Annotated in this window: 54 protein-coding genes and 1 pseudogene (1 of these 55 running past the window's edge); 29 read left to right on the top strand and 26 right to left on the bottom strand. The window is 71.2% G+C overall.

Annotated elements, in window-relative coordinates; genetic code table 11:
- Positions 1 to 350: the 5' end (the start) of a GlxA family transcriptional regulator gene (locus tag ACO2TI_RS08170; RefSeq protein ID WP_423283430.1), read on the bottom strand. It extends 742 nt beyond the left edge of the window; only the first 350 of its 1092 coding nucleotides appear in the window; its start codon is at positions 348 to 350; its stop codon lies beyond the left edge, outside the window.
- 112 nt (positions 351 to 462) lie between these two features.
- Here ACO2TI_RS08170 and ACO2TI_RS08165 point away from each other — a divergent pair, with 112 nt between their 5' ends.
- Together ACO2TI_RS08165 and ACO2TI_RS08160 are read left to right on the top strand one after the other, a co-directional pair.
- Positions 463 to 1749 carry a tetratricopeptide repeat protein gene (locus tag ACO2TI_RS08165; RefSeq protein WP_423283429.1) on the top strand — a complete coding sequence of 429 codons (1287 nt, stop codon included), beginning with the start codon at positions 463 to 465 and terminating at the stop codon, positions 1747 to 1749.
- A complete protein-coding gene (locus ACO2TI_RS08160) occupies positions 1746 to 1883 on the top strand; it encodes a hypothetical protein (protein ID WP_423283428.1) in 138 nt (45 codons plus the stop codon). The genes ACO2TI_RS08165 and ACO2TI_RS08160 overlap by 4 nt, the downstream gene beginning before the upstream one ends.
- A gap of 22 nt (positions 1884 to 1905) precedes the next feature.
- Here the strand turns inward: ACO2TI_RS08160 and ACO2TI_RS08155 are convergent, their stop codons facing one another.
- Complete coding sequence (locus ACO2TI_RS08155) at positions 1906 to 3453, bottom strand: ATP-binding protein (RefSeq protein WP_423283426.1); 1548 nt, start codon at positions 3451 to 3453, stop codon at positions 1906 to 1908.
- Between the two features lie 178 nt (positions 3454 to 3631).
- Here ACO2TI_RS08155 and ACO2TI_RS08150 point away from each other — a divergent pair, with 178 nt between their 5' ends.
- Positions 3632 to 4888: an MFS transporter gene (locus ACO2TI_RS08150; protein ID WP_423283424.1), complete on the top strand. Its 1257-nt coding sequence runs from the start codon at positions 3632 to 3634 to the stop codon at positions 4886 to 4888.
- Between the two features lie 12 nt (positions 4889 to 4900).
- Here ACO2TI_RS08150 and ACO2TI_RS08145 read toward each other — a convergent pair whose 3' ends face one another.
- Genes ACO2TI_RS08145 through ACO2TI_RS08125 form a run of 5 tightly spaced genes read right to left on the bottom strand, consistent with a single transcriptional unit; the run spans position 4901 to position 11212 of the window.
- The gene (locus tag ACO2TI_RS08145; protein WP_423283422.1) at positions 4901 to 6355 is read right to left on the bottom strand and encodes an NCS1 family nucleobase:cation symporter-1; all 1455 of its coding nucleotides are present in this window, start codon (positions 6353 to 6355) and stop codon (positions 4901 to 4903) included.
- Positions 6356 to 6410: 55 nt separating this feature from the next.
- On the bottom strand, positions 6411 to 7637 hold the full coding sequence (locus tag ACO2TI_RS08140) for a M20/M25/M40 family metallo-hydrolase (protein ID WP_423283421.1): 1227 nt from the start codon (positions 7635 to 7637) through the stop codon (positions 6411 to 6413).
- A 5-nt stretch (positions 7638 to 7642) separates the two neighbouring features.
- Positions 7643 to 9523: a 2-oxo-4-hydroxy-4-carboxy-5-ureidoimidazoline decarboxylase gene (gene uraD, locus ACO2TI_RS08135; protein WP_423283420.1), complete on the bottom strand. Its 1881-nt coding sequence runs from the start codon at positions 9521 to 9523 to the stop codon at positions 7643 to 7645.
- 4 nt (positions 9524 to 9527) lie between these two features.
- Positions 9528 to 10475, bottom strand: coding sequence for an allantoinase PuuE (puuE, locus tag ACO2TI_RS08130; RefSeq protein ID WP_423283418.1), 948 nt, complete (start codon positions 10473 to 10475; stop codon positions 9528 to 9530).
- Between the two features lie 2 nt (positions 10476 to 10477).
- A complete protein-coding gene (locus ACO2TI_RS08125; RefSeq protein ID WP_423283416.1) occupies positions 10478 to 11212 on the bottom strand; it encodes a GntR family transcriptional regulator in 735 nt (244 codons plus the stop codon).
- Positions 11213 to 11316: 104 nt separating this feature from the next.
- Between ACO2TI_RS08125 and uraH the strand changes: the two genes are divergently transcribed.
- Both uraH and ACO2TI_RS08115 read left to right on the top strand, forming a co-directional pair.
- Positions 11317 to 11670 carry a hydroxyisourate hydrolase gene (gene uraH / locus ACO2TI_RS08120; RefSeq protein WP_423283414.1) on the top strand — a complete coding sequence of 118 codons (354 nt, stop codon included), beginning with the start codon at positions 11317 to 11319 and terminating at the stop codon, positions 11668 to 11670.
- A gap of 16 nt (positions 11671 to 11686) precedes the next feature.
- Positions 11687 to 12889, top strand: a complete 1203-nt coding sequence (locus ACO2TI_RS08115; RefSeq protein ID WP_423283413.1) for a urate hydroxylase PuuD — start codon at positions 11687 to 11689, stop codon at positions 12887 to 12889.
- Between the two features lie 13 nt (positions 12890 to 12902).
- Here the strand turns inward: ACO2TI_RS08115 and ACO2TI_RS08110 are convergent, their stop codons facing one another.
- On the bottom strand, positions 12903 to 13196 hold the full coding sequence (locus ACO2TI_RS08110; protein ID WP_423283411.1) for a hypothetical protein: 294 nt from the start codon (positions 13194 to 13196) through the stop codon (positions 12903 to 12905).
- 211 nt (positions 13197 to 13407) lie between these two features.
- Between ACO2TI_RS08110 and ACO2TI_RS08105 the strand changes: the two genes are divergently transcribed.
- Positions 13408 to 14094 carry a Crp/Fnr family transcriptional regulator gene (locus tag ACO2TI_RS08105; RefSeq protein WP_423283409.1) on the top strand — a complete coding sequence of 229 codons (687 nt, stop codon included), beginning with the start codon at positions 13408 to 13410 and terminating at the stop codon, positions 14092 to 14094.
- Positions 14095 to 14098: 4 nt separating this feature from the next.
- Here the strand turns inward: ACO2TI_RS08105 and ACO2TI_RS08100 are convergent, their stop codons facing one another.
- Both ACO2TI_RS08100 and ACO2TI_RS08095 read right to left on the bottom strand, forming a co-directional pair.
- A complete protein-coding gene (locus tag ACO2TI_RS08100) occupies positions 14099 to 14776 on the bottom strand; it encodes a glutathione S-transferase family protein (RefSeq protein ID WP_423283407.1) in 678 nt (225 codons plus the stop codon).
- Positions 14777 to 14801: 25 nt separating this feature from the next.
- Positions 14802 to 16460, bottom strand: a pseudogene (locus ACO2TI_RS08095) (AMP-binding protein).
- 207 nt (positions 16461 to 16667) lie between these two features.
- Between ACO2TI_RS08095 and ACO2TI_RS08090 the strand changes: the two are divergent.
- From ACO2TI_RS08090 to ACO2TI_RS08070, 5 genes are read left to right on the top strand one after another with little or no spacing between them, the layout of a single operon-like run.
- Complete coding sequence (locus ACO2TI_RS08090; RefSeq protein ID WP_423283406.1) at positions 16668 to 17288, top strand: hypothetical protein; 621 nt, start codon at positions 16668 to 16670, stop codon at positions 17286 to 17288.
- 25 nt (positions 17289 to 17313) lie between these two features.
- A complete protein-coding gene (locus tag ACO2TI_RS08085) occupies positions 17314 to 17508 on the top strand; it encodes a DUF6496 domain-containing protein (RefSeq protein WP_423283404.1) in 195 nt (64 codons plus the stop codon).
- Positions 17505 to 18110 (top strand): cysteine hydrolase family protein, encoded by a 606-nt coding sequence (locus tag ACO2TI_RS08080; protein ID WP_423283402.1) that lies wholly within the window; start codon positions 17505 to 17507, stop codon positions 18108 to 18110. The genes ACO2TI_RS08085 and ACO2TI_RS08080 overlap by 4 nt, the downstream gene beginning before the upstream one ends.
- Before the next feature lie 7 nt (positions 18111 to 18117).
- Complete coding sequence (locus ACO2TI_RS08075) at positions 18118 to 19476, top strand: glycerate kinase type-2 family protein (protein ID WP_423283401.1); 1359 nt, start codon at positions 18118 to 18120, stop codon at positions 19474 to 19476.
- Entirely contained in the window at positions 19470 to 20063 is a 594-nt protein-coding gene (locus ACO2TI_RS08070) for a GNAT family N-acetyltransferase (RefSeq protein ID WP_423283400.1), read from the top strand. The genes ACO2TI_RS08075 and ACO2TI_RS08070 overlap by 7 nt, the downstream gene beginning before the upstream one ends.
- Positions 20064 to 20072: 9 nt before the next feature.
- On the opposite strand, the gene ACO2TI_RS08065 is transcribed toward ACO2TI_RS08070, so the two are convergent.
- Positions 20073 to 22232 carry an SLC26A/SulP transporter family protein gene (locus ACO2TI_RS08065; protein ID WP_423283398.1) on the bottom strand — a complete coding sequence of 720 codons (2160 nt, stop codon included), beginning with the start codon at positions 22230 to 22232 and terminating at the stop codon, positions 20073 to 20075.
- Between the two features lie 265 nt (positions 22233 to 22497).
- Between ACO2TI_RS08065 and ACO2TI_RS08060 the strand changes: the two genes are divergently transcribed.
- From ACO2TI_RS08060 to ACO2TI_RS08025, 8 genes are all read left to right on the top strand, one after another.
- Complete coding sequence (locus ACO2TI_RS08060) at positions 22498 to 23091, top strand: hypothetical protein (protein WP_423283397.1); 594 nt, start codon at positions 22498 to 22500, stop codon at positions 23089 to 23091.
- 63 nt (positions 23092 to 23154) lie between these two features.
- Positions 23155 to 23886: a FadR/GntR family transcriptional regulator gene (locus tag ACO2TI_RS08055; RefSeq protein ID WP_423283396.1), complete on the top strand. Its 732-nt coding sequence runs from the start codon at positions 23155 to 23157 to the stop codon at positions 23884 to 23886.
- A 173-nt stretch (positions 23887 to 24059) separates the two neighbouring features.
- A complete protein-coding gene (locus tag ACO2TI_RS08050; RefSeq protein WP_423283395.1) occupies positions 24060 to 25022 on the top strand; it encodes a Bug family tripartite tricarboxylate transporter substrate binding protein in 963 nt (320 codons plus the stop codon).
- A gap of 142 nt (positions 25023 to 25164) precedes the next feature.
- Entirely contained in the window at positions 25165 to 26502 is a 1338-nt protein-coding gene (gudD, locus tag ACO2TI_RS08045; RefSeq protein ID WP_423283394.1) for a glucarate dehydratase, read from the top strand.
- Between the two features lie 37 nt (positions 26503 to 26539).
- The gene (locus ACO2TI_RS08040) at positions 26540 to 27517 is read left to right on the top strand and encodes a Bug family tripartite tricarboxylate transporter substrate binding protein (RefSeq protein ID WP_423283392.1); all 978 of its coding nucleotides are present in this window, start codon (positions 26540 to 26542) and stop codon (positions 27515 to 27517) included.
- Entirely contained in the window at positions 27514 to 28470 is a 957-nt protein-coding gene (locus tag ACO2TI_RS08035) for a 2-hydroxyacid dehydrogenase (protein ID WP_423283390.1), read from the top strand. The genes ACO2TI_RS08040 and ACO2TI_RS08035 overlap by 4 nt, the downstream gene beginning before the upstream one ends.
- Positions 28467 to 29255 carry an HpcH/HpaI aldolase family protein gene (locus ACO2TI_RS08030; RefSeq protein ID WP_423283388.1) on the top strand — a complete coding sequence of 263 codons (789 nt, stop codon included), beginning with the start codon at positions 28467 to 28469 and terminating at the stop codon, positions 29253 to 29255. The genes ACO2TI_RS08035 and ACO2TI_RS08030 overlap by 4 nt, the downstream gene beginning before the upstream one ends.
- A 22-nt stretch (positions 29256 to 29277) precedes the next feature.
- On the top strand, positions 29278 to 30162 hold the full coding sequence (locus ACO2TI_RS08025) for a 2-hydroxy-3-oxopropionate reductase (RefSeq protein ID WP_423283386.1): 885 nt from the start codon (positions 29278 to 29280) through the stop codon (positions 30160 to 30162).
- A gap of 118 nt (positions 30163 to 30280) precedes the next feature.
- Here ACO2TI_RS08025 and ACO2TI_RS08020 read toward each other — a convergent pair whose 3' ends face one another.
- The 6 genes from ACO2TI_RS08020 to ACO2TI_RS07995 form a co-directional block, all read right to left on the bottom strand.
- Positions 30281 to 30487: a DUF6494 family protein gene (locus ACO2TI_RS08020; RefSeq protein ID WP_423283384.1), complete on the bottom strand. Its 207-nt coding sequence runs from the start codon at positions 30485 to 30487 to the stop codon at positions 30281 to 30283.
- Positions 30488 to 30498: 11 nt separating this feature from the next.
- Positions 30499 to 31248, bottom strand: coding sequence for a Mut7-C RNAse domain-containing protein (locus tag ACO2TI_RS08015; RefSeq protein ID WP_423283382.1), 750 nt, complete (start codon positions 31246 to 31248; stop codon positions 30499 to 30501).
- Between the two features lie 21 nt (positions 31249 to 31269).
- A complete protein-coding gene (locus ACO2TI_RS08010) occupies positions 31270 to 31749 on the bottom strand; it encodes an aminoacyl-tRNA deacylase (protein ID WP_423283381.1) in 480 nt (159 codons plus the stop codon).
- A 124-nt stretch (positions 31750 to 31873) separates the two neighbouring features.
- Positions 31874 to 32383, bottom strand: a complete 510-nt coding sequence (locus ACO2TI_RS08005; protein WP_423283380.1) for a hypothetical protein — start codon at positions 32381 to 32383, stop codon at positions 31874 to 31876.
- Between the two features lie 66 nt (positions 32384 to 32449).
- Positions 32450 to 33247, bottom strand: coding sequence for a carbon-nitrogen hydrolase family protein (locus tag ACO2TI_RS08000; protein ID WP_423283379.1), 798 nt, complete (start codon positions 33245 to 33247; stop codon positions 32450 to 32452).
- 58 nt (positions 33248 to 33305) lie between these two features.
- Positions 33306 to 33773, bottom strand: coding sequence for a DM13 domain-containing protein (locus tag ACO2TI_RS07995; RefSeq protein ID WP_423283377.1), 468 nt, complete (start codon positions 33771 to 33773; stop codon positions 33306 to 33308).
- A 169-nt stretch (positions 33774 to 33942) separates the two neighbouring features.
- Here ACO2TI_RS07995 and ACO2TI_RS07990 point away from each other — a divergent pair, with 169 nt between their 5' ends.
- Positions 33943 to 35700 carry an ATP-binding protein gene (locus ACO2TI_RS07990; protein WP_423283375.1) on the top strand — a complete coding sequence of 586 codons (1758 nt, stop codon included), beginning with the start codon at positions 33943 to 33945 and terminating at the stop codon, positions 35698 to 35700.
- A gap of 34 nt (positions 35701 to 35734) precedes the next feature.
- On the opposite strand, the gene ACO2TI_RS07985 is transcribed toward ACO2TI_RS07990, so the two are convergent.
- Positions 35735 to 36292 carry a DUF1003 domain-containing protein gene (locus ACO2TI_RS07985; protein ID WP_423283374.1) on the bottom strand — a complete coding sequence of 186 codons (558 nt, stop codon included), beginning with the start codon at positions 36290 to 36292 and terminating at the stop codon, positions 35735 to 35737.
- 160 nt (positions 36293 to 36452) lie between these two features.
- Between ACO2TI_RS07985 and ACO2TI_RS07980 the strand changes: the two genes are divergently transcribed.
- Positions 36453 to 37028, top strand: coding sequence for a nitroreductase family protein (locus ACO2TI_RS07980; protein ID WP_423283373.1), 576 nt, complete (start codon positions 36453 to 36455; stop codon positions 37026 to 37028).
- 13 nt (positions 37029 to 37041) lie between these two features.
- Here the strand turns inward: ACO2TI_RS07980 and ACO2TI_RS07975 are convergent, their stop codons facing one another.
- The 4 genes from ACO2TI_RS07975 to xdhA are packed head-to-tail and all read right to left on the bottom strand — an operon-like array spanning position 37042 to position 42299.
- Positions 37042 to 37578: a hemerythrin domain-containing protein gene (locus ACO2TI_RS07975; RefSeq protein ID WP_423283372.1), complete on the bottom strand. Its 537-nt coding sequence runs from the start codon at positions 37576 to 37578 to the stop codon at positions 37042 to 37044.
- Positions 37575 to 38390: a xanthine dehydrogenase accessory protein XdhC gene (xdhC, locus tag ACO2TI_RS07970; RefSeq protein WP_423283370.1), complete on the bottom strand. Its 816-nt coding sequence runs from the start codon at positions 38388 to 38390 to the stop codon at positions 37575 to 37577. The genes ACO2TI_RS07975 and xdhC overlap by 4 nt, the downstream gene beginning before the upstream one ends.
- Complete coding sequence (xdhB, locus tag ACO2TI_RS07965; RefSeq protein ID WP_423283369.1) at positions 38387 to 40744, bottom strand: xanthine dehydrogenase molybdopterin binding subunit; 2358 nt, start codon at positions 40742 to 40744, stop codon at positions 38387 to 38389. Before xdhB ends, xdhC begins: the two co-directional genes overlap by 4 nt.
- 13 nt (positions 40745 to 40757) lie before the next feature.
- The gene (xdhA, locus tag ACO2TI_RS07960) at positions 40758 to 42299 is read right to left on the bottom strand and encodes a xanthine dehydrogenase small subunit (protein WP_423283367.1); all 1542 of its coding nucleotides are present in this window, start codon (positions 42297 to 42299) and stop codon (positions 40758 to 40760) included.
- Positions 42300 to 42369: 70 nt separating this feature from the next.
- Here xdhA and ACO2TI_RS07955 point away from each other — a divergent pair, with 70 nt between their 5' ends.
- From ACO2TI_RS07955 to ACO2TI_RS07920, 8 genes are all read left to right on the top strand, one after another.
- Positions 42370 to 43344 carry a LysR family transcriptional regulator gene (locus tag ACO2TI_RS07955; protein ID WP_423283365.1) on the top strand — a complete coding sequence of 325 codons (975 nt, stop codon included), beginning with the start codon at positions 42370 to 42372 and terminating at the stop codon, positions 43342 to 43344.
- Positions 43341 to 44645 (top strand): guanine deaminase, encoded by a 1305-nt coding sequence (gene guaD, locus ACO2TI_RS07950; protein WP_423283364.1) that lies wholly within the window; start codon positions 43341 to 43343, stop codon positions 44643 to 44645. Before ACO2TI_RS07955 ends, guaD begins: the two co-directional genes overlap by 4 nt.
- Before the next feature lie 26 nt (positions 44646 to 44671).
- Positions 44672 to 46288 carry an ABC transporter ATP-binding protein gene (locus ACO2TI_RS07945; protein WP_423283362.1) on the top strand — a complete coding sequence of 539 codons (1617 nt, stop codon included), beginning with the start codon at positions 44672 to 44674 and terminating at the stop codon, positions 46286 to 46288.
- A complete protein-coding gene (locus ACO2TI_RS07940) occupies positions 46282 to 47427 on the top strand; it encodes an ABC transporter permease (protein WP_423283360.1) in 1146 nt (381 codons plus the stop codon). The genes ACO2TI_RS07945 and ACO2TI_RS07940 overlap by 7 nt, the downstream gene beginning before the upstream one ends.
- Position 47428: 1 nt before the next feature.
- Positions 47429 to 48349, top strand: coding sequence for an ABC transporter permease (locus ACO2TI_RS07935; protein ID WP_423283358.1), 921 nt, complete (start codon positions 47429 to 47431; stop codon positions 48347 to 48349).
- Positions 48350 to 48411: 62 nt separating this feature from the next.
- Positions 48412 to 49569 carry a BMP family ABC transporter substrate-binding protein gene (locus ACO2TI_RS07930; RefSeq protein WP_423283356.1) on the top strand — a complete coding sequence of 386 codons (1158 nt, stop codon included), beginning with the start codon at positions 48412 to 48414 and terminating at the stop codon, positions 49567 to 49569.
- A 105-nt stretch (positions 49570 to 49674) separates the two neighbouring features.
- Entirely contained in the window at positions 49675 to 50730 is a 1056-nt protein-coding gene (locus ACO2TI_RS07925; protein ID WP_423283354.1) for a Rieske 2Fe-2S domain-containing protein, read from the top strand.
- On the top strand, positions 50730 to 51794 hold the full coding sequence (locus ACO2TI_RS07920; protein ID WP_423283352.1) for an adenosine deaminase: 1065 nt from the start codon (positions 50730 to 50732) through the stop codon (positions 51792 to 51794). Before ACO2TI_RS07925 ends, ACO2TI_RS07920 begins: the two co-directional genes overlap by 1 nt.
- A gap of 707 nt (positions 51795 to 52501) precedes the next feature.
- On the opposite strand, the gene ACO2TI_RS07915 is transcribed toward ACO2TI_RS07920, so the two are convergent.
- The 4 genes from ACO2TI_RS07915 to ACO2TI_RS07900 form a co-directional block, all read right to left on the bottom strand.
- Positions 52502 to 52855 (bottom strand): MarR family transcriptional regulator, encoded by a 354-nt coding sequence (locus ACO2TI_RS07915; protein WP_423283351.1) that lies wholly within the window; start codon positions 52853 to 52855, stop codon positions 52502 to 52504.
- Positions 52852 to 53136: a toxin-antitoxin system TumE family protein gene (locus ACO2TI_RS07910; RefSeq protein WP_423283349.1), complete on the bottom strand. Its 285-nt coding sequence runs from the start codon at positions 53134 to 53136 to the stop codon at positions 52852 to 52854. The genes ACO2TI_RS07915 and ACO2TI_RS07910 overlap by 4 nt, the downstream gene beginning before the upstream one ends.
- A gap of 31 nt (positions 53137 to 53167) precedes the next feature.
- A complete protein-coding gene (locus tag ACO2TI_RS07905; protein WP_423283347.1) occupies positions 53168 to 53587 on the bottom strand; it encodes a DUF6173 family protein in 420 nt (139 codons plus the stop codon).
- Between the two features lie 80 nt (positions 53588 to 53667).
- A complete protein-coding gene (locus tag ACO2TI_RS07900; protein WP_423283345.1) occupies positions 53668 to 54285 on the bottom strand; it encodes a hypothetical protein in 618 nt (205 codons plus the stop codon).
- Positions 54286 to 54515: the final 230 nt, after the last annotated feature.

Below are 54515 nucleotides of genomic sequence, written 5' to 3'. Positions count from 1 at the left end.
GTCGCACCGGCGGCGTGGCAGCGCCGCAGCCAGTCGGCCTCGAGGTCGTAGCGCTCGCCCAGCGGCTCCCAGGGCGGGATCGCGAGGTCGGTGATCACCACCACGTCGGGGCGCGGATCGTCGGCGATCGCGGCATGCGCCTCGACCAGCACGCCATTGGCGCAGCGCAGCGGCCGGCCGTCGCGGCTGACGACGAAGGGCTCGATCGGCGCGGTGACCTCGGCGCCGTGCAGCAGCATGTGCCAGTCGCGCCGCACGCCGGCGAGCAGGTCGTACAGGCCCATCAGCGTCGAGGCCGTGGTGGCCGGGACGGCGACGAGCGCGACGCGCAACGCTGGTTCGACGGTCATGGCCGAAATGTCCGTTTTGTTGCCGCAATGACTTTAGTGGACGGCTCTCGCGGGCACCACCATTCGCAGCGCCGGGCACGTCGACCCGGTCCTGCTTTTGGTGGAGATGGCGATGAAGGATTCCGTGGGATACGAACTGTCCGGCTGCAACGCGCAGGCGATCGACCTGCTCGAGCGCGGCCTGTACGAGATGCGCTGCTATGCGGTCGATCCGCTGGCCTCGGCCGACGCAGCGCTGGCGGCCGCACCCGAGTGCGTGATGGCGCACGTGCTGCGCGCCTGGCTGCACGTGCTCGGCACCGAGGCGCCGGCGCTGCCGGTCGCGCGCGAGGCGCTGTCCGCGGCGCGCGTGCTGCCGCACACCGAGCGCGAGGCCGGCCACCTGCGCGCGATCGAGCTGTGGGCCAACGGCCGATGGCATGCCGCCGGGCGCGCGCTCGAGGACCTGAACATCGCCTACCCGCGCGACGTGCTGGCGCTGCAGGCCGGCCACCAGCTCGACTTCTTCACCGGCGACGCGCGCATGCTGCGCGACCGCATCGCGCGCGCGATGCCGGCGTGGTCGAGCGCCACGCCGGGCTGGCACGCGGTGCTGGGCATGCATGCCTTCGGCCTCGAGGAGTGCGGCGACTACGCCCAGGCCGAGCGGCTCGGCCGCGCCGCGGTCGAGCTGGAGCCGCGCGACGCCTGGGCGCAGCACGCGGTTGCGCACGTGATGGAGATGCAAGGCCGCACCCAGGAAGGCGTGCGCTGGATGCGCGCGAACGCCGGCTGGCAGCAGGGCAGCTTCCTCGGCGTGCACAACTGGTGGCACCTGGCGCTGTACCACCTGGCGCGCGGCGAGACCGACGAGGTGCTGGCCCTGTTCGACGGGCCGATCGACGGCGCGGGCTCGGCCGTGGTGATGGAGCTGATCGACTCGGCCGCGCTGCTGTGGCGGCTCGAGCTGGCCGGCGTCGATGTCGGCGCGCGCTGGCAGTCGGTGGCCGATCGCTTCGCACCGGCGGCGGGCAGCGGCAACTACGCCTTCAACGACCTGCATGCGGCGATGGCCTTCGTGCGCGCCGGCCGCGATGCGCAGCTCAACGAGCTGCTGGCCGCGCAGCAGGCCGCGATGGCGCGCGACGACGACAACGCCGCGTTCACGCGCGAGGTCGGCGCGCCGGCGACGCAGGCGGTGATCGCCTACGCGAGCGGCGACTTCGCGCGCAGCGTGGAGCTGCTGCGCCCGGTGCGCAACATCGCGCACCGCTTCGGCGGCAGCCACGCGCAGCGCGACCTGCTCGACCAGACGCTGATCGCCGCCGCACGGCGCGGCGGGCGCAGTGGCCTGGTCGCCGCGCTGGAGGCCGAGCGCGCGGCGGCGGCGCGCTCGCGGCGCCAGGGCTTGGCCTCATGAGGCCGCTCGCGCTGATCGGCGCGGCCTTGTTGGCCACGCTGGTGGGCGTCGCGGCGGCGTGCGGCGATCCTCGCCGGCCGGCGGTCGAGGAGGGTGGCGACGCGCTGCCGTGCGGGCGCACCCTCTGCCGCTGAGGCTCGCACGCCGAGATCGGCGTCATCGTTCCTGATCGAGCGACCCCAGCAGCCGCTCGAGCGCCTGCGGGTCGACCGGCTTGACGAGGTGTGCGTCGAAACCGGCTTGCGCCGAGCGGCTGCGGTCTTCCTCCTGGCCCCAGCCGGTCAGTGCGATCAGGAAGGGCGCGTGCGCGCCTTGCTCGCGGCGGATCCGCCGCGCGACTTCCAGCCCGCTCATCACCGGCAGGCCGATGTCCAGCACCACGGCGTCCGGACGCTCGTCCAGCGCCAGCCGCACGGCGGTCGCGCCGTCGTGGGCCAGCATCGCCTCGTGGCCCTTGAGCTGCAGCACCGCCGCCAGGCTGCGCGCCGCGTCCTCGTTGTCGTCGACGACCAGCACGCGCCGACGCACCGTGTGAACCGGCGCGGCCGGCGCGGCGGCCGGCGGCGGCCCGTCGCGCCGCGTGATCGGCAGGCGCACGATGAACTCGCTGCCCTGACCGCGGCCCGCGCTCTCGACATGCACCGACCCACCGTGCAGTTCGATCACGCGCCGCACCAGCGCCAGGCCGATGCCCAGCCCGCCTTGCCTGCGCTCGACCGAGCTGTCCACCTGCGTGAACATCTCGAAGATGCGCCCGCGCTCGTGTGCCTCCAGGCCGATGCCGGTGTCGTGCACGCGCAGCACCGCTTCGCCGATCTCGCGCCCGGCCGACACCCAGATGCGCCCGCCCGGCGGAGTGAACTTGCAGGCGTTGCTCAGCAGGTTGACCACCACCTGCGTCAGCCGCGCCGCGTCGGCATTGAGGTAGACCGGCTGGAGCGATGGCGTGACGGTCAGTTGGTGACGCAGCGGCTTGCATTGCGCGAGCGCCACGTCGACGGCATTGCGCACGATCGCGTTGAGCTCCACCGCCTCGCGGCGCAGTTCGATCTTGCCCTGCGTGACGCGGCTGACGTCGAGCAGGTCGTCGATCAGCCGCCCCATCTGGGCGACCTGCCGTTCCATCATCTCGGCCAGGCCCTGCAGCTGCTGGGGATCGCCCGCCACCTGCGGCAGCAGATGAACCGCGTTGCGCAGCGGCGCCAGGGGATTGCGAAGCTCGTGCCCGAGCATCGCGATGAAGGCGGTGCGCTGGCGGTCGGCCTCGGCCAGCGCCTCGACCGCCTGCTGCAGCCGCTCCTGCAGCTGCTTCCACTGCGTCTGGTCGCGCATCACCTTCACGAAACCCACCAGCTCGCCGCGCGCGTCGCGCACCGCCGTCGTGATGCCGGCGGCGTAGAACGCATCGCCGTTGCTGCGGCGCATCCAGCGGTCGTTGTTCACCTGGCCGGCGCGCGCTGCCTCCTCGAGTTCGCGCTGCGGCACGCAGTCGTCGAGCGCTTCGGGCGTGAAGATCGCGCTGCCGACGTCACGGCCGACGAAGTCGGCCTCGGCGTAGCCGAGCACGCGCGCGACGCCCTGGTTCCAGGTCGTCGCGCGGCCGTCCAAGTCGATCGCGAAGATCGCGTAGTCCTTGATCTGCTCGATCGCCACCAGCAGGTGCTGGCCGGGATCCGGATCGGAGGCGGGCGCGGCGGAGTTCACGGCGCATCGGTCCCATCGAGGCGGAAGCGGGGCGGCTGCTGCGTTCCGCGCACGCAGCGCTACGCAGGCGACATGGCAAGCCGCGTGCCGCGGCCCGCGCCAGGGCGCTGCTCGGCCGGCGGCGCGCCGTCAGCCTGCGCCGCTATCCTCGCTTCCCATCGCCACCAGCGACCTTCCCATGACCCTCGCCGCCCACGGCCCGGACCTGGCCACAAGCCACGCCCGCGCCACCCATCCGATCGTCTACCTGATCCTCGTGCTGCCCTTCGGCGCGCTGTCGGGCTTTCTCACCACCGCGATCGCCTACGAGCTCTCGCAGGCCGGCCTGAGCGTCGAGCAGGTGGCCGGGCTGGTGGCCTTCAGCTTCCTGCCGCACACCTGGAAGTTTCTGTGGGCGCCGGTCGCGGACGCGACCTTTACGCGCAAGGGCTGGTACCGCTCGATGGCGGTGGTCAGCGCGCTGGGCTTCTTCGCGACCGCGGCGATCCCGGCCACGCCGGCCGCGCTGCCCTGGATGTACCTCGTGGTGGGCGTGTCCAACATCGCGATCACGCTGCTGGTGATGTCGATCGAGAGCCTGATGGCGCACGACTCGCCGCCCGATCAGCGCGGTCGCGTCGCCGGCTGGTTCCAGGCCGGCAACATGATCGGCGGCGGCATCGGCGGCGGCCTCGGCCTGTGGCTGACGCGCACGCTGCCCGAGGCCTGGATGGCCGGCGCGGTGCTGGCGCTGGGCACGGTGCTGTGCACGCTGGCGCTCAAGCCGCTGCGCGAGCCGCCGCCGATGGCCAGCGCCACCGGCCGCCCGCTGCGCGACATGTTCGAGGCGCTGCGCGACCTCTGGCAGGTGCTGCGCACGCGCTCCGGCTGGCTGGCCGCGCTGATCTGCCTGATGCCGCTGGGCACCGGCGCCGCGATGGGCCTGGGCGCCGCGGTGGCCGACGACTGGCATGCCAGCGCCACGACGGTGGCCACCGTGGGCGGCGTGCTCAGCGGCCTGGTCGCTGCGCTGGGCTGCTGGGTCGCGGGCCCGCTGTGCGACCGCATGGACCGAAAGACCGCCTACCTGCTGTTCGGCCTCACGCAGTCGGCCTGCGCGCTGGCCATGGCGCTCGCGCCGCGCACCGAGACGATGTTCATCGTCTTCTCGCTGATCTACGCGTTCACCGGCGGCCTGGCCTACACCGGCTACACCGCGGTGGTGCTCGAAGTCATCGAAGGCGGCGCCGCGGCGACCAAGTACACGATGTTCTCGTCGCTGGCCAACATGCCGATCGCCTACATGATCATGATCGACGGCTGGGCGCACGGGCGCTTCGGCGCCGGCGGCATGCTCTACACCGAAGCCGCGCTCAGCACGCTGGGCGCGGTGGTGTTCGCGGTCGTGGCGGCGGTGGCGATCAACCGGCGGCGGCCGGTGGCCGCCGCGGCCTGATCGGCGCTGCGTTCAGGTGGCCAGGCGCGGGCGCGCGGCCGGCACGAGCGAGCGGATCAGCCAGTACGACACCGCCGCGATCGCGACGCCGAAGAACCAGCCGTAGGTGCCCCACCAGCCGGGCAGCAGCGTCGTGAAGTTGGGCAGGATGCTCGAGAACAGCGTGCCGATGCCGGCGGCCACGAAGGCCGGCACGTGCCAGCCGCCCTGGAAGCGGAACTCGCCGTCCTCGCGGTAGAGCGCGGCGACATCGATCTCGCCCTTGCGGATCAGGTAGTAGTCCACCAGGATGATGCCCAGCAGCGGACCCATCGTCGCGCCGATCGCGTTGACGAAGCTCGCCGCGTTGCCCTCCCACGGCGCGAAGGGGTAGAGCGCCAGCGCGATCAGCGCCGCGATGTAGCCGCCGCGCTTGAAATCGATCTGCTTCGGGAACACGTTGGCGAAGTCGAACGCCGGCGAGACGAAGTTCGCCACCACGTTGATGCCCAGCGTCGCGACCGCGAAGGTCAGCGCAGCCAGCAGCGCGAGGAACCAGCTGTCGAACTTGGCCGAGATCTGGTCGGGGTGCAGCAGCACCTCGCCGTAGACCTGGTAGGCCGCGATCGTCGTCACGCCGGCGACCAGCGAGAACAGGATCAGGTTGACCGGCAGGCCCCACAGGTTGCCGGTGCGCACGGTCTTCTTGTCCGGCGCGTAGCGCGAGAAGTCGCAGAAGTTCAGGTACAGCGCCGCGAAGTAGGTGACCCAGGTGGCCGCCACCGCGGCGAGCGCCGCGAACGAGCCCGGTTGGCCGCTGACGCCGGCGTCCTTGGTCTTGTCGAGCAGCACGTCCATCGGGATCGCGTGGCTGAACGAGAAGCCGCCGGCCTTGACGCACAGGCCCACCGCGAGGATCAGCATCATCACCCACACGGCGGGGCCGGCCCAGTCCTGGAACTTGCGCACCGTCTCCATGCCGCGCTGGATGATCAGCAGCTGCAGCGCCCAGATCACGACGAAGCAGATCACCTCCAGCCCCGAATGCCCGAGCCAGTGCGTCGTCTGGTGGAACTGCAGGAAGCCTTCGCTGCGGATCAGCAGCGCGACGATCGCGCCCGAGGCTGCGGCGGTCTGTGCGCCGTACCAGAAGCACGCGACGATGGCGCGCACCAGCGCCGGGACGTTGGCGCCCCAGATGCCGAACGAGGCGCGCGCGAGCACCGGATAGGGCACGCCGGTCTTCACGCCCGCGTAGCCCACCAGGTTCATCAGCGCAAAGATCACCAGCGAGCCGATGCCGATCGCGACGATGAAGTTGACGAAGCTGCCGCACAGCAGGAACAGGCTGGCCGCGAGGTAGTAGCCCCACAGGCTGTGCACGTCCGAGGTCCAGACGTTGAAGATGCTGAAGGCGCCCCAGTTGCGCTGCTTCGCGGGCGCGAGGTCCTCGTTGTAGAGGGCCGGTGACGGGTTCTGGATTTCCATTCGCAAGCGCTCCTCTTCCACGTGGGCCTCGGCCCGGGTTACGACGACGGTTGGGCTACGACAGCAGGTCGAGCAGGCAGCGCGCAACGACCTTGGTCGCGCGGCGCAGGTCTTCGAGCACGAGGTGCTCGTCGGCGCGCTTGGCGTTCGACTCCAGCACCGTGCGCGGCCCGGCGCCGTAGATCACCGCCGGCACGCCGTGTGCGCCGTACAGGCGCACGTCGGTGTAAAGCGGCGTGCCGCATTCGGGGATCTCGACGCCGAACACCTCGCGGCCGTGGCTCTGGATCGCCTGCACCAGCGGCGCGTTGCCGGGCTGCGGCTTCAGCGGGTTGGCCTTCAGCAGGCGCCGGATCTCGAGGCGAATGCCCGGCGAGGCGGCGACCGTGCGCTCGATGAGCGAACGCACCTCGGCCTCGACCGCGCCGATGTCCTCCTCGGGAATCAGGCGGCGGTCGAGCCTGAGCACCACCTTGCCGGGCACCACGTTGGTGTTGCTGCCGCCTTCGATGCGGCCGACGTTGAGATAGGGGTGCGTGATGCCCGCGACCTGCGAGCGGCGTGAGCGCAGCACGTCGTTGTGCGCGAAGAGCGCGGTGAGCAGCCTGTTGGCGGCCTGCAGCGCGTCGACGCCGGTTTCCGGATAGGCCGCGTGCGAGGCCGTGCCGTGCAGCGCGACCTCGAACTGCAGGCAGCCGTTGTGCGCGGTGACCACCTGGTAGCTGAAGCCGGCGGCGATCAGCAGGTCGGGTTTCGTGAGGCCGTGGGCGAGCAGCCAGCCCGGGCCGAGCTCGCCGCCGAACTCCTCGTCGTAGGTGAAGTGCAGCTCGACGGCGCCGTTCAACGGAGCGGCGAGCGACTCGATCGCGCGCAGCGCGAAGGCGTAGGTCGCGAAGTCGCTCTTGCTGACCGCCGCCGCGCGGCCGTAGAGGCGCCCGTCGGCGAGCTCGGCGCCGTAGGGGTCGTGCGTCCAGCCTTCGCCGGGCGGCACCACGTCGCCGTGGGCGTTGAGCGCGATCGTCCGGCCGCCGGCACCGAAGCGGCGGCGCACGATCAGGTTGGTGATCGATTCGAGCCCGTAGGCGCGCACTTCGGTCTCCGGCACCGGGTAGCGCTCGACTTGCCAGCTGAAGGCGCGCAGCAGCTCGGTCGTGCGCTCGGCGTGCGGCGCGTTGTTGCCCGGCGGCGTGTCGGTTGGCACGCGCACCAGGGCTTGCAGGAAGCGCACTTCCTCGTCGAAGTTGGCGTCGATCCAGGTGTCGAGTTGGTGGTGCAGGTTCATGGTGGTCAGCGAGGCTCCCTCGCCCCGCTTGCGGGGAGAGGGTTGGGGTGAGGGGTCGAGCCGAAGCCCTCACCCCCGCCCTCTCCCGCACGCGGGAGAGGGAGCGACGAGGCGCCTGCTTCCAACTCGTCGAGCAGACGCGCAAACGCCGCCACCGCGAGCTCGGCGTCGTCGGCGGTGATCGACTCCAGCGGGTTGTGGCTGATGCCGCTGTTCTGGCCGCGCGTGAACAGCATGGCCTGCGGCATCACCTCGTGCAGCTTCATCGCGTCGTGGCCGGCGCCGCTGGGCATGCGAAACACGGGCAGGCCGAGCGACTCGACGGCACGCTCCCAGCGCTGCTGCCACGCCGGCGCGCTGGGCGCGGCGGCGGCGATCATCGTGCGCTCGAGCCTGAAGTGCAGTCCGCGCGCGTCGCAGATGCGCTTCAGCTCGGCGGTCACGTCGGCGGCCAGCGCGTTGCGTGCCTCGTTGGTCGTGGCGCGCAGGTCCAGGCTGAAGCGGCAGCGTCCCGGCACCACGTTGATCGAGCCGGCCGGCACCTCGAGCATGCCGACGGTGCCGACCACATCGGGCACCGCGGCGGCGCGCCGCTCGACGAACAGCGCCAGCTCGGCCACCGCGCAGGCCGCGTCGCGGCGCCGGCCCATCGGCGTGGTGCCGGCGTGGCTGGCCATGCCGATCACCTCGCCGACATAGCGCACGCTGCCGTTGATCGAGGTCACGATGCCCAGCGGCAGGTCGAGCTCGTCGAGCACCGGGCCTTGCTCGATGTGGACCTCGACGAAGCCGAGGTAGCGCGACGGATCGCGCCTGAGCGCGCCGATCGCCTCCAGCGTGGCCGGCAGGCCGGCGCCACGCATCGCGTCGCGCATGGCGACGCCGTCGGCATCGACCTGCTCGAGCCAGGCCGGATCGAAGCCGCCGGTCAGCGCGCCGGAGCCGAGGAAGGTCGCCTTGTAGCGCTGGCCTTCCTCCTCGGCGAAGCCGACCAGCTCGATGCCGAACGGCAGCCGCCGTCCGGCGCGCGACAGCTCGCGCACGCAGGCCATCGGCACGAAGATGCCCAGGCGCCCGTCGTACTTGCCGCCGTTGCGCACGGTGTCGTAGTGGCTGCCCGTGAGCAGCCGCTTGGCGCCCGCCTCGGCGCCGTGATAGACGCCCACGACATTGCCGACCGCGTCGGTCGAGACCTCGTCGAAGCCGCATTCGCGCATCCACGCGGCCAGCTGCGCGGCGCAGGCGCGATGCGCGTCGGTCAGGTAGGTGACGGTCAGCTGCCCCTGCTCCTTGAAGCCGGGGTCGCTGTGCGCGGCCAGTTGCTCGGCCCAGTCCCACACGCGTTTGCCGCGCGCCGGCGCGTGGCCGAACTTGTCGTTCAGCCGCAGCTCGGCAATGCGGTGGATGTTGCGCAGGCACTCCGCGAACTCGAAGTCCGGGTGACCGTCCAGCCGGCGCGCGAAGGTCGCGATGATCTCGGCGCGCGAAAGCCCGCTGCCGCGCGGGCCCAGCACCGCGAGGATGAAGGGCCAGCCGAACTTCGCGTTGTAGTCGGCGTTGAGCTTTTGCAGCGCCGCGAACTCCGGCGGGCTGCAGTTCGTGAGGCCCGAGGCGGTTTGCTCGTTCGTGCTCTCGGCGGTCAGCGTCTTGGCGACCATGGCCTTGCCGGCCAGCTCGGGGTGGGCGCGGATCAGCGCGAGCTGCGCATCGCGCGAGGCTTCGCGTACCGCCTCGACCAGGCCGCGCTTGAGCGCGGCCAGCGTCGCGAACGGCCGCTTGGCTGCCGCCGCGCGCGCGATCCACGGCGAGCGCTCGTAGATGCCGTCGAGCAGCGCGACGAACTCGTCGTCGCCGGCGGCGTTGAGTGCGTCCAGCGTGAGCGTCATGGGATCAGCTCCACACGAAGGCCGTGGCCGGGTCGAACGGGTGCGTGGCGCGCCAGTGCTCGGCGATCTGGATGCGCTGCGCGACCCAGACGCGGTCGTGGCGCTCGACGTGGTCGAGAAAGCGCTGCAGCGCGCGCAGGCGCCCGGGGCGGCCGAGCAGGCGGCAGTGCATGCCGATGCTCATCATCTTGGGCGCCTCGTCGCCCTCGGCGTAGAGCACGTCGAAGCTGTCGCGCAGGTACTCGAAGAACTCGTCGCCGTGCGAGAAGCCCTGCGGCAGCGCGAAGCGCATGTCGTTGCAGTCGAGCGTGTAGGGCACCACCAGGTGCGGCGCGAGCGTGCCGTCGCTCTTCTTCACCTGCAGCCAGAACGGCAGGTCGTCGCCGTAGTAGTCGCTGTCGTAGGCGAAGCCGCCGTGCTCGGCCACGAGCCGTCGCGTGTTGGGGCTGTCGCGCCCGGTGTACCAGCCCAGCGGCCGTTCGCCGGTCAGGCGCTCGATGATCTCCATGCCGCGGCGCAGGTGCTCGCGCTCGGTGGCCTCGTCGAGGTTCTGGTAGTGGATCCAGCGCCAGCCGTGGCAGGCAATCTCGTGGCCGAGCTCGACGAAGGCCGCCGTCACCTCCGGGCAGCGCTCCAGCGCCATGCTGACGCCGAACACGGTGAGCGGCAGGCCGCGCCGCTCGAACTCGCGCAGCAGCCGCCACACGCCGGCGCGCGAGCCGTACTCGTAGATGCCCTCCATGCTGAGATGCCGCGCCGGGTAGGACGCCGGGTTGAACATCTCGGAGAGGAACTGCTCGCTGCCGGCGTCGCCGTGCAGCACGCTGTTCTCGCCGCCTTCTTCGTAGTTGAGGACGAACTGCAGCGCGATGCGCGCCTTGCCGGGCCAGTGGGCGTGCGGCGGCAGGCGGCCGTAGCCGCGCAGGTCGCGGGGGTAGGTGGGGGTGTTCATCATCACTGCGCCAGCGGCTTGAGCGCCGTTTCGAGATCGGGCACGCGCGGATGAAGCCGCAGGTTGTGCTCGACGTTGTGCAGGTGCGCCTCGAGCAGCTTGAGCGCTGCCTTGGCGTCGCGCTTCTCGAGCGCGTCGACGATCGCCACGTGCTCGGCGAACGAGGCTTCGGCCGAGTGGGCCGACTGGTACATCAGCGAGATCAGCGACGAGCGCGACAGCAGGTCCTCGATCAGCTCGGCCAGCGTGTGGTTGCCCAGCATGCGCGCCAGCACGACGTGGAAGTCCGCCAGCAGCCGCGTGCGCCCCGGCACGTCGGTGCGCTGCACCGCGGCGCGCTCCTCGCGCAGGTGCTCGCGCAGCTCGGCCACCTGCGCGGGCGTGATGCTCTTGGCCAGCCGCTGGATCAGCGCCGACTCGATCAGGTGGCGCGCCTCGAACACCTCGCGCGCCTCCTCGACGCTGGGCGTGGCGATGAAGGCGCCGCGCGCCGGCGACAGCGTCACGAGCTTGTCGCGGCTCAACTGCATCAGCGCCTGGCGCACCAGGGTGCGCGAGACCTTGAAGATGTCGGCGAGCTTCTGCTCGACCAGCTTGGTGCCCGGCATCAGCCGGCGCTCGACGATCGCCGTGGTGAGCGACTCGACGATGCGCTCGGTGGTGGTCACGCCGGCCGTGGCCGGGGCGCGGCGGCGCGCGGCGATCGAGCGGGGGGCGGGGCGAGGGGCGGCGGCCATCGGCAGCTTGTTTTGTGTTCTGGACTGTATACACTTTGCCGCGAAGTTCAACCCGCGCTTTCAACCCGCGCGTTCAACCTGCAGTTCGCGCCACGGAGTTCCGCATGGGCAAGCTCACCACCCACGTGCTCGACACCATGCACGGCTCACCGGCCGCGGGCATGGCCGTCGCGCTCTATCGGCTGGGCGCGAACGGCGCCGAGCCGGTCAAGACCCTCACGCTCAACCAGGACGGCCGTGCCGACGCGCCGCTGCTCGAGGGCGCCGCGCTGCTGCCGGGCCGCTACCGGCTGGTGTTTTCGGTGGGGTCCTACTTCCGTGCCCGAGGTGCCGCGCTGCCCGAGCCGCCCTTCCTCGACGAGGTGCCACTGGACTTCGGCATCGCCGATGCGTCGGCGCACTATCACGTGCCGCTGCTGGCGAGCCCGTGGGCGTATTCGACCTACCGCGGTTCGTGAGCCAGTCTGTATACAGATGGACGCCTACCTCCTCGACTGGGCCAACCTCCTGCTGCGCTGGGCCCACGTGGTCGTCGCGATCGCGTGGATCGGCTCCTCGTTCTACTTCGTCTTTCTCGACAACAGCCTTACCCCGCCCACCGACTCGGCCTTGAAGGACAAGGGTGTCAGCGGCGAGCTGTGGGCCGTGCACGGCGGCGGCTTCTACCACCCGCAGAAGTACCTCGTCGCGCCCAAGGCGCTGCCCGAGCACCTGCACTGGTTCTACTGGGAGAGCTACTCGACCTGGCTGACCGGCTTCGGCCTGCTCACGGTGCTGTACCTCTTCAACGCCGGCACGTTCCTCATCGACAAGAGCGTGCACGCGTGGTCGCCGGCCGCGGCGATCGCGGCGGCGCTGGGCTTGCTGGCCGTGTTCTGGCTGGTCTACGACGCGATCTGCCGCGTGAGCCTGCGCATGATGGGCGCCGCGGCCGACAAGGCGGTCGGCGTGCTCGTCGCGCTGGTGGTCGTGTTCGCCTCATGGCTGGCCTGCCAGCTGTTCGCCGGGCGCGCCGCGTTCTTGCTGGTGGGCGCGATGATGGCCACGGCGATGAGCGCCAACGTCTTCTTCTGGATCATTCCCGGCCAGCGCAAGGTGATCGCGCAGATGAAGGCCGGCGAGCCGGTCGATCCGGTCCACGGCCAGCGCGCCAAGCAGCGCAGCGTGCACAACACCTACTTCACGCTGCCGGTGCTGTTCTCGATGCTCAGCAACCACTACGGCACGCTCTACGGCCACCGGCACAACTGGCTGGTGCTGGCGCTGATGATGCTGGCGGGCGCGCTGATCCGGCACTTCTTCGTCGCGCGCCACCAGCGCAAGGTTGCGGGCCGGCCCGCGCCGTGGGGCTTTGCGATCGCTGGGACGCTGCTGCTGGCGGCCGTGGCCGTGTGGCTCAAGCCGGCACCGACGTCGGCCGCGGCGCAGGCCGCGCCGCCGGGCTTTGCGCAGGTGAGGGTGGTGATCGAGCAGCGCTGCGTGATGTGCCACAACGCGCAGCTCGCCAACAAGAACGTCGCGCTGCACACGCCCGAGCTGATCGCGCAGCACGCGCAGCAGGTCTACCAGCAGGCGGTGGTGCAAAAGCTCATGCCGCTGAACAACGCGACGCAGATCACCGAGGCGGAGCGCGCCCTGATCGGGCGCTGGTTCGAGGCGGGCGCGCCGACGCGCTGAACCGCCCGGCGGCTCAGGCCACGTTGCGGCCGAGGAACTTCCAGCCCCCGGAGAGCTTCACGAAGACGAAGCCGGTGGCGGCGTCGTGGAAGACCTCGTGCGACGCGAGACCGCCGTCGCGGCCGGCGAAGGCCCAGCCCTGGGGCAGCTTCACGAACACGAAGTCCGTGGCGCGGTCGTGGAACACGTCGTAGACCTCGGCGCGGCTCGCGACGGCGGTCGTTTCGTTGCCCAGCACCGAGGCGTGGGTCGTGGTCAGGCCGAGCGCAAGGGTGATGGCGGCGGCGAAGGCTTGGATGCGGTTCATGGGTACTCCGTGGACAGGTCGTGGATGGCGGCCGGTCGGGCGACCGGCAGTCCCGCAACGGGTAGCCGACATCCCTGGTAAGGGATAACCCTAGTATAGCGGCAACCTTGCTGCGCCGCACAAACTGGCGTAGAGCAGGTTGAGTCTCATCGTCTGCGAGATCCCTCGAAGAGAATCCTCGTCCCGGTCGACCGCAATCACCGCCTTCACCGTGACCGACGAACCGACGAGCGCGTTCCTGGCCGCGTCCCCGTGGGCGACGGCGCTGTCGCCCGAGCAGCTGCGGCGCGTGCGCAACGAAGCCACCACGTCGCGCTTCGCGGCCGGCGCGACCGTCTGCGTGCGCAACTCGCCGGCGCAGCACTGGCTCGGCGTCGCCGAAGGCATGCTCAAGCTCGAGACCATCGCGTCGGACGGGCGCACCACCACCTTCGCCGGCGTGCCCTCCGGTGCCTGGTTCGGCGAAGGCGCGGTGCTCAAGGGCGAACCGCGTCCGTACTCGGTGATCGCGATCCGCGACAGCGTGGTGGTGTTCGTGCCGCGCCAGGTCTTCCTCGAGCTGCTGGAGGGCAGCCAGGCCTTCAGCCGCTGGCTGATCGACCAGCTCAATGCGCGGCTCGCGCACTACGTCGCGCTGGTGGAGAACTTTCGCCTGAACGACTCGACCGCGCGGGTCGCGTACTGCCTGTCGGAGCTGTTCAACCCGCAGCTCTATCCGAACACCTCGCCCAAGCTGGCGATCTCGCAATCGGACATCGCGCGGCTGAGCGGGCTGTCGCGCCAGATCACCAATCGCTCGCTGCAGGAGCTGCAGGAGTCGGGCCTGATCCGCGTCGGCTACGGGCGCGTGGAAGTGCTGGACCTGGCCCGCCTGCAGCGGGCCGCCCAGACGGGTTGAGGCTTCAGAACGGGCCGGTGGCGGTGGCCACGTGCATCACCGGCACCGCCTGCTCGACCGCGGCGCGCTCCTGCGCGGCCAGCGCGCGCGCGAAGCCCTCGCGTTGCTGCAGCCGCTCCCAGTAGGCCCGCACGGCCGGCTTGAACGAGGCCTCCAGTCCGATGTGCTGGGCCAGCATCAGGGCGTAGCCGACCGAGATGTCGGCCGCCGTGAAGCGCCGGGCGCAGACGAAGGCCTGCGCCGCGAGCAGCGGCTCGAGCGTGCGCAGCCTCGACAGGAACCAGCGCGTGTAGTCCTCGACGACCTGCGGCTGCTGGCGCTCGGGGGCCTCGAAGCGGCCGTAGCGCAGCACCAGCGTCTGCGGAAAGGTCAGCGTCGCTTCGCCGAAGTGCAGGAAGTTCAGGTAGGCGCCGAAGTCCGCTTCGTCGACCTCCACGTTCAGCGCCCGCGGCGAGTGCCGCGCGGCGAGGAACTGGCAGATCGCGGCCGATTCGGTCATGCGCGTGGCGCCGTCGAGGAAGGCCGGGATCGTGCCCAGCGGATTGACTTCGAGGTAGGCGCTCGCCGTCAGCCGGGGCGGGAAGGCCAGCATCTTGAGCTGGTAGGGCAGCCTCAGTTCCTCCAGCATCCACAGCGGCCGGAACGAGCGCGCGCTCATGCAGTGATAAAGGGTGATCGTCATCGCAATGGTCGTCCTGGCCCTGGTCTCATGCCTCGCCGGCCAGCCGCGTGATCGCCTCGCGGCTGCCGGCAAGCTCGCGCAGGCGGAACTTCTGGATCTTGCCGGTCGCGGTTTTCGGCAAGGCGAGGAAGCGCACCTGCCGCGGGCACTTGAAGTGCGCCAGCCGTTCGCGGCAGAACTCGACCAGCTGCGCCTCGCTCACCGACGCCGCATCCGACCGCAGCTCGACGAAAGCGCAGGGCACCTCGCCCCACTTGTCGTCGGGGCTGGCCACGACGGCCGCGCCGAGCACGGCGGGATGCTGGTGCAAGACGTCCTCCACCTCGACCGACGAGATGTTCTCGCCGCCCGAGATGATGATGTCCTTCTCGCGGTCGGTGATCTGCAGGTAGCCGTCCGGATGGACGACCGCGATGTCGCCGGTGTGGAACCAGCCGCCGGCAAAGGCCTTCGCGGTGCTGGCCGGGTTCTTGAGGTAGCCCATCATCACCGTGTTGCCGCGGATCAGGATCTCGCCCGCGGTGCGGCCGTCGTGCGGCACCGGCTGCAGCGTCTGCGCGTCCGCGACCATCAGCCCTTCGAGCGCCGCGGCGCGCACGCCCTGGCGCGACTGCAGGCGCGAGCGCTGGCCCGCGGGCAGCTCGTTCCAGGCCGGCTGCCAGGCGCAGCTGACCGGCGTGCCGCAGACCTCGGTGATGCCGAACACGTGGTCCACCTCGAAGCCCATTGCCGACACCTTTTCCAGCACCGCCGCTGGCGGCGGCGAACCCGCGGTCAGCACCCTCACGCGGCGCGGCAGCGGCTCGCGGCCCTGTGCCGGGCCATCGGTGAGCATCGCCATCACGGTCGGCGCGGCGCAGAAGTGATCGACGCCGTGCTCGGCGATCGCCTCGAAGATCGCCGGCGCCGTCACCTTGCGCAGGCAGACGTGGGTGCCGGCCGCCGCGGTGATGGCCCAGGTGAAGCACCAGCCGTTGGCGTGGAACATCGGCAGCGTCCACAGCTAGACCGGGTCGCGCGGCAGCGGCCAGCTGGTGAACTGCAGCAGGCTCATCAGGTAGGTGCCGCGATGGCTGGCCACCACGCCCTTGGGATCGCCGGTGGTGCCGGAGGTGTAGTTCAGCGCGATCGGCGCCCATTCGTCGGCCGGCGGCACGCCGGCGAACGCGGGGTCGCCTTCAGCCAGCAGCGACTCGTAGTCGGTCGCGCCGATCGACACGCCTTGCGGGCCCAGCGCGTCGTGGATGCCGATCACCAGCGGCGGGTGCTCGAGCAGCGCGACGGCGCGCGCCGCCAGCGCCGCGAACTCGCTGTCCACGAGCAGCAGCTTGGCCTCGCCGTGGCGCAGGATGAAGGCGACGCCTGGCGCGTCGAGCCGGCAATTGATCGCGTTGAGCACCGCGCCTGACAGCGGCACGCCGAAATGCGCCTCCAGCATGGCGGGCGTGTTGGGGGCCAGGATCGAGACCGTGTCGCCGCGCCGCACGCCGCGCCCGACCAGCGCCGACGCCAGCCGGCGGCAGCGCTCGCGGGTTTGCGACCAGGTCTGGCGCTGCGGCCCGTGGACGATGGCGACGCGCTGCGGATAGACATCGGCGCAGCGGTCCAGGAACCCGAGCGGGCTCAGCGGAACGTGGTTGGCGAGGTTGCGGTCGAGGCCGTTCGAGAACGCGGTGGGGCTCATGCGGTTGTCTCCATGCGCAGCGTGCTGTGGCGCCCAGTGGAGCAGCCCGCCCGGCGATGAACTGTCAGAGCTCGGACAGTCCAGGGTTTCTCCTAGAGAAACCGTGGCGAGGCGCCGCGCCGGCCGCGCTGCGGGAACGACCCTTGCCCGAGCCGGCCACGCCGCCGCCGCGTCGGCGCGGCATCAACCATCGAAAGGGGCATACCCATGGGATCCAAGGCGACGGATGCGCAACGGCTGCAGGAACTGCTGTACGAGGCGCTCGAGACCGAGGCCGGCGGCATCCAGATCTACGAAGCGGCACTGGAATGCGCCCAGAACGAGGACCTGAAGAAGGAATGGGGCGAGTACCTCGAGCAGACCCGCACGCACCACGAGGTGCTGCTGGGCGTGTTCGAGGACCTGGGGCTCGACGCCGGCGCGCGCACGCCGGGCTGCGAGGTGGTCGCGCATCTCGGCCAGTCGCTCGTCGAGGCGATGCGCATGGCCCAGACGCGCGCGACGCCGAGCGCGGCCGAGCGCGTGGCCTGCGAGTGCGTCGTGCTGGCCGAGACCAAGGACCACCTGAACTGGCAGCTGCTCGGCCACTTCGCCGAGCGCCAGAGCGGGCGCGCCGCCGAAGTGCTGAAGAAGGCGCACGACGAGGTGATGAAGGACGAGGACCACCACCTGTTCCACTCCAAAGGCTGGTGCCGCGAGCTGTGGATCGACGCGCTCGGCATGCCGGCCGTGCTGCCGCCGCCCGAGGAGGTCAAGCAGGTCGAGACGGCGATCGGCGCGTCGCGCGCGGAGCAGTCGCGCGAGCGCATGCTCAAGCGGCAGCGCTGACGCGACGCCAGAACGGGAGAACGACATGGCCCAGTACGGCAAGAAGGCGTCCGAGAAGGTCGAGCGGGCGGTGCACGAGCAAAAGCACGGCACGCTGCGCTCGGGCACGTCGGGCAAGAAGGTCACGAGCCGCAAGCAGGCGGTGGCGATCGGCCTGTCCGAGGCGCGCAAGGCCGGCGCCAAGGTGCCGCCGCCCAAGAAGGGCTCGCGCAGCCATTGAGAGCGGCCGCCGCCAAGGCCCGGCGCGCGTCGCAGGGCGTGCTCGCGCCGGCGCTGCCGCGTTCGCGCGTCGCGCTGCTGCTGGTCGACCTGATCAACCCGCTGCAGTTCGACGGCGCCGAGGACCTGGCTGCGCCGGCGGTCGCGGCCGCGCGCTGCACCGCGGCGCTCAAGCGCCGGCTTGCGCAGCAGGGCGTGCCGGCGATCTACGTCAACGACAACTTCGGCCACTGGCAATCGGACTTTCGCGGTGTGATCGCGCGCTGCCGCCGCAGCGGCGGGCCGGCGGCGGCGCTGGTGCGCCTGCTGGCGCCGCGCCGCGACGATCTCGCGGTGCTCAAGCCGCGGCACTCGGCCTTCTACGGCACGCCGCTGGACCAGCTGCTCGAACAGATCGGCGCGCGCGAACTGGTGATCGCCGGCCTGGCCACCGACCTGTGCGTGCAGTTCAGCGCGGCCGATGCCTACGTTCACGGCTACCGCCTGTGGGTGCCCGAGGACTGCACGGCGGCCGAATCGGCCGAGCGCAAGGATGCCGCGCTGGCCTGGATGCGCGAGGCGCTCAAGTGCCGCACGACGGCGGCCGGCGGCACTTTGCGATGATCGCGGCATGACCGCCGCACTGCACTCCGCTGCCGCCCCCGATCCCCGCCGCGACCCGCGCGGCTTCCTGCGCGCGCTGTACGACACCGCCGTCGCCCGCGCCCAGCCCGCCGAGGTCATCGCCGACTTCCTGCCGCCGCCGCCCAAAGGCCGCACGCTGGTGATCGGTGCCGGCAAGGCCGGCGGTGCGATGGCCGCGGCGGTCGACGCGCTGTGGCCGGCGGAGGCGCCGCTGTCGGGCCTGGTCATCACGCGCTACGACCACGTGCCCGCGGCCCACCGCGCGCGGCCCGGGCGCATCGAGGTGGTCGAGGCCGCGCATCCGGTGCCCGACGCGGCCGGGCTGGCCGCCACGCGCCGGCTGATGGAGCTCACGCGCGGGCTCACGGCCGACGACCTCGTGCTGTGCCTGATCTCCGGCGGCGGCTCGGCCCTGCTCACGCAGCCGGCGCGCTGGGGCGACGACGGGCCGGGCGGCAGCCTCACGCTCGACGACAAGCAGCGCATCAACCGCGCGCTGCTCGAAAGCGGCGCCGCGATCGGCGAGATGAACTGCGTGCGCAAGCACCTCTCGGCCGTCAAGGGCGGGCGGCTCGCGGCGATGTGCGCGCCGGCGCGCGTGGTCACGCTGCTGATCTCCGACGTGCCGGGCGACGAGCCGGCGGTGATCGCCAGCGGCCCGACGGTGCCCGACGCCACCAGCTGCGCCGACGCGCTCGCGATCCTGGAGCGCTACCGCATCGACGTGCCCGCCGCCGCGCGCGCTGCGCTGCAAGACGGCACGCTCGAGACGCCCAAGCCCGGCGACGCGCGCTTCGCGGGCCACGAGGTGAAGCTCATCGCCGCGCCGCAGGCCTCGCTGGAGGCGGCCGCGGCGCTGGCCCGCGCGCACGGCCTCGAGGCGCACATCCTGAGCGACGAGATCGAAGGCGAGTCGCGCGTGGTCGGCGCGCTGCACGCGGCGCTGGCGCGCCAGGTCGCGCACCGCGGCCAGCCGTTCAAGGCGCCGTGCGTGATCCTCTCCGGCGGCGAGACCACGGTGACGGTGCAGCGGCGCGAAGGGCTCAAGCTCGGCCGCGGCGGGCGCGCCGGCGAGTTCCTGCTCGGCTGCGCGCAAGCGCTCGCGGGCCAGCCCGGCGTGCACGTGATCGCGGCCGACACCGACGGCATCGATGGCGTCGAAGACAACGCCGGCGCGATCGTCGCGCCCGACACGCTTTCGCGCGCTCGCTCGCTCGGCCTGTCGGTGGCTGACCACCTCGACCGCCACGATGCCTATGGCTTCTTCTCGGCGCTGGGCGACCTGGTGGTCACCGGGCCGACCTTCACCAACGTCAACGACTTCCGGGGGGTGCTCGTATGCTGACCGCTGCCTTGCCCAGCCATGAAGGCTTTCGCTGCGAGGTGCTGGCCGAGGCCGACTTGCCGGCGCTGCAGGCCTTCTTCGAGGCCAATCCCGAGTACTTTCATGCGGTCTGCGGCGAGCCGCCGCGCCCCGACGAGGCGCGGCAGGAGTTCGACGACCGGCCGCCCGAAGACATGCCCTACGAGGGCGTGTGGCTGCTGGGCTTTCGCGACGTCGCCGGCGAGCTGGTTGCGATGGCCTCGGTGCTCGGCAACTTCCTCGCGCCGGGCGTGTGGCACATCGGCCTGTTCATCGTCGCCTCGCGCCTGCACGGCAGCGGCGTCGCGCAGCAGACGTACGCCGCGCTCGAAGGCTGGATGCGCGCGAGCGGCGCGCAGTGGATCCGCCTCGGCGCGGTGATCGGCAACGCGAAGGCCGAGCGCTTCTGGGAGAAGATGGGCTACGCGGAGGTGCGTCGGCGCGATGGCGTGCCGATGGGGCAGCGCGTCAACGACCTGCGGGTGTTCGTCAAGCCGCTGGGCGCGGCCGGGGTGGACGACTACCTGAGCGTGGTGCCGCGCGACCGGCCGGCGTCGGCACTGCCGTAGGCGCCGCGCTCACGCGGCCGGCGCCACCCGCGACGCCAGGTCCGACGTCAGCACCCGCACCCGGTCGGCCAGGTGCAGCGCCATGTTGGTGATCAGCTTGGCGGTCAGCGCCGGGTGCTGCTGCGTCAGGCGCTGGAAGGACTCGAGCGACATCACCAGCGCGGTGACATCGGACTCGGCCACCGCCTCGGCCGAACGCGACGAGCCGCCCAGCACCGCCATCTCGCCGATCGACGCGCCGGGCGCGAACGAGACCAGCCGGCGCATCGTGCCCGGCAGGCGCAGGCCGATCTCGCCGCGCAGGCTGATGTAGATCGCGTCGCCCGGATCGCCGACGCGAAACAGCACCTGGCCCTTCGCAAACTCGTGCTGCGTCAGCTCCGCGGCGAGCAGCTCGAGCTCGTCGGCTGTGAGCCCGCGCGCGATCATGGTCTCGGCCAGCGCGAGGCACTGGTCGTCCGGGCGCTCGATGTGCAGCTGTTCGAGCAGGCGGTCCTCGGCTTCCTCGAGCGCGGCGTCGGCGTCGTCGTCGAAGCGCGGCACGGCCAGGCCTTCGCTGCGCGCCACCGCGGCCATGGTCGCGCGGCGCGGGTCCTGCGCGTCCCATTCGGCGAACACCAGGGTCTTGCCCATGCGCTGCCAGTCCTCGGCCGCTTCGCCGAGGATGCGCGCGGCGGTGACGTCGAGCTCGCCGACGCGGTGCAGGTCGAGGATGGCGGTGTCGACCTGCGGCGCCAGCCCCTGCAGCTCGGCGCGCAGCGCGTCGGCGGTGCCGAAGAACAGCGGTCCTTCGAGGTCGAGCACGGCCAGGCGCTGGCCGTGGCGCCGCAGCGCCTCGCTCACGGCCGGCGAGCGCGTCTTCAGCGAGCGGCACTGATCGCCGCGGCGCACCAGGCGCACCACGTCGCGCAGGTTGGAGCGCACGAACAGCAGCACCGCGAAGGTGGCGCCGACCAGCACCGCGAGCCCCAGGCCCTGCGCCACGCAGCACAGCGCAACGACCACGGTGACCAGCCAGTTCGCGCCGAGGTCGCGCTGGCGTTGCCCGTCGCCGTCGCGCCGCTGGCGCCACAGCTCCAGCGGCGTGAGCCACAGGCTCGACGACACCATCGACAGGCCCAGCGCCACCAGCACGCCGCCCACCGCGCTGACCGGCAGCACGCCCAGCAGCTGGGGCGCGAGCAGCAGCACGCCCAGCAGCGCGGCGGCGTAGGCAAGCACGATGTGGCGCTGCTGCGGCGAGCGCGTCACCAGGCCGGTCGAGGCCGGGATCGCGGGCGATGCCGGCAGGCCGCCGACCGCGGCCGAGGCGAGGTTCGCGATGCCCTGCGCGACGAGCTCGCGATTGGCGTTGCGGCTTCGGCGCAGCCGGCCGTCGATCAGCGAGGCGGCCAGCAGCGCGTCGAGGCTGATCACCAGCGCGGCCGTCAGCGCATAGCCTCCCAGCAGCGCGAGCACGGCCGGGTTGCCCAGCAGCGCGCCCCACGGTTGCGCGCCGACGCTGGCGCCGAACCAGAACGGCGGCCATTGCGGCACGCCGACCGTGGGGCCGAGGCTGTCTCGCAGCCAGGTGTGCGCGAAGGCCGCCTGCAGCGCGGTCGCGACGCCCAGCGCCAGCACGACCGGCGGCACGCGCCAGTGGCGGTGTTCGCCGATCCAGGTCAGCGCCAGGGCCGTGAGGCCGACCACCAGCGCGAGCGGATGGACCGGCAGCTCGGCCAAGCCGGCATTGAAGCCGTGGCCCATCACGGCGGTCGAGGCGCTGCCGATCAGCAGCAGGCCGACGCCGGTGGCCAGGCCGGCGCGCACCGGCTGCGGCGTGTACTTCACCAGAGCGCCGATGCGCAGCAGGCCGAACAGGGCCGTCAGCACGCCGCCCGCCGCGATGCCCAGCGCGACCAGCCCCAGCACCTGGGCCGGCGCCTCGGTCGCCGGGCCGGGCACGAGCGGCAGCAGTGCGGCAACCAGGCCGGTGGTCAGCAAGGCGAGCGCCGCGCCGGCATCGACCGCCAAGCGCCCGCCGCCGGCCAGCGAGGACACCGCGCAAGCGATGGCAGCGCCGAAGAGGGCGAGCGCCATCGCCGAAGCGCTGAAGGTGGCGCCCAGCGGCGCGAGCGCCATCAGGCCGTAGGCCGCGTTCTCGGGCGCATGCGTCAGCGCGCTCGACAAGGCGGTCCCGGTGGTCGACAGCCGTTCGCTCCAGGCGGAGCCGCGGGACGGTTCGGACGCTGACTGCGAAGCGATGGCGGAACCTCCCGTCGGGCTGCGGGTGATGCTCGGCTCGGCTGCGCCGGCCGCAGGGATGATAGTGGCGACCTGCGGCTTCTGTCCGAGGCGACGTGCCCGTATGCTGCGCCCCGCCGTGAGTGCCGGCGCGTGGATCGCTCGCTTTCGGTGTCTACGATCAACCAACGCTCAACAGGGATCCGAACCCATGAAGCTTCGACTCGCACTGGCCATCGCCTGCACCGCGGCCATCGTCTCGCCGCTGGCGACCGCCCAGTCCAATGACGAGGGCGCGAAGGTCCTGCAGGCGCAGGAGTACTGCTACGCGGTCGCCGGCATGGCCAACATGACGGTGCTCAACCGCAACGCGGGCAAGACGCTGGACGAGCAGCTCGCGCTGCGCAAGACGTCGCTGGGCGAGGGCTCGGCGGAGTACAAGCTCGCCGCCGATATTGCGAGCCAGGTCTACGAGAAGGACTTGAAGGCGCCGCTGCCCGTGGCGACCGACGTGCTGCGCGGCTGCCTGGAAGCACGCGGCGCCGGCAAGCTCTACAGCCGCAAGGCGACCGAGGTGTGCCCGGCCATCGGCCTGCTGGTCGCCGAAGTCTCGGCGGCGCGCTCGCGCGGCGCGACGGCCGAGCAGGTGGCTGCGCTGGTCGGCGATCGCTACGGCAGGCTCTCCAGCACCTATGGCGGCGGACTCGAGAAGCTGTCGGCGAAGTACGCCGAAGGCGCCAAGCCGGACAACGGTTCGCTGGACTACACGATGTGCATGATCCAGGGGATGAGCGGAGCGCGTTGATGGGACCGACCCGGCCCATACCCTCGGCTTGACCGCGGCCGATAGTCATCGTACAACCGCCCCATGTCCGCTCTCGCCCCCGTCCGCCGCAAGCCCCGCTCGCTGACCCTCGACCTCGTCGATGCGCTCGGCGACCGCATCCGCGACGGCCGCCTCGCGCCCGGCGACAAGCTGCCGACTGAAGCCGAGGTGATGGAGGAGTTCGGTGTCAGCCGCACCGTCGTGCGCGAGGCGATCTCGCGGCTGCAGGCGGGCGGCCTGGTGGCGACGCGGCACGGCATCGGCAGCTTCGTGGTCGGGCCGGGCGACGGCAGCGCGTTTCGCGTCTCGCCGCAGCAGCTGGCGACGCTGCACGACGTGATCGCCGTGCTCGAACTGCGCATCGGCCTGGAGACCGAGGCCGCGGGTCTCGCGGCGCAGCGACGCGACGAGAGCGATCTCGCGGCGATGCGCGAGGCGCTCGACGCCTTCGAGGCGGCGGTTGCCGCGGGTCGCGACGCCGTGAGCGCCGACTTCCGCTTCCATCTCGCGGTGGCGCGCGCGACGCGCAACCCGCACTTCGCGGGCGTGCTCGCGGCGCTGGACACCTCGATCATTCCGCGCGCGCGCATCGCGCTGCCGCGGCAGACCAAGGCGCAGCAGCGCGAGTACCTGCGCCGCGTCAACGCCGAGCACGAGAGCATCCTCGACGCGATCGCGGCGCAGGACGCCGAGGCCGCGCGCGCCGCAATGCGCACCCACCTCGCCAACAGCCGCGAGCGCCGCCGGCGCGCCGCCGCGCAACAGGGCGCCTGAACCCTTCGGACCGCACGGGCTTGCATGTCGCTCGAACTAGGTTGTACGATGACATACAACAGAAGTCAAAAGGCTTCGTCGGACAAGAAGGCCTCAGGCCTCGCCGCTTTCGCCAGCGTCTCGCGCGCATCGAAGACGCTGCTTTCGATCCACCTCGTCGAGGAGACATTTCCATGAAGCGTCTGCTGGCCGCTGTTGCGGCTCTCGGTCTCATCTGGTCCGGCGCCGCGCAGGCCTGGCCCGACAAGCCCGTCACCGTCGTCGTACCGTTCCCGCCCGGCGGCTCGACCGACACGCTGGCGCGCGCGCTCGCGCCCAAGCTGCAGGAAAAGCTCGGCCAGACCTTCGTGGTCGACAACAAGGCCGGCGCCACCGGCACCATCGGCGCCGGCCAGGTCAAGCGCGCCGCGCCCGACGGCTACACCTTGCTGGTCACCTCGCTCGGGCCGCTCGTGATCGCGCCGCACCTGATCAAGGGCGGCGTGCCGTACGACGCGACCAAGGACTTCGATCTCATCACCGTGGCCGTGCAGGCGCCCAACGTGCTGGTCGTGCCGGCGGCCTCGCCGTTCAAGAGCGCGGCCGACGTCGTCGCCGCGATGAAGAAGGAGCCGGGCAAGCTGAGCTTCGCGTCGTCGGGCAACGGCTCGTCGGACCACCTGACGATCGAGCTGCTCTGGCAGCAGACCGGCACCTCCGGCGTGCACGTGCCCTACAAGGGCGGCGCACCGGCGATCTCCGATCTGCTCGGCGGCCAGGTGGATGCCTCGTTCCAGAACGTCAACGCGGTGATGCCGCACATCGTGGCCGGCAAGCTGCGCGCGCTCGCGGTCACCGGCGACAAGCGCAGCCCGGTGCTGCCGGATGTGCCGACGCTCGCCGAGGCGGGCGTCAAGGGCGTCGACGTCTATTCGTGGCAGGCGGTCGCCGCGCCGCGCGGCCTGCCGGCCGACGTGAAGAGCAAGCTGCACGCGGCGGTGATCGCGGCGCTGAACGACGCGGCGGTGCGCGAGCAGTTCACCAAGGTCGGTTTCGAGGTGGTGGGCAATACGCCGGAGCAGTTCACGCAGTTCCAGCAGAAGGAGTTCGTGCGCTGGAAGAAGGTCATCGAGACCGGAAAGATCACCGCTGATTGAGGCCCGGCCTTGCCCTCACCCCACCCCTCTCCCGCGCGCGGGAGAGGGAGCCAGATAGCGCATCTCAGGCATTGCACTCCCTCTCCCGCGGGCGGGAGAGGGCAGGGGTGAGGGTCCAGCCCGCGGCGTCATCCATCAAGCCATGAACACCACTCCCGTCATCACCTCGCTGCGCGCGATTCCCGTCGCCGGCCGCGACAGCATGCTGCTCAACCTGAGCGGCGCCCACGCCCCGTACTTCACGCGCAACCTGCTGGTGCTCGAAGACAGCGCCGGCAACACCGGCGTCGGCGAGGTGCCGGGCGGCGAGAAGATCCGCCAGACGCTGGACGACGCCAAGTCCCTCGTCGTCGGCCAGCCGATCGGCGACGTGCAGCGCGTGCTGAGCCGCATGCGCCACGCCTTTGCCGACCGCGACGCCGGCGGGCGCGGCCTGCAGACCTTCGACCTGCGCACCACGATCCACGCGGTCACCGCGGTCGAGTCGGCGATGCTCGACCTGCTGGGCCAACACCTCGGCGTGCCGGTGTGCGCGCTGCTCGGCGAAGGCCAGCAGCGCGAGTCGGTCGAGATGCTGGGCTATCTGTTCTTCGTCGGCGACCGCACGAAGACCGACCTGCCCTACGCGACGCCGCAAGACGAGGCAGCCGACGCCGACGACTGGCAGCGCCTGCGCCACGAGGCCGCGCTGACGCCCGGGGCGGTGGTGCGCCTGGCCGAGGCCGCGAAGGCGCGCTACGGCTTCAACGATTTCAAGCTCAAGGGCGGCGTGCTCTCGGGCGAGGCCGAGGTCGAGGCCATCGTCGCGTTGCACGAGCGCTTTCCCGAAGCGCGCGTCACGCTCGACCCCAACGGCGGCTGGCTGTTGAAAGACGCGGTGCGCCTGCTGCGCGACCTGCGCGGCGTGCTGGCCTATGCCGAGGACCCGTGCGGCGCCGAAGAGGGCTTCTCGGGCCGCGAGGTGATGGCCGAGTTCCGTCGCGCCACCGGTCTGCCGACGGCGACCAACATGGTCGCGACCGACTGGCGCCAGATGGCGCACGCGCTCGCGCTGCAGTCGGTCGACATCCCGCTCGCCGACCCGCATTTCTGGACCATGGCCGGCTCGGTGCGCGTCGCGCAGAGCTGCCGCGACTGGGGCCTCACCTGGGGCTCGCATTCGAACAACCACTTCGACGTCTCGCTCGCGATGTTCACCCACGTCGGCGCCGCCGCGCCGGGCAAGGTGACCGCGATCGACACGCACTGGATCTGGCAGGACGGCCAGCGCCTGACGAAGCAGCCGCTGCAGATCGTTGGCGGCCACGTGCAGGTGCCGGCCAAGCCCGGCCTCGGCGTCGAGCTCGACATGGCCGAGGTCGAGCGCGCCCACCAGCTCTACCTGCAGCAGGCCTTAAGCGCGCGCGACGACGCCGTGGCCATGCAGTACCTCATTCCCGGCTGGCGCTTCGACCCGAAGCGGCCCTGCCTGGTGCGCTGATCGGCAAGACGACACCTCATCAAGGAGACAAGACGACATGAAGACGAGCCTCACCCGCCGCCACTGGCTGCAGCTGGCCGCCGGCACCGCCTCGCTGGCCCTCGCCGGCTTCGCGCAAGCGCAGTCCTGGCCGAGCCAGACCGTGCGCATCGTCGTGCCGTACTCGCCCGGCGGTTCGTCGGACATCATCGCGCGCGCGATCTCGGGACCGCTCTCCGAGGCGCTCAAGCAGACCGTGATCGTCGAGAACAAGCCGGGCGCCAACGGCAACACCGGCACCGACTTCGTCGCCAAGGCCAACGACGGCCACACCTTCTTGCTGTGCGACGTCGGCGCGCTGGCGATCACGCCCTCGGTCTACAGTCGCCTGCCGTTCGATCCGAGCAAGGATCTGAAGAGCGTCGCGATGCTCGCCTACTCGCCGCACCTGCTGGTGGTGCACCCGTCGGTGCAGGCCGCCAGCCTCAAGGAACTGGTGGAGCTGTCGCACAAGCAGAAGCTCAACTTCGCGGTCACCGCGATCGGCAGCGCACCGCACCTGGCCGGCGTTGCGGTCGAGAAGGCCACCAAGGCCGAGTGGACCTACATCCCCTACAAGGGCGGCGCGCAGGCGATCGGCGACACCGTCGCCGGCCAGACCCAGGTGCTGATGAACGGCATGCTGGCGACGCTGCCGCACGTGCAGTCGGGCAAGCTCAAGGTGCTGGGCGTGTCCAAGTCGACCCGCGTGCCGCTGCTGGCCAATGTGCCGACGATCGCCGAGCAGGGCGTCAAGGGCTTCGAGTCCGGCACCTGGCAGGGCGTGCTGATGCCGGCGAACACGAAGCCGGAGGTGATCGCCAAGCTCTCGGCCGAGCTCACGCGCATCATCCGCTCGCCCGAGGTGCGCGAGCGCCTGGTCTCGCAAGGCGCCGAGGTCTACACGATGACGCCGGTCGAGATGAGCACCTTCTTCGAGAAGGAGCGCAAGAACTGGGCGACGGTGGTGGCGCAAGGCGGGGTGAAGATCGAATGAAGCGGGTTCTTCTCGCCGGCCGCATGACGCCCGCGCTCGAAGCGCGGCTGCGCGAGGCCTACGAGGTCACCAGCCTGGCCGACGCGGCCGACCCCGCCTCGCTGGTCGCCGCGCACGGCGCGCGCTTCGACGGCCTGGTCACCTCGGCGGTCTACGGCGCGAGCGCCGAGCTGATCGCGCAGCTGCCGAACCTGAAGGTGATCTCCAGCTTCGGCGTCGGCCTCGACCGGCTCGACCTCGCGGCCGCGCAGGCGCGCGGCATCGTGGTCGGCTACACGCCCGACGTGCTCAACGACTGTGTCGCCGACCTCGCGATCGCGCTGATGCTCGACGTCGCGCGGCGCGTCTCGGAGGCCGACCGCTTCGTGCGCCGCGGCGCCTGGGCGGTGCCGGGCCAGGCGAGCTTTCCGCTCGGGCGCAAGGTCAGCGGCGCGAAGCTGGGCATCGTCGGCTTCGGGCGCATCGGCCAGACCATCGCGAAGCGCGCGCTGGGCTTCGAGATGGACATCCGCTACCACACGCGCCGTCCGGTGGCGGGCGCGGCATGGCCGCACGAGCCTTCGCTGGTCGAGCTGGCGCGCTGGGCCGACTACCTGATCGTCATCACCGCCGGCGGCGCCGGCACGCGCCATCTCGTCAACGCCGAGGTGCTCGACGCGCTGGGCCCCGAGGGCTTTCTGATCAACGTCGCGCGCGGCTCGGTGATCGACGAGCAGGCGCTGGTGCAGGCACTGGCCGACAAGCGCATCGCCGGCGCCGGGCTCGACGTCTTCGAGCGCGAGCCGCGCGTGCCCGAGGCGCTGTTCGCGCTCGACAACGTGGTGCTGCTGCCGCACGTGGCCAGCGGCACGCGCGAAACGCGCCAGGCGATGGCCGATCGCGTGTTCGACAACTTGGCCGCCTTCTTCGACGGCCGGCCGCTGCCCAGCAGCGCCCTCCAGGAATCACCATGAGAGAAAACCGCCTGCGCACGCTGTGGCGCAACGACCAGGCCGCCATCAACGGCTGGCTGGCCATTCCCAACAGCTTTGCCGCCGAGACCATGGCCCACCAGGGTTGGGACACGCTGACCATCGACTTGCAGCACGGCGTTGTCGACTACCAGGCGATGGTGACGATGCTGCAGGCGATCTCGACCACGCCCACCGTGCCCATCGTGCGCGTGCCCTGGCTCGAACCCGGCATCATCATGAAGACGCTGGACGCCGGCGCCTACGGCGTGATCTGCCCGATGGTCAACACGCGCGAGGACGCGCAGAAGTTCGTCGCCTACACGCACTACGCGCCCAAGGGCACGAGAAGCTTCGGCCCGGTGCGCGCGCTGCTCTACGGCGGCGCGGACTACCCGCAGCACGCCAACGACACCATCGTTCGCTTCGCGATGATCGAGACCGCGCAGGCGCTCGACAACCTGGATTCGATCCTCTCGGTCGAGGGCCTGGACGCGGTCTACATCGGGCCGAGCGACCTCTCGCTCTCGCTGGGCTGCCGGCCGGTGTTCGACGACGTCGACGCGCCGGTCGCGCAGGCGATCGAGCACATCCTCGAGCGCGCCACCGCCCACGGCCTCAAGGCCGGCGTGCACAACGGCCGCACCGACGTGGCGCTCGCACGCGTGGCCAAGGGCTTTCGCTTCGTCACCGTCGGCTCGGACGCGCGCCTGCTCGCGGCCGGCTCGCAGGACATCCTGAAGAGCATGCGCGCGGCGCCCGGTGCGGCGCTCGGCGGCGGCTATTGATCAACGACACAAGGACATCGACATGAAACTCGGATTCATCGGCCTGGGCATCATGGGCACGCCGATGGCGGGCCACCTGCGCGCCGCCGGCCACGACCTCTTCGTCAACACGCGCAGCCAGGTGCCCGCCGCGCTGCTCGAGGCCGGCGCGGTGGCGTGCAAGACGCCGGCCGAGGTGGCGAGCAACGCCGAAGTGATCTTCACGATGCTGCCGGACACGCCGGACGTCGAGAAGGTGCTGTTCGGCGAGAACGGCATCGCCTCGGCGCTCGGCAAGGGCAAGACCGTGGTCGACATGAGTTCGATCTCGCCGATCGAGACCCAGGCCTTCGCGCAGCGCGTCGAGGCCACCGGCGCCGACTGGCTCGACGCCCCAGTTTCCGGCGGCGAGGTCGGCGCCAAGGCAGCCTCGCTGACCATCATGGTCGGCGGCAAGGAAGAGACGTTCGCGCGCGTGCAGCCGCTGTTCGCGCTGATGGGCAAGAACATCACCCACGTCGGCGGCGCCGGCGCGGGCCAGGTCACCAAGGTTGCCAACCAGATCATCGTCGCGCTCAACATCGCCGCGGTCGGCGAGGCCCTGGTGTTCGCGAGCAAGGCCGGCGCCGACCCGGCCAAGGTGCGCGCCGCGCTGATGGGCGGCTTCGCGTCCAGCCGCATCCTCGAGGTGCACGGCGAGCGCATGATCAAGCGCAGCTTCGCGCCGGGCTTCCGGATCAAGCTGCACCAGAAGGATCTCAACCTCGCGCTGCAAGGCGCCAAGGCGCTGGGCGTGAGCCTGCCGCAGACGGCGGGCGCGGCGCAGCTGATGCAGGCCTGCGCGGCCAACGGGCTGGCGGATGCGGATCACTCGGCGCTGGTGAAAGCGCTGGAGCTGATGGCGAATCATCCGGTGGCGCAGGGGTGAAGTCGGGCCTGGCCCTCACCCCTGCCCTCTCCCGCTCGCGGGAGAGGGAGAGCTTTCCGTTCTGCTCCCTCGCCCCGCTTGCGGGGAGAGGGCTGGGGTGAGGGGTGCGTCACCCGACTCACTCCAGCCGGATCTCCCCGTCGTATCCCACCTCGAGCTGCAACGCCGCCACGCGCAGCGTCATCGTCGCCGCCAGCGTCTCGCCGCCGCCGAGCTTGCCGTCGGCGATCGCCTTCTGGACCGCGTGCTCGATCTCGCGCTGCGAGCTCACGCCCACGGTCTTGAGGAACTTGCGGATGCTGAGGTTGAAGGTTTCCTCGTCCATCGTCGTCTCCATCAGGATGCCGGCGGCGCCAGCACGGCAGCCACCGTCTCGCGCATGCGCTGCCAGTGCGTGCCTTCCCAGAACACGCGCTCGCAGGCGCTGCAGGCGGTGAAGCGCTGGTAGCGCTCGCGCACCATCGGCGGCAGGCGCGCTTCGACCAGGGCCTTGTCGATCGGCCGCAGCAGGCCGTTGCAGTCCAGGCAGCGCGTGAACGGCCGTGCCGAACGCGCGAGGTCGAGGCGCTCGAAGACTTCTCGCAGCTGCGCCTCGCTGCGAAGCGCGCGCACGTAGCAGCCGTGCGTGATGCCGCGGCGCTTGAGCAGGTCGCGGTCGCGCGTGAGCACGATGCGCTGCTGCTCGCGCGCCAGGCGCTCGATCGCGTCGTCCGCGAAGGCGTTGTCGTAGAGCGTGTCGAAGCCGGTCAGGCGCAGCAGATGGGCCAGGCCGCCCAGGTGCGCGTCGGCGACGAAGCGCAGCTCGCGCAGCGGCTGCGTGCGCACGCGCAGCAGCGGCGTGATGTCGAAGGCCTCGAACTTGGGGTAGACCGCGACGCGGTCGCCCTCGGCGACCAGGCGATCGAAGCCGACCGACTCGCCGTTGACCAGCACCAGCTCCACCTCGGTGTGCGGCACGCCCAGCGCCTCGATCATGTGCTTGGTCGTGGCCGCGCGCGCGCAGCGGCGGGCGAAGGCGCGCCCGCGCCGCTCGGGCGCGAGAAAGTCGTTCAGCTCCTCGTAGAAGCGGAACGTGGCGGTTGCCACCGCACCGCCCGGCCAGGCCGATCAGTGGGTGCGATCGCCGCTGATCGCGCCGTGGCGCGAGGCGCTCATCAGCTCGTGGAACTGCGCGCGCGACAGCCTCAGCAGGCGCTCGTGGTCGCCGGCCTCGACGTAGACCACGTCGTTGGCTTCCAGCTCGTCGTCGACCACGGTCTCGATGCCCCAGGCCATGCCGAACGCCGGCACGGCGCCGCGGTCGCAGTCGGCAAAGGTCTTGGCGACGCAGTCCTCGTCGGCGAGGTGAAGGTCTTCGCGGCCGAGCATGCGCGAGAGCTCGCCGAGCCGCAGCGCACGATCGGCCGGCAGCACCGCGACGATGTAGCCGTCATCGTCTTCGAGCAGCACCGATTTGGCGAGCTGGTGCGGCGGCACGTGGGCGCTGTGGGCGGTCTCGTAGCTGCTTCGGCTGCGGCCGTGGGCGAACACGTCGTAGCGGGCGCCGCGCTCGTCGAGGTAATGAACCAGGCGGGTGGGTAGGGACATGAGAGCCTCCATGCGTGATGCGAGGTCTTGCCGTTGCGGCGGCGCTCGGCTGCCGCAGCGCTAGATCAGTTTGCGCCCGTGCCGGCGCGATTGCCAGTCGCGCGGATGTGCGAGGAGGCGCTCGCTATCGGCTGACCGTTGGCGATGGTGTTGCGCGTCGGTGCGTCGCGCGCAGCAGCTCGCGCCGGTGCCAGCCGCGGCCCGCCCGGATCGGGTACTCGGCGACATGCAGGCCGTCGGCCGAGGCGATCTCGACGTACAGCACGGTGCCGTCGGCGGCGTCGTGTTCGCAGACGTAGGCCACCAGCGGCTCGGCGGGCGAGTCGCGCAAAAGGCGCTCGAACAGCGCGTGGCGCGCCGCCGGCACGCGCACGTCGGCCAGCCCGCGCGAGGCGGCCGGGACCCAGGAGGTGCCGAGCAGCTCGCCCGGGATGCAGGCGTCCATCTCGATCGCGTAGACCTGGCCCTCGCTGGTCATGCCGCGGCGGATGTTGCGCCGCAGCGCGAAGAAGAGCTCGTCGAAGGCCGCATTGATGTCCGAAGACTCCATGAAGCGCTGCGCCCGGCCGCCGCGATGGTCATGCAGGCAAGGGTCGAGCGCCCAGTCTTTGAGGTTGAAGCGGCCAAGGTTCATGGGTCGGTCTTCGGCGTTGGCAGCCGCAAGCTTGAGGCCGCCTGTCGCCTGCGACGTAACCGGGCGTCACACGGCGTGTGGCTGCCAGGCATGCGCCGCCTCGCCGAGCACGAAGCGCCCCAGCCCGGCGGCCGCCTGCGGCAGCCGGAACATGAGCTCACCGCTTGGCGAGATCACCGCGCTGCGGCCGGTCTTGGCGCCTTGCTCGGGGTAGTTGAGCGACTCGGGCCAGTTGGACTGCACCACATAGGCACCCAGGCGCTGCGCGAGTTGTTGCGCCTGCTGCACGTGCTGCGGCGGGTCGATGTGCTCGTCGCCGTCTTGCGGACCCATCAGGCCGGGCCAGAACACCAGCTCGGGCGCCTGACCGGCCAGATCGGCGCAGACCTCGTCGTGGTCCTCGATCTCGCGGCAGATCACGCCGCTGCAGCGCAGGCCCTGCAGCATGAGCACGGGGCGCTGCTGCCCGCGCGCGAAGAAGGTGGCCTCGGGGTCGGTGAGGCCGCGCTTGTCGACCGTGCCGACGTGGCGGCCCTGCTCGTCGATGAACAGCAGGCTGTTGAGGATGCGGCCCTCGTCGGCAAAGGTGGGCGCGCCCAGCACCGCGGCGATGGCGTGCCGCGCGCAGGCCGAGCGCACCTGCGCCAGCCACCCGGCCACCGCCTCGGGCCGTGCCTCGCGCGCGATCTGGCGGTGAAAGCCGGTGAGCGCCAGCTCGGGGAACACGCACAGCTGTGCGCCATCGGCCGCGGCCTGGGCGAGCAGTCGCACGATCGCGGCGGTGTTGTCGTCGCCGCGCCAGTGCATGGGCGGCTGGGCGATGGCGAGGTTCAGGGCCGGCAGAGGCGGACGGTCGAGGGGCAAGGCGCAACTCCGAGCAAGGCGTTGTGCGCGATTCTGTCTGGCGCCCGCGGCGCTGCTGTCAGCGGTACTTCGCCGCCGTGATGAACTGCCCGAAGCTCTCGCACCAGACGATGGCGGTGGTGTATTGCGCCGGGTCCACCGAGGCCGGCACCGCGACGACGAAGTTCTGGAAGGTCCTCACGTCGCCCACACGCACCATGCGCGACTTCAGGCGCAGGAAGTCGGCCTCGGTCTCGACGAACTCGGGCGAGAGGTAGAGCTTGTAGTCCGGCCCTGGCGCGATCTCGCCGACCAGGCCAATGCTCGCGCGCCCGACGGTGAGCGTGCCCTCGCCCCAGTGCAGGGCGTCGCTGTCCTTGAGGTTGCGGCGGAAGTGGCCGGTGAAGAGGCTGGGGCCGGCTTGGTCGGCGACCTGGGCGGCAGTGGGGGCGGGCGGCGCGGTGAGGATGGGAAGGGCGTAGATGCCGAGGGCAAAGCCGGCGGCTGCGGCGAGGAGGTGCGTGGCGGCGAGGAGGAGCGGCTTCATGGGCGTTGGTCGCTTGAAGGGCGCGATCCTTTCACGTCAGTCGCGTGCCGCGTCTGGGCTGTTCGCTCTGCAGCGGTTGTTGCCGTTCGACATGCCCCCTCCAACGCGCTCTGCGGCCCTATGTGTGCCGCCGTACGGACAGGCGCCAGCGGCGCTCGATCATGCCCGTATGGAGTCCAGCAGCTTCAGGATCGACAGCGACCGAACCACCGGGTTGGCGATCGACGACACGCGGGCGCGTGGTCTTCGCCTGCAGCAGGACCTGCAGCAAGCGCTGCAGCGGGCCCGCTTTGGCGACTGCTTGGGTGAGGTGGCGCGGCTTGCGGTCGACAGGCGCGACACGCCGAGGCTGCTCCAAGAGGTGCCGCGAGCGGCCGCCAAGGCCCTGGACGTCGAGCATGCGAAGGTCGACCTGCTGAGCACGGACCGGCTGTCGTTCCGGGTCGCCGCCGGGGTGGGCCTGCTGCCCAACGAGGAAATCGACTCGTGCGTCGCCAACCGAGCCGACACGCTGGCCGGTTGGGTCGCCGCAGAGGCGCAGGCGTCGGTCGTCAGCCCTGGCCGGCGTGGGCCAGTCTTCGCCGACACGGGCGTCTATGGGGCCGCCGGCCTGACGAGCGCGCTGGCGGTGCCGCTTCTGGACGGCGGCCGCGCGATCGGTGTGCTGGCGGTCCGGGCGCGCGGCGACAGGCCGTTCGCCGTCGAGGACGTGCGTTATCTGGAAACCCTGTCGAGTCTGCTCGCCGCGAGCCTGCAGCGCATGCGCACCGAAGAGGCGCTCAGCCACTCCCAGGGTTTGAAGAGTGTCGGCCAGCTCACGGGCGGCATCGCGCATGACTTCAACAACCTGCTCACGGTGATCTCGGGCAACCTGCAGGTGCTCGAGGACATGCCGGCGATCGCATGCGATCCGGAGATGCGCCAGATGGTCGGCGCGGCTTCGCGTGCGGCCAGGCGAGGCGCGGAGCTCACGGGCAAGCTTCTCGCGTTCTCGCGTCGCCTGGTGCTGCAGCCGGTGCGGGTCGACGTCGGGGCGCTGCTGCGACCGCTCGCCGACATCCTTCGCCGCACGCTGGACGAGCGCATCCGCATCACGCTGGACGTGGCGCCCGGCTGCCCGCCTTGCCTGGTCGATCCGGGGCAGCTCGAATCCGCCTTGCTCAACATCGCCATCAACGCGCGCGACGCGATGCCCCAAGGGGGCACGCTGCGCTTCACTGCGCGGGCCGTCGGCGAGGCACCTCCCGGGGCGGGCACCGAGCGTCTCGCCGCGGGCCACCCCGGCTACGTGGCCATCGCCATCGGCGACACGGGCGCCGGCATGACCGATGCGGTCAAGCAGCGCGCATTCGAGCCCTTCTTCACCACCAAGGAGATCGGCCGCGGGACGGGCTTGGGCCTGAGCACGGTGTTCGGATTCGTGGAGCAGTCGCAAGGGGCGGTGGCGCTCGACAGCACGCTCGGGACGGGTACGACGATCACGCTGTACCTGCCCAAGCACGTCGACGCGGAGGTCGAAAGCCTCGACGTTGCGACGCAGGCCAGCGTGCCGCGAGGACTGCGGGTGCTGCTGGTCGAAGACGACGCCGAGGTCCGCGCGATCGCTCAGAGCCTGCTCGCGGCGGCAGGCTGCGAGACGACGGCAGCCGCCAGCGGCGAGGAGGCCATTGCGCTGCTCGCATTGCTCGTGGCGCGCGACGGTCGCGCACCCTTCGACCTGCTGCTGACCGACATCGGACTCGGCACGGGCATGCGCGGCACGGAGCTGGCGGTAGAGGTCCAGCGGCTGTCGCCTGCCGTCCCGGTGCTTCTCGTATCGGGCCTTTCCGGCGAACAGCTCGAAGCGCCCGTGGCCTGGCCGCTATTGCACAAGCCGTACGGCCGTGCCGAACTCGCGCAAGCGATCGCTCAGGCGCTGCACCTGTGAGCACCTGATGGTCTGACCGCACCGACGCCCGGCCTCAAGGCGGCGGGCGGGAGGCCCGGGCCATGGCGGCGAGCAGTGTCAGTTGCTCCTTCTGGATCTGCAGCAGCTCATTCCACTGCTGCTCGCGAAGCAGGTCGAGCTTCTCGTGGAGCAGCATGATCTCGAGCTCCGCCTTGAGGTTCACCTCGTAATCGTGCTCCGCCGAGATGCGGTCCTTGTCGGACTGCCGGTTCTGGGACATCAGGATGATGGGCGCCTGGATGGCCGCGAGCATGGAGAGGAAAAGATTGAGCAGGATGTAGGGGTAGGGGTCGAAGGTCGTTCCGCGGCTCATGAGCAGGTAGGCATTCATGGCCACCCAGCCGAGCATGACCGCGGCGAACAGGCCGACGAATGTCCAGGAGCCCCCGAACGAGGCCACTGCATCGGCGGCGCGCTGCCCCCGTGTCGGCGAGGCGGCAAGATCCTTGGCGATGTCGCGCGCAATGTGGGTTCGTTGGGCGACGTGCCGCGCGACCTTCTTGGCTCGCTCGTCCAGAGCCTCGAAGGGCACGCCCAGAAGCTTCGTCGCGATCTCGTCGGGCTTGTGCATGGGTCGGCTCCAGTTGGGGTGGGGCGGTGACCGCTCGATCATGAGGCCTGCGTCGCTTCTGCGCGGGCAGCTGCCGGCCGACGGCCATGGGCAACCGTCGCAGTTCAATCTGAACGGGCCCTTCAGACTCGTTCAGACGGGCGGAGAATCCAGCGCCGAGATGAACCACGACGACGTCCTCGCCACCTTGCTCGGCCGCTATTCCACCGGCCCGCGACACCTTGCCGAACCGGCGCCCGACGACGCCGCGCTCCAGCGCATGGCCGCCGCCGCGCTGCGCGCTCCCGACCACGCCCAGCTCGTCCCGTTCCGCTTCGTCCTCATCCGCGGCGCCGCGCGCGAGCGTCTGGCCGACCTGTTCGAGCAGACCGCCATCGCCGCCGGCAAGCCGCCCGACGCCGCCGCGCTCGACCGCGAGCGCGCGCTGCGCCCGCCGCTCACGGTCGCCGTTGTCGCTCGCATCGACCACGGCCACCCGCTGGTGCCGGCCCACGAGCAATGGATCGCCGTCGGCGGCGCGATCGCCAACTTCCTCAACGCGGCGCACGCGCTGGGCTTCGGCGGCAAGATGCTCTCGGGCGCCAAGGTGCGCGCGCCGGCCGCGGTCGCGGCGTTCTGCGGCCCCGGCGAAACCCTGGTCGGCTGGATCGCGATGGGCACGCCGGTGCGCGCGCCGAGCGGGCGCGAGAAAGCCGCGCCGGGCGAGGTGATGCGCGACTGGCCGCCCGAGGCCTGAGCCGCGCGCGAGCTCAGCGCGTCGCGCGCCGCCGCGCCATCTCCGCCCCCATCGCGGCCTGATCGGCGACGCGCTCGCAGGCCTGCGGAAAGACCAGCGTTTCCTCGGTCTGCAGATGTTGCGCGTACAGCGCCGCATGCGCGGCGGCCGCGGCCTGCAGACCGCCAACGAAGCCCGGCGCACGCGCGGCCTGCGGGTCGGCGGCCAATGCGGCGAGCGGCACGCGCAGCTGCGCCCACGCGACGGTCATCGCGCGGTGGTCGTCGCGCAGTCGGCGCACCGCTTCGGGCAACTCGGCCTCGACGGCCGGGAACACGTGGCGCTCCTCATCCTCGTGGTGCAGCGGCGCGGCGAGGTCGAAGTAGCGCAGCACGTCGCGCGCGGCGTCGGCGGCGGGCGTGTCGAAGCGGCCCTCGCGCAGATGCGCGACGAGCCTGTCGAGCAGCGCGAGCGAGCGCCGCACGCGCTCGTGGCAGGCGTCGAGCATCTCGAACGGCGCGTCGAAGCCGGCCGCGGGGGCGTCGTGGCCGGGGAAGGGCAGGCGGCTCATGGTGCGGTCTGGGGACAGGCCTGCAGCAGCTGCGCGACCACGGCCACCGCGATCACCTCCGGCGCCTTGCCGTCGATGCCCGGCACGCCGATCGGGCACACCAGCCGCTCGATCGCCGCGGCCGGAATGCCGCGCCGCTCGAAGTGGTGCACGAAGCGCGCGCGCTTGGTCTGCGAGCCGATCAGGCCCAGCCAGCGGAAGTCGCCGCGCTCGAGCACCGCCTCGGTGATGCGCAGGTCGAGGTCGTGCTGGTGCGTCATGACGAGGAAGCAGGCACCGGCGGGCGCCACGGCGACCTCGGCCTCGACCGCGTCGACGCACACGCGCTCGATGTGCGGCGCGGCGAGCTCGTCGTGCGGCGGGAATTCGTCCTCGCGCTCGTCGATCCACTGCACGCGGCAATCGATGCCTTCGAGCAGCCGCACCACCGCGCGGCCGACGTGGCCGGCGCCGAACAGCTGCAGCACGAAGCGCGGCGCGGGCTCGGGCCAGTCGGCCAGCGAGGCCTCGTCGAGCGCGCGGTAGCGCAGCGTCACCGCGCCGCCGCAGCACTGCCCGAGCGAGGGGCCGAGCGCGAGCGGCTGCGCCTGTGGCGCGGCCTCGCCGCGCGACAGGCGCGAGCGCGCGAGGCCGATCGCCTGCAGCTCCAGGTGGCCGCCGCCGATCGTGCCGGCGACGGCGTCGGCCGCGACCAGCATGCGCGTGCCCGCCTCGCGCGGCGCCGAGCCGCGCGTGGACACGACCTCGACCCATTGCGCCGCGCGTCCCTGCGCCAGCCAGCGCAGCGCGGTCGCGCGCACGCCGGCGTTCATGGCCTTGCAGCCGCGCGCACCGCGTCCAGCGCGTCGAGCACCGCTTCGGGCGTGGCCGGCGCGCGCAGCGGCGGATCGACGCGGTGGCCGCCCGCGGCCGAAACGGCGTCGCGGATCGCGAGGAAGACCGAGAACGGCAGCAGCAGCGGCGGCTCGCCGACCGCCTTGCTGCGGTGGATGCTGTCGGCGACGTTGTCGCACTCGTACAGCGCGACGTTGAACACCGGCGGGCAGTCGTTCGCGGTCGGGATCTTGTAGGTCGACGGCGCGTGCGTGAGCAGCGCGCCGGTCTTGGGATGCCACACCAGCTCTTCCATCGTGAGCCAGCCCATGCCCTGGATGAAGGCGCCCTCGACCTGGCCGATGTCGATCGCCGGGTTCAGCGAGCGGCCCACGTCGTGCAGCACGTCGGCGCGCAGCAGGCGGTGTTCGCCGGTCAGCGTGTCGACGATCACCTCCGCGCAGGCCGCGCCGTAGGCGAAGTAGAAGAAGGGCTTGCCCTGCAGCTTCTCGCGGTCCCAGTGCAGGCCGGGCGTCGCGTAGTAGCCGTCGCTCCACAGCTGCACGCGCGCGGTGTAGGCCGACATCGCGGCGTCGGCGAAGGCGATGCGCGCATCGCCGATCCAGGCCGCGTCGTCGGCGAAGCGCACCTGCGCCGCATCGACGCCGTGCTTCGCCGCCAGGTGCGCCGCGAGCCGCTCGCGGATCTTGCGTGCCGCGTCCTGCGCGGCCTTGCCGTTGAGGTCGGAGCCGGTCGAGGCCGCGGTGGCCGACGTGTTGGCGACCTTGCTGGTGTCGGTGGCGGTGACGCGCACGCGCTCGAGACTCAGGCCCAGCTCGTGCGCGACCACCTGCGCGACCTTGGTGTTCAGGCCCTGGCCCATCTCGGTGCCGCCGTGGTTCACGAGCACGGAACCGTCGGTGTAGACATGCACCAGCGCGCCGGCCTGGTTGAAGTGCGCCACGTTGAACGAGATGCCGAACTTCACCGGGGTGAGCGCCAGGCCGCGCTGCAGCACCGGGCTTTGCGCGTTCCACGCGGCGATCTCGGCGCGGCGCGCGGCGTAGTCGCAGGTGATCGCGAGCTGGTCGACCAGCGGCGCGACGATGTTGTCTTCCACCGTCTGGCGGTAGGGCGTGACGTTGCGATCGCTGGTGCCGTAGAAGTTGGCGCGCCGCACCTCGAGCGGATCGCGGCCCAGCCGGCGCGCGATCGAATCGAGGATGACCTCCACCGCGATCGCGCCCTGCGGCCCGCCGAAGCCGCGAAAGGCCGTGTTGCTCTGCGTGTTGGTGCGCGCCGAGTAGCCGTGCAGCGCCACCTCCGGCAGCCAGTAGGCGTTGTCGAAGTGGCACAGCGCGCGCGTCATCACCGGGCCGGAGAGGTCGGCGCTGAAGCCGGCGTTGGAGACCAGCTCGATCTCGGCGCCGAGGATGCGGCCCTCGTCGTCGAAGCCGATGTCGAAGGCGTACTCGAAGCCGTGGCGCCGGCCGGTGATCATGAAGTCGTCGTCGCGGTCGGGGCGCAGCTTGACCGGGCGCCCGAGCTTGGCGGCCGCAACGGCAGCGACGCAGGCGAACAGCGCCGACTGCGATTCCTTGCCGCCGAAGCCGCCGCCCATGCGCCGGCATTCGACCTGCACCGCATGCGATGCAAGGCCAAGCGCGTGCGCGATCGCATGCTGCATCTCGCTGGGATGCTGGGTCGAGCAGTGCACGCGCATCGCGCTGCCTTCCTGCGGCACGGCGTAGCTGATCTGGCCCTCGAGATAGAACTGCTCCTGGCCGCCGACGGAGAGCGTGTCGCTCAGGCGGTGCGGCGCCGACGCGATCGCGCGTTTCGCCGCGCCGGGCGCGCTCTCGCGCACCAGGTGCATCGGCGGCAGCACGTACTGGCCGCGCGCATGCGCGTCCTTCGCGGTGAGCACGGCCTCGAGCGGCTCGCAGCGGATCACGTCCTTGGCGAGCGCGGCGGCGCGGCGCGCGAGTTCGCGATCGCTGGCGATCACCGCGAACACCGGCTGGCCGAGGTAGTGCAGCGTGCCCTCGGCGAGGATGGGGTCGTCGTGGACGATGGGGCCGCAGTCGTTGACGCCGGGGATGTCGGCCGCGGTGATCACCGCGACGACGCCGGGCATCGCGGCGAGGCGATCGGTGTCGATCGAGAGCAGCTTGCCGTGCGCCACGGGCGACAGGCCCAGCGCGGCGTGCAGCGTGCCGGCCAGCTCGGGCAGGTCGTCGATGTAGGCAGCCTCGCCGGCCACGTGCAGCGCGGCCGATTCGTGCGGGCGGCTTGCGCCGACGCCGGTCGTGGCGGCAGCGGCTGGAACGAAGGCGTCGCGGGCGGTGTTCATCGCGATGGCCTCGTCATGCGGTGGCCGGCACGAGCCGGGCATGCCAGACGCTGGTCGCCGAGGGGGCGAGCGGCGCGTCGGCGCGCGTTTCGAGCCACAGCCTGCGCAACAGGTTGCCTGCCGCGCGCAGCCGGTAGTCGCGCGAGGCGCGCAGGTCGGTCAGCGGCGTGAAGTCGCCGGCGAGCGCGGCGACGGCGGCATCGACCGTCGCTTCGTTCCAGGCCTGGCCGATCACGGCGGCTTCCGCCGCGCGCGCGCGCTTGACGATCGCCGCCATGCCGCCGAACGCGAAGCGCGCGTCGGCGACCGTGCCGTCGGCGGCCAGCGTGAGCGAGAGGCCGCAGGCGATGGCCGAGATGTCGCTGTCGTAGCGCTTGGCCAGCTTCCAGCCGCGCACCTGCACGGCGGGCGAGGGCAGGGGCACCTCGATCGCCGCGACGAACTCGCCGGGCTCGAGGCGGTTCGACATGTAGTCGACGTAGAACTCGTCGAGCGGCAGCACGCGCTGGCCCGGCCCGCGGCGCAGGCGCAGCGAGGCGCCGAGCGCGATCAGCGCCGGCGCGCTGTCGCCGATCGGCGAGCCGTTGGCGAGGTTGCCGCCCATCGTGCCGGCATGGCGCACCGGCGGCGACGCGAAGCGCAGCCACAGCTCGCGCAGGCTCGGCACGTGCTCGGCCAGCGCGGCCCAGGCGTCCTCGAGCGGCACCGCGGCGCCGATCACCAGCGTGTCGCCGTCGAGCGTCACGCGCTTCAACTCGGCCACCGCGCCGACGTGGACGAGATGCGGCAGCTCGCGCATCTGCTTGTTGATCCACAGGCCGATGTCGGTCGCGCCGGCCAGCAGGCGCGCGCCGGGCGCGGCCTCGAGCAGCGCGGCCAGCGCGTCGACGCTGCGCGGTGCGTCGAAGCGCTCGACGCGGCCGGTGGCCGGGTTCGCCGCCTCGTAGCGCAGCGGCGCGTCGGCGGCGAGCGTCTTCAGCGCCGCGATGACCGGCCCGGCATCGAGCCTGGCGGCGGGCAGTTCGAACATGCGCTCGCCGGCATCCAAGATGGGCCGGTAGCCGGTGCAGCGGCACAGGTTGCCGGAGAGTTCGTCGGCGAGCTCCTGGCGCGTCGGGCGGGTGCCGGCGCCGCCGTGGCGCTCGTAGCAGGCGGCCATCGACATCGCGAAGCCCGGCGTGCAGAAGCCGCATTGCGAACCGTGGCACTCGACCAGCGCCTGCTGCACCGGGTGCAGCGCACCGCCGGCGACGGCCTTCAGGTCCTCGACGGTGAACAGCGCCTGGCCATCGAGCATCGGCAGCAGCGTCAGGCAGGCGTTGACGCTGCGCAGGCTCAGCGAGCCGTTTGCGGCCAGCGAACCCAGCATCACGGTGCAGGCGCCGCAATCGCCCTCGTTGCAGCCTTCCTTCGTGCCGCAGGCGCGCGCGTCCTCGCGCAGCCACTGCAAGACGCTGCGCGTCGGCGCGGCGTGCGTGATCTCGACGATCGCGCCGCGGTGGAAGAAACGCAGGGGGCGCGTGCCGGTGGTGGTCGCGGAATCAGCCTGGGACATACCCGAAAGGTACTCCCTTGCGCCCCCGTGTGTATACGATGTCGCTGATTCCATCTATACGGGCAGTCGCATGGCGCAGCGGGCGGTTTTCGACAACATCGAGCTCTATCTCGTCCGGGTCCTGCACACCGTGATCACCGAGCGCAGCGTATCGAGGGCCGCGATGCGGCTCGCCTCCACGCAGCCGGCCGTCAGCGCCCAGCTGAAGCGGCTGCGCGCGCTGATCGGCGATCCGCTGCTGGTGCGATCGGGCGGCGGCCTGGCGCCGACGCCGGTGGCGCTTGAGCTGCTGGAGCCGGCCGCCGAGCTGCTGCGCCACGCGCAGCAGGTGTTCGGCGCGCGCGCCGCCGCGCTGGTCTTCGATCCCGCGAGCAGCACCACGAGCTTTCGCATCGCCGCCAGCGACTACCTCGACCCGCTGTTCCTGCCCGAGCTGGTGGCGCGCCTGCGCGAGGAGGCGCCGGCCACCACGCTCGAGATCCTGCCGCTCACGCGCGAGTTCGACTACCGGCGCAGCCTCGCTCGCGGCGAGGTCGACCTGGTGATCGGCAACTGGCTGGCGCCGCCCGAGGAGCTGCACCTGGGCCGCTTGCTGGCCGACGAGGTCGTGTGCCTGGTCGCGGCCGACCACCCGGCGGTGACCAACCCGCGCAGCTGGACCGCCGAGCGCTACCTCGCTGCGCAGCACATCGCGCCGACGCCGATGTCCGCCGGCGCGCAGGGCGTGATCGACGAGCAGCTTGCCGCCCAGGGCCTGTCGCGCGAGATCGCGGTGCGCACGCCCCATTTCGGCCTCGCGCCGCTGATGGTCGCGCGCTCGCGCCTGGTGCTCACGACCGGACGGCTGTTCTGCTCGCGCTACCTGCACAACCACGTGGACACCCTGCCGCTGCGCGTGGTGCGGTGCCCGGTCGCCTTTCCGCAGCTGGTCTACTACCAGCTCTGGCATGACCTGAGCCACCACACCGCCTCGGCACGCTGGTTGCGTGAGCGCGTGCGCGACGTCGCGCGCGAACTCGGCGGCGGCCGCAACAAGACATCGTGAACCCAACTCCTTCCAAGATCGCCCTGCGCGGCGACCTGCTCGACTTCAGCGCCGACCCGGGCTTCGCGTCGCCGCGCGCGGCGACGGGCGTGCGCTTTCGCGCCGACTCGTGGCTGCTGATCGACGACGGCCGCATCGCCGGCGTGCAGGCCGAGGCCCCGGGCGCCGACTACCAGCGCGTCGACCACCGCGGCAAGCTCGTCACGCCGGGCTTCATCGACACCCATGTCCACAGCCCGCAGCTCGATGTGATCGCGAGCCACGGCAGCGCGCTGCTCGAGTGGCTCGAGGCCTACACCTTCCCGGCCGAGAGCCGCTTTGCCGACGAGCACGTCGCGCGCGACGGCGCTGCGCGCTTCCTCGATGCGCTGCTCGCGCACGGCACGACCGCGGCGGTGGTGTTTCCCACCGTGCACAAGGCGAGTGCCGACACGCTGTTCGCCGCGGCGCAGGCGCGCGGCATGCGGCTCGTCGCCGGCAAGTGCCTGATGGACCGCCACGCACCCGACGGCCTGCGCGACACGCTCGAGTCCTCCGAGGCCGACAGCCGCGAGCTGATCGCCAGGTGGCACGGCCGCGACCGCCTCGCCTACGCGCTGACCGTGCGCTTTGCGCCGACCAGCAGCGACGCGCAGCTCGCGATGGCCGGGCGCCTGCTCGGCGAGGTGCCGGGCCTGTACATGCAGACGCACGTCGCCGAGAACGAGGACGAGGTGCGCTGGGTCGCGCAGCTCTTTCCCGATGCGCGCAGCTACCTCGATGTCTACGAACGCGCCGGCCTGCTCAACGAGCGCGCCGTGCTCGCGCACGGCATCTGGCTCGACGACGCCGACCGCGCCCGGCTGGCGGCCACCGGCGCGCAGATCGCGTTCTGCCCCTCGAGCAATCTCTTCCTCGGCAGCGGCCTGTTCGACTGGCGCGCCGCGGCCGAGGCCGGCGTGAATGTCTCGATGGCCAGCGACGTCGGCGGCGGCACCAGCTTGTCGATGCTGCGCACGCTGGCCGACGGCTACAAGGTCCAGGCGCTGCGCGGCGTCAAGCCCAGCGCCTGGCAGCTGCTGCACGCGGCCACGCGCGGCGCCGCACGGGCCCTCGGTCTGGCGCGGGAAATCGGCTCGTTCGACGCCGGTACACTCGCCGACCTCGCGGTGTGGGACTGGGCTCGCGGGCCCGTGGCGACGCACCGAGACGCCTTGGCACGAGACCTGCACGAGCGCGTGTTTGCCTGGCTGACGCTGGGCGACGAACGCAACCTCGTCGAGACGCGCGTCGCCGGTGTGCGCCGATATCAGCGCCATTGAACAGCCACGAACCCGCTGCCGTACCCATGTCCACGCCGCCGCTACGACTCGAACTGGTCGACATCAGCAAGCAGTACCCGGCGGTCAAGGCCAACGACCGCGTGAGCCTGAAGGTCGCGCCGGGCCAGATCCATGCGGTGCTGGGCGAGAACGGCGCCGGCAAGTCGACGCTGATGAAGATCATCTACGGCGCGGTGCGCCCGGATGAAGGCGAGATGCGCTGGAACGGCCAGCCGGTCGAGGTGGCCAGCCCGCATGCGGCGCGCGAGCTGGGCATCAGCATGGTCTACCAGCATTTCTCGCTGTTCGACACGCTGACCGCGGCCGAGAACGTCTGGCTCGGCCTGGGCAAGAGCCAGTCGCTCGCGCAGGTGAGCGAGCGCATCCGCGCGGTGGCCGGCGAGTACGGCCTCGAGGTCGACCCCGCGCGGCCGGTGCACACGCTGTCGGTCGGCGAGCGCCAGCGCGTCGAGATCGTGCGCGCGCTGCTGACCGATCCGCAGCTCTTGATCCTCGACGAGCCGACCTCGGTGCTGACGCCGCAGGCGGTGGAAAAACTCTTCGTCACGCTGCGCAAGCTCAGCGATCGCGGCTGCTCGATCCTCTACATCAGCCACAAGCTCGACGAGATCCGCGTTCTGTGCCACCACTGCACGGTGCTGCGCGCAGGGCGCGTGACCGGCGAGGTCGATCCGACGCGCGAGACCAATGCCAGCCTGTCGCGCCTGATGATCGGCGCCGAGCCGCCGGCGCTGGAGCACCGGCAAGCCAGGCTCGGTGGCGTCGCCTTGCGCGTGGACCGGCTCGCGCTGCCCAAGCTCGACCAGTTCGGCGTCGCGCTCGCCGGGCTCTCGCTCGAGGTGCGCGCCGGCGAGATCGTCGGCATTGCCGGCGTCTCGGGCAACGGCCAGCAGGAGCTGATGGCCGCGCTCTCCGGCGAGGACACGCGCGCGGCGCCGGGCAGCATCACGCTGTTCGGCACCGACATCGCGCGTGCCGCGCCGCGCGCGCGGCGGCGGCTGGGCCTGCACTTCGTGCCCGAGGAGCGGCTGGGCCGCGGCGCGGTGCCGACGATGTCGCTGGCGCAGAACACGCTGCTCACGCGCACCGGCGCGGTGGGTGCGGCCGGCTGGCTGCGCAGCGGCGAGGTGCGCGGGCTTGCGGCGGCGCTGATCGCGCGCTTCAACGTCAAGGCCGGCGGGCCGGACGCGGCGGCCAAGTCGCTGTCGGGCGGCAACCTGCAGAAGTTCATCGTCGGGCGCGAGATCGACGCGAAGCCGAAGCTGCTCATCGTCTCGCAGCCGACCTGGGGCGTCGACGTCGGTGCCGCCGCGCAGATCCGCGGCGAGCTGCTCAAGCTGCGCGACGCCGGCTGCGCGCTGCTGGTGGTCAGCGAAGAGCTCGACGAGCTGTTCGAGATCGCCGACCGGCTGCTGGTGATCGCGCGCGGGCGGCTGAGCCCGAGCGTCGCGACGCGCGACGCGACGGTGGAGCAGATCGGCGAATGGATGAGCGGCTTGTGGCTGGACCCTCACCCCAACCCTCTCCCGCCAGCGGGAGAGGGAGCTGGCGAGATGGGCTCCCTCGCCCCGCCAGGGGAGAGGGCGGGGGGTGAGGGTCAACGCGGGAGCGCAGCATGCTGAAACTCGAGCCCCGCCCGCAGCCCTCGAAGGCGATGTCGATCGCCTCGCCGCTGATCGCGCTGGCGATCACGGTGGCGGTCGGCGTGATCCTGTTCGTGCTGCTCGGCAAGGATCCGCTGCGCGGCCTGCAGGTGTTCTTCGTCGAGCCGGTGAAGAGCGCCTACGCGTGGAGCGAGATCGCGATCAAGGCGACGCCGCTGGTGCTGATCGCGCTGGGCCTGGCGGTGTGCTTTCGCTCCAACCTGTGGAACATCGGCGCCGAAGGGCAGTTCGTGCTGGGTGCGATCTGCGCCGGCGGCGTCGCGATGCAGGCCGGCCCCGACACCTCGCGCTGGATCGTGCTGCTGATCCTCGCGGCGGGCGTGGCCGGCGGCGCGGCCTGGGCGGCGATCACCGCCTTGCTGCGCGACCGCTTCAACGCCAACGAGATCCTGGTCAGCCTGATGCTGGTCTACGTGGCCGAGATGCTGCTGAGCTATCTCGTCTACGGGCCCTGGAAAGACCCGGCCGGCTACAACTTCCCGCAGACGGTGACCTTCGCCGCCGCGACCAAGATCCCGCGCCTGGTGGACGGCTTTCGCGCCCACGTCGGCGTGCTGATCGCGCTGGCCGCGGTGGCCGCGTTCTGGGTCTTCCTGTTTCGCACCTACGCCGGCTTCCAGCTGCAAGTCGGCGGCCTCGCGCCGGCGGCGGCGCGCTACGCCGGCTTCTCGTCGCGCCGCGCGCTGTGGACGGCGCTCTTGCTGTCCGGCGGCATGGCCGGCCTGGCCGGCGGGCTGGAGGCGGCCGGGCCGCTCGGCCAGCTCACGCCCTACGTGCCGGTGGGCTACGGCTTCGCGGCCATCATCGTCGCCTTCGTCGGCCGGCTGCACCCGGTGGGCATCGTGCTGGCCGGCATCTTGATGAGCATGTTCTACATCGGCGGCGAGCTCGCGCAATCGCGCCTCGGTCTGCCGAAGTCGATCACCGGCGTGTTCCAGGGCCTGCTGCTGTTCGCGCTGCTGGCTTGCGACACGCTGATCCACTATCGCGTGCGGTGGAAATCGGCTTCCCGATCATCTCCCTCTGCCAGCGGCCGGACCGAGCCCTCTCCCCAACCCTCTCCCGCCAGCGGGAGAGGGAGTCAACCGGTGGCATGACATGGACGCACTCGCTCTCCTCATCGCCTCGACGCTTTCCGCCGGCACCGTGCTCGCCATCGCCGGCCTCGGCCTGCTCATCAACGAGCGCGCCGGCATCGTCAATCTCGGCGCCGAGGGGATGATGCTGGTCGCCGCGATCGCCGGCTTCGCGACCGCGGTGCACACCGGCAGCGACTGGCTGGCCTTCGGCGCCGGTGCGGCCGCCGGCGCGCTGCTCGCCGCGGCCTTCGGCGTGCTCGTGATCTGGCTCAACACCAACCAGTACGCCTCGGGTCTCGCGCTGAGCCTGTTCGGCGCGGGCTTCTCGGCCTTTGTCGGCATCCGCTTCACGCAAGAGCGCCTGCCCGAGCGCGCGCGATTCGAGATCCCGGGCCTGGCCGACATTCCGCTCGTGGGCCCGGCGTTGTTCAAGCAGCACCCGATGGTCTACCTCGCGATCGCGCTGACGGTCGCGCTCGCGTGGTTTCTCTACCGCTCGCGCGCCGGGCTGGTGCTGCGCGCGGTCGGCGAGTCGCCGGAGTCGGCGCATGCGCTGGGCTATCCGGTGCGCCGCATCCGCCTGCTCGCGGTGATGGCCGGCGGCGCGCTGTGCGGCGTCGCGGGCGCCTATCTCTCGGTGATCTACACGCCGCTGTGGGTCGAGGGCATGACGGCCGGCAAGGGCTGGATCGCGCTCGCGCTCACCACGTTCGCGACCTGGCGACCGGCACGGGTCTTGCTCGGTGCCTATCTGTTCGGAGGCGTGACCATGCTCCAGTTCCACCTGCAAGGCGAAGGGGTGCAGATCGCGAGCCAGCTGCTCACGGCGATGCCCTATCTCGCGACCATCGTGGTGCTGGTGCTGATCTCGCGCAATCCGGCCTGGATCCGCGTGAACATGCCGGCCTCGCTGGGCAAGCCGTTCTTCCCCGGCAGCTGAGCACGGTCTGATAATCGCGCGGGCCCATCGGTCCCCCGCATTTCAAAACAACTGGAGTCGACATGACGATTACGTCGAAGCGCGCCCTGATCCGGTTCACCGGCTGGGCCACGCTCGCCGCCGCCGCTGCCCTGGTGGGCTGCGGCAAGAAGGAAGAAGCGGCACCCGCACCCGCCGCCGAGCCGGCCTCGGCCGCCGCACCCGCCAAGCCCGAGCCGCTGAAGATCGCCTTCGCCTACGTCGGCCCGGTGGGCGATGCCGGCTGGACCTTTGCGCACGACAACGCGCGCAAGGCCGTCGAGGCCGAGTTCGGCGACAAGGTCGTCACGAGCTACGTCGAGAACGTGCCCGAGGCGGCCGACGCCGAGCGCGTGATCCGCGACATGGTCGGCAGCGGCAACAAGCTGATCTTCGGCACCACCTTCGGCTACATGGAGCCGATGCTCAAGGTCGCGGCCGACGCCAAGGACGTGAAGTTCGAGCATGCGACCGGCTACAAGATGGCCGAGAACATGCGCACCTACGACTCGCGCACCTACGAGGGTGCCTACATGGCCGGCGTGATCGCGGGCTCGATGACCAAGACCAACACGCTGGGCGTGGTGGCCTCGATCCCCATTCCCGAGGTGATCCGCAACATCGACTCGTTCACGCTCGGTGCGCAGTCGGTCAACCCGAAGGTCAAGACCAAGGTGGTCTGGGTCAACAAGTGGTTCGATCCGCCGAAGGAAGGCGAGGGCGCGCAAAGCCTCATCAACCAGGGCGCCGACGTGCTGTTCCAGAACACCGACTCGGCCGCGGTGCTGCAGACGGCAGAGAAGGCCGGCAAGTTCGCCTTCGGCTGGGACTCCGACATGAGCAAGTTCGGCCCGAACGCGCACCTCGCCTCGTCGGTCATCAACTGGGCGCCGTACTACAAGAAGGCCGTCAAGGACGTGCTCGACGGCACCTGGAAGAGCGAGGGCGTGTGGTGGGGCGTCAAGGAAGGCGCGATCGACCTGGTGTCGATCTCCGACAAGGTGCCCGCCGAGGCGAAGGACAAGCTCGCCAAGGTCAAGGCCGGCCTCGCCGACGGCAGCTTCCATCCCTGGACCGGCCCGATCGTCGGCCAGGACGGCAAGGAGCTGCTCGCCAAGGACGTGAAGGCCGACGACAAGTTCCTGCACGGCATCAACTTCTACGTGAAGGGCGTCGAGGGCAAGGTGCCCGGCGGCAAGTGAGCATGACGACGGCCCGCTGAAGGGGCCGTCCGCACGAACGCAGGCCGCCTGGGCATCGCTCGGGCGGCCTTGTGCTTTCTGGGATGTGGATTCGGACGAACGAGATTGGCTGAACTTTCGAACCTTGCACCGCCGGTCGAGCGCGCCTGCTGGCACCCCGTCGCGCGCAGCGATGCGCTGGCGGCCGCCGCGCCTGTCGCCGCATCGCTGATGGGTGAGGACCTCGCGCTGTGGCGCGACGCGAGCGGCGCCGTGCATGCCTTCGCCGACCACTGCCCGCACCGCGGCGCGCGCTTGTCGATGGGCCGCGTGGTCGACGACGTGCTGGAGTGCCCGTACCACGGCTGGCGCTTCGCCGGCGATGCGCGCTGCGTCGCGATCCCCGCGCTGCCGGCGTTCACGCCGCCCGAAGGCCATCGCGCCTGCGCCTACCTCGCCAGCGAATGGGCCGGACTCGTGTGGGTGCGCCTCGACGTCGCCGGCGCCATCGTGCCGCCGTCGCAGGCCAGCGCGACGATCGCCGCCGCCGAGACCGATGCGCAGCTGCGCAAGCTCGTCGTCGGGCCGTATGACGTGGCCGCGAGCGCGCCGCGCATCGTCGAGAACTTTCTCGACCTCTCGCACTTCGGGCTGGTGCACGAAGGCTGGCTCGGCGACCGGCAGCACCTGGCGATGAACGCCTACCGCGTCGAGACGCGCGCGGACGGCACGCTGTGCGCGCTCGACTGCCGCGCCTGGCAGCCCCAGAGCAACCGGCTGTCGAGCGAGGGCAGCGAGGTGGCCTACGGCTACGAAGTGCCGACCGCGCCGCTCGTGCCCTTCAACGCGGTGCTCACCAAGGCGCCCGAGGCGATGGCCGAGCATGCGCCGGGCGGGTACCGCGACGTGATCGCGCTGTTCGTCTGCCCGCTCACGCAGGAGACGAGCCGCGTGTGGTTTCGCATGGCGCTGACCGACTTCGAGTCGAACGAAGACGAGATCGCCGCTTTCCAGCACACGATCTTCACGCAGGACCAGCCGGTGCTCGAATCGCAGCGGCCCAAGCTGCTGCCGATCACCGACGCCGCGCCGGTGCGCGAGCTGCACAGCGCCGCCGACCGCATGAGCTCGGCCTACCGCCGCCTGCTGCGCGAGCGCGGCATCACCTTCGGAGTCTGCTGATGGCCTCCTCGTCTCTCCCCTTCGACCCCGCGCGCATCGCGCCCGAGGCGCTGCCCGCGCTGATCGAGCGCTGCCCCAAGGCCGAGTTGCACATCCACATCGAAGGCTCGCTCGAGCCCGAGCTGATCTTCGAGCTCGCGCAGCGCAACCGCGTGGCGCTGCCGTACGCAAGCGTCGAGGCGCTGCGCGCGGCCTACGCCTTCACCGACCTGCAGAGCTTCCTCGACATCTACTACGCCGGCGCCAGCGTGCTGCTGACCGAGGAAGACTTCGAGGACATGGCGCTGGCCTACTTTCACCGCGCCGCGGCCGACGGCGTCGTGCACGCCGAGGTGTTCTTCGACCCGCAGACCCACACCGCGCGCGGCGTGCCCTTCGCCACCGTGATGAACGGCCTCACCCGCGCGGCCGACATCGCGCTCGGCGAGCTCGGCATGTCGGTCTCCTACATCCTGTGCTTCCTGCGCCACCTGAGCGAGGAGGACGCGTTCGCGACGCTGGAAGAGGCGCTGCCCTACCGCAGGCACTTCATCGGCGTGGGCCTCGACTCGAGCGAGCGCGGCCACCCGCCCGAGAAGTTCGCGCGCGTGTTCGCGCGCTGCCGCGAGCTGGGCTTGCACATCGTCGCGCACGCCGGCGAGGAAGGACCGCCCGCCTACATCGAGGCCGCGCTCGACGTGCTCAAGGCCGAGCGCATCGACCACGGCGTGCGCTGCCTCGAAGACCCCGCGCTGGTCGCGCGCCTGGCGCGCGAGCGCGTGCCCTTGACGGTGTGCCCGCTGTCGAACCTGAAGCTGTGCGTGGTGCCGACATTGGCCGCTCATCCGATGAAGCGGCTGCTCGACGCGGGCCTGGTGGCGACGGTGAACTCGGATGACCCGGCGTATTTCGGCGGCTACCTGAACCGCAACTTCAGCGAGACCTTCGGGGCCTTGCCGTCGCTGGGGGTGGTGGAGGCGTGGCGTCTGGCGAGGAACTCGATGGAGGCGAGCTTTCTGCCGGTGGGGACGAGGAGGGAGTTGGGGCAGCAGGTGGATGCGTTTTTTGCTGCTGCTGGGGGGTGAGGGTGGCTGCCCTGCGGGCAGCTGCGCGCCTGCGGCGCTGGGCTGCCCCTGCGGGGCAGGGCCGGGATTTCGCCCCGGCGGGCGACCTACTTTCTTTTGCTTCGCCAAAAGAAAGTAGGCAAAGAAAAGGCGACCCCCGATCCGGCGCCCACGGCTGCGCCGTGGGTGCCCTGCGGTGCTCGCTCCAGGGGCGCGCCGCTTAACTCGCTGCACTCACTGCGTTCGTGCGCTCGAACAGTCGCGGCGAGTTTGAGGTTGAAGCGCGCTCACGCGCGCCGCCCCTTGCGCTGCGCTCCTCGGCGCCTCCCAGGGGGCCCCAAAGACAAACACCAACCCCAACCCCAACAGCCAAACCCACGCGTGGGGTGTGTTGCCGTTGACGTTGGGGCCCCCTCGATGGCGCCGAGGAGCACAGCGAAGCGGGCGGCGCGCGCAGCGCGCATCAACCTCTGACTCGCCGCTTTGTTCGAGCGCAGTGAGCGCAGCGAACGCAGCGAGTTATGCGGCGCGCCCGCTTCGCGAGCACCGCAGGGCACCCGGCGCAGCCGGGCGCCTGAGCGGGGGTCGCCTTTCTTTTGCCTACTTTTCTTTGGCGAAGCAAAGAAAAGTAGGTGCGCCGCCGGGCGCACATCCCGGCTCTGCCCCGCAGGGGCAGCTTCAGCCTCTAGAAGAGGCTGCTTCAGCCCCCCGCAGGGGAAACCCGCCCCCTACGCCACCCGCGCCAGCGGCACCCGAATCTCCACCGCATCGAACGGCACCGAAACGCCGCCGTCCTCGACGCGCTCGACCAGCCCCAGCTCTTCGAGCCGCGCCACATCCGAGTGCACATTGGAGTAGTTCCGCGCGGCGGCCTTGGCCAGCGCATAGACGCTGCACGGGCCGACGCTGCGCAAGGTCTCGAGCAGGTCGAGTCGCGCCGGTGTCAGCTCGGCGAACAGCGCGCGAGCCGATTCGAAGCCAAGCCTGAAGTCGGCCGGCCGCCCGCGCCGCGCCTGCTCGACCTGCCGGCGAGCGACGTCGAAGACGGAACCCCGGCGTGCAACCTCGATGATGGCTTTCATGACTGCCTCCACTGCTCGACGTCGAGCTGGAAGTCCGCGATCAGGCGGTCGATCGTCGTGAACACGTAGTCCTGCTCGTCATCGCCGACGTGTCGGTGATCGCCCTTGCCGCGCTCGTTGTCGTAGCGCACCCGGCAAACGCCGGCCGCACCGAAGTACAGGCGGTACTTGTAGCGATGCACGCACGGCGGCAATGGCTCGGGCAGCTCCCAGATGACGATCTCGATGATGGACCCGTCGTCGTGAACTTCCTTGACGCGGGCGACCGGTGTCGCACGCATGTATTGCATTCTGGCAATACATTGGCTCTTGTCAAGCGCCTCCAGGCGGTACGCCGCGGCCGTCCTTTCTGTCCAGCACGAAACCGATCCTCCTCGGCACCTCCTCCTGCTTCCTCAACGCCACCAGCAGCACGCTCAGCTGCGACACGTGCTGCACCAGCTGCACCGGCTCGCCGTGCTCGTTCTTGCCGAAGAAGGTGACGAGGTCCGGGCCGAAGTAGCCCATGTCCTCGATGTGGAAGGTCAGCGTCTGGCCGAAGGAGACCAGGCGTGCGGCGATCTCGTGATCGTCGTCGAGATGGCGCTCGAAGTCCTTGATGTACTGCTTGAGCCGCTCGTACATCCATTGCGCCGGGTTGCGGGCCGCCTCCTCGGTGCACGGCGAGGGCGGCTCGTAGGGGACGGGCACCACCGTCGCGCCCAGCGGCGGCGATGCGGGCGTATCGGTCACGTGGGCCTCCGGCCGGCAAGGCGAAGCGAGTTCCGCCGATGCCCTGTCGCCGGCAGGCCGCGTGCCTGCCCGCACGAGGCTCAGGCGTGGTCGAGCGCGTGGCGCAGCTCGGCGAAGCTGCGCGACTGCAGGTCTTCGGGCAGCGCCGTCTCGAGCGCCTGTTCGATGCGGCTGGCCGAGAAGAGGCCGCGCAGCCGGGTCACCGGCACGCCGCTCTTGAGCGGCGTTTGCGTCATCGACGTCTCGGTGACCAGCAGGTAGCGCCGGCCGGTGGCGCGCAGCGTCGCGATCACGTCGCCGACCTGCGCGCGCCCGAGCGCGCCGAACTCGACCGACGGCCATTGCGACAGCGGCGTCATCAGGTCGGCGGCCGTCAGCTCGTGGTGCGCGACGCCGCGCTCCAGCGCGCGCAGCGTCGCGCGCTCGCCGGCCAGGTCGGAGGCGGTGACGAGGCCTTGCACGTCGCCGCTGCCCTCGCGCACGCTGCCCACCAGCGCCATCCGCACGCCGGCGCGCACCAGCAGGGCCAGCGTCGAGTCGGCGCTGTCGTCGGGCTGCACGACGACGACGGCGCCGCTGCGCAGGTCGGTGTACAGGCGCAGCGCCGGGTCGCGCAGGCTCGCGCGCGGCCGCGACGCGCACAGGGTCAGTCCGGTAACGGGGGCGAACTGCACCGGCAACGCATGGAACTCGTTCATGTTGGACTCCTGCTTGCGGGCGGCGGCGATCTGCCGTTGCCCATGCCCTGGGTCAGTGTCGAACGGGCCTGGTCATGTTCCTCGCCGTCAGGCCGGCGTCACCTAGCTGTGAAGCTTCAATAGGTTGTATCGGGTGTTCATCCGGATGGGGTTTGAGAGACTGGAAGTCGCCAAACCTCAATCCAACCCAAAGAGCCGACCCGGATGAACACCCATAAGCATGCCCGATT

The organism is Caldimonas sp. KR1-144, from assembly GCF_049446155.1.
Lineage (GTDB): Bacteria > Pseudomonadota > Gammaproteobacteria > Burkholderiales > Burkholderiaceae_C > Rivibacter.
Note: the sequence above shows the minus strand (reverse complement) of the source record. Positions and strands in the feature narration are given on the sequence as shown.

Excerpts from the sequence above, each read along its gene's own strand:
- ACO2TI_RS08165 (WP_423283429.1), top strand. The coding sequence starts at position 463 with ATGAAGGATTCCGTGGGATACGAACTGTCCGGCTGCAACGCGCAGGCG.
- ACO2TI_RS08160 (WP_423283428.1), top strand. The coding sequence starts at position 1,746 with ATGAGGCCGCTCGCGCTGATCGGCGCGGCCTTGTTGGCCACGCTGGTG.
- ACO2TI_RS08150 (WP_423283424.1), top strand. The coding sequence starts at position 3,632 with ATGACCCTCGCCGCCCACGGCCCGGACCTGGCCACAAGCCACGCCCGC.
- ACO2TI_RS08145 (WP_423283422.1), bottom strand. The coding sequence starts at position 6,355 with ATGGAAATCCAGAACCCGTCACCGGCCCTCTACAACGAGGACCTCGCG.
- ACO2TI_RS08140 (WP_423283421.1), bottom strand. The coding sequence starts at position 7,637 with ATGAACCTGCACCACCAACTCGACACCTGGATCGACGCCAACTTCGAC.
- uraD (WP_423283420.1), bottom strand. The coding sequence starts at position 9,523 with ATGACGCTCACGCTGGACGCACTCAACGCCGCCGGCGACGACGAGTTC.
- puuE (WP_423283418.1), bottom strand. The coding sequence starts at position 10,475 with ATGAACACCCCCACCTACCCCCGCGACCTGCGCGGCTACGGCCGCCTG.
- ACO2TI_RS08125 (WP_423283416.1), bottom strand. The coding sequence starts at position 11,212 with ATGGCCGCCGCCCCTCGCCCCGCCCCCCGCTCGATCGCCGCGCGCCGC.
- uraH (WP_423283414.1), top strand. The coding sequence starts at position 11,317 with ATGGGCAAGCTCACCACCCACGTGCTCGACACCATGCACGGCTCACCG.
- ACO2TI_RS08115 (WP_423283413.1), top strand. The coding sequence starts at position 11,687 with ATGGACGCCTACCTCCTCGACTGGGCCAACCTCCTGCTGCGCTGGGCC.
- ACO2TI_RS08110 (WP_423283411.1), bottom strand. The coding sequence starts at position 13,196 with ATGAACCGCATCCAAGCCTTCGCCGCCGCCATCACCCTTGCGCTCGGC.
- ACO2TI_RS08100 (WP_423283407.1), bottom strand. The coding sequence starts at position 14,776 with ATGACGATCACCCTTTATCACTGCATGAGCGCGCGCTCGTTCCGGCCG.
- ACO2TI_RS08090 (WP_423283406.1), top strand. The coding sequence starts at position 16,668 with ATGGGATCCAAGGCGACGGATGCGCAACGGCTGCAGGAACTGCTGTAC.
- ACO2TI_RS08085 (WP_423283404.1), top strand. The coding sequence starts at position 17,314 with ATGGCCCAGTACGGCAAGAAGGCGTCCGAGAAGGTCGAGCGGGCGGTG.
- ACO2TI_RS08075 (WP_423283401.1), top strand. The coding sequence starts at position 18,118 with ATGACCGCCGCACTGCACTCCGCTGCCGCCCCCGATCCCCGCCGCGAC.
- ACO2TI_RS08070 (WP_423283400.1), top strand. The coding sequence starts at position 19,470 with ATGCTGACCGCTGCCTTGCCCAGCCATGAAGGCTTTCGCTGCGAGGTG.
- ACO2TI_RS08060 (WP_423283397.1), top strand. The coding sequence starts at position 22,498 with ATGAAGCTTCGACTCGCACTGGCCATCGCCTGCACCGCGGCCATCGTC.
- ACO2TI_RS08055 (WP_423283396.1), top strand. The coding sequence starts at position 23,155 with ATGTCCGCTCTCGCCCCCGTCCGCCGCAAGCCCCGCTCGCTGACCCTC.
- ACO2TI_RS08050 (WP_423283395.1), top strand. The coding sequence starts at position 24,060 with ATGAAGCGTCTGCTGGCCGCTGTTGCGGCTCTCGGTCTCATCTGGTCC.
- gudD (WP_423283394.1), top strand. The coding sequence starts at position 25,165 with ATGAACACCACTCCCGTCATCACCTCGCTGCGCGCGATTCCCGTCGCC.
- ACO2TI_RS08040 (WP_423283392.1), top strand. The coding sequence starts at position 26,540 with ATGAAGACGAGCCTCACCCGCCGCCACTGGCTGCAGCTGGCCGCCGGC.
- ACO2TI_RS08035 (WP_423283390.1), top strand. The coding sequence starts at position 27,514 with ATGAAGCGGGTTCTTCTCGCCGGCCGCATGACGCCCGCGCTCGAAGCG.
- ACO2TI_RS08030 (WP_423283388.1), top strand. The coding sequence starts at position 28,467 with ATGAGAGAAAACCGCCTGCGCACGCTGTGGCGCAACGACCAGGCCGCC.
- ACO2TI_RS08025 (WP_423283386.1), top strand. The coding sequence starts at position 29,278 with ATGAAACTCGGATTCATCGGCCTGGGCATCATGGGCACGCCGATGGCG.
- ACO2TI_RS08020 (WP_423283384.1), bottom strand. The coding sequence starts at position 30,487 with ATGGACGAGGAAACCTTCAACCTCAGCATCCGCAAGTTCCTCAAGACC.
- ACO2TI_RS08010 (WP_423283381.1), bottom strand. The coding sequence starts at position 31,749 with ATGTCCCTACCCACCCGCCTGGTTCATTACCTCGACGAGCGCGGCGCC.
- ACO2TI_RS08005 (WP_423283380.1), bottom strand. The coding sequence starts at position 32,383 with ATGAACCTTGGCCGCTTCAACCTCAAAGACTGGGCGCTCGACCCTTGC.
- ACO2TI_RS07995 (WP_423283377.1), bottom strand. The coding sequence starts at position 33,773 with ATGAAGCCGCTCCTCCTCGCCGCCACGCACCTCCTCGCCGCAGCCGCC.
- ACO2TI_RS07990 (WP_423283375.1), top strand. The coding sequence starts at position 33,943 with ATGGAGTCCAGCAGCTTCAGGATCGACAGCGACCGAACCACCGGGTTG.
- ACO2TI_RS07985 (WP_423283374.1), bottom strand. The coding sequence starts at position 36,292 with ATGCACAAGCCCGACGAGATCGCGACGAAGCTTCTGGGCGTGCCCTTC.
- ACO2TI_RS07980 (WP_423283373.1), top strand. The coding sequence starts at position 36,453 with ATGAACCACGACGACGTCCTCGCCACCTTGCTCGGCCGCTATTCCACC.
- ACO2TI_RS07975 (WP_423283372.1), bottom strand. The coding sequence starts at position 37,578 with ATGAGCCGCCTGCCCTTCCCCGGCCACGACGCCCCCGCGGCCGGCTTC.
- xdhC (WP_423283370.1), bottom strand. The coding sequence starts at position 38,390 with ATGAACGCCGGCGTGCGCGCGACCGCGCTGCGCTGGCTGGCGCAGGGA.
- xdhB (WP_423283369.1), bottom strand. The coding sequence starts at position 40,744 with ATGAACACCGCCCGCGACGCCTTCGTTCCAGCCGCTGCCGCCACGACC.
- xdhA (WP_423283367.1), bottom strand. The coding sequence starts at position 42,299 with ATGTCCCAGGCTGATTCCGCGACCACCACCGGCACGCGCCCCCTGCGT.
- ACO2TI_RS07955 (WP_423283365.1), top strand. The coding sequence starts at position 42,370 with ATGGCGCAGCGGGCGGTTTTCGACAACATCGAGCTCTATCTCGTCCGG.
- ACO2TI_RS07945 (WP_423283362.1), top strand. The coding sequence starts at position 44,672 with ATGTCCACGCCGCCGCTACGACTCGAACTGGTCGACATCAGCAAGCAG.
- ACO2TI_RS07940 (WP_423283360.1), top strand. The coding sequence starts at position 46,282 with ATGCTGAAACTCGAGCCCCGCCCGCAGCCCTCGAAGGCGATGTCGATC.
- ACO2TI_RS07935 (WP_423283358.1), top strand. The coding sequence starts at position 47,429 with ATGGACGCACTCGCTCTCCTCATCGCCTCGACGCTTTCCGCCGGCACC.
- ACO2TI_RS07930 (WP_423283356.1), top strand. The coding sequence starts at position 48,412 with ATGACGATTACGTCGAAGCGCGCCCTGATCCGGTTCACCGGCTGGGCC.
- ACO2TI_RS07920 (WP_423283352.1), top strand. The coding sequence starts at position 50,730 with ATGGCCTCCTCGTCTCTCCCCTTCGACCCCGCGCGCATCGCGCCCGAG.
- ACO2TI_RS07915 (WP_423283351.1), bottom strand. The coding sequence starts at position 52,855 with ATGAAAGCCATCATCGAGGTTGCACGCCGGGGTTCCGTCTTCGACGTC.
- ACO2TI_RS07910 (WP_423283349.1), bottom strand. The coding sequence starts at position 53,136 with ATGCGTGCGACACCGGTCGCCCGCGTCAAGGAAGTTCACGACGACGGG.
- ACO2TI_RS07900 (WP_423283345.1), bottom strand. The coding sequence starts at position 54,285 with ATGAACGAGTTCCATGCGTTGCCGGTGCAGTTCGCCCCCGTTACCGGA.